Genomic DNA, 57,245 nt, shown 5'->3' on the forward strand with positions numbered 1-57,245 from the left:
TGGATCCTTATCGCTGCTGTCATGATTATCGCGTTAGCAGGCGCATATGGATCGTTCATCATCAATGAAATCGACCATCAGGCCAGCCGCAGTAACAGCCTGACTCAGCAGCTGGTTTTTCTTAATCGCGCCAGCTTGCAGGTGCAGGCTAACGCAACGGCTACGCATGCAGACATCGCCGCCCAGGCACCGGCAGAGGCTGACTGGCAGCGGTATCGTACCGCACTCACCAGCGCGCCTCAGGATTATCCCGCAGCGGCTCAGGAACGGCTTACGGCACTTGAACAGCAGCTTTCCGCTGATCAGGCACCGCTGCGCAATGAGCATCAGAAGCTGGTCGATCTCTTTCTGGTGACGCTGGCCGCCGTCACCGCGCTGCTGCTCTTTTGCGACCGTTATCTGGTGGTGCACCTGGTGCGACCGGTCGCGAAACTGCGCGCTCACTTCCGCGTGATTGCCGAAGGTGATCTGACCCGTGAACCCGAAGATCTTGGCAGGAATTGTGTCGGGCAAATGGTTCCTTTATTAAAAGAAATGCAACAAAGTTTGTTAAATACCGTTCTGGCTATTCGCGATAACGCCTCTGTTTTGAACTTTGAAGCGGGAGATATTGCGAAAGGGAATGCTGACCTGTCGAACCGAACGGCCACCCAGGCAGCGGCGCTGGAGGAGACGGCTGCCAGCATGGAGCAACTGACGGCCACCGTTCGGCACAATGCTGAAAACAGTCGTGAAGCGCGTGAGCTGGCAGGTATAACAGCCCAGACAACGCAGAAAGGCGAGCAGCTGGTTAAAACGGTAGTGACCGCGATGACGGGACTTGCCGTGGGGGCTGAAAAAATCCGCCAGTTTACTGCCACTATTAATGGCATCGCGTTCCAGACCAACATTTTGGCCCTCAACGCCGCGGTTGAGGCCGCACGTGCCGGGGAACAGGGGCGTGGCTTTGCGGTTGTTGCCAGCGAAGTTCGGTCGCTGGCCCAGCGCAGTGCCGAAGCGGCGAAAGAGATAGAAGGGCTGATTGCGGACACGGTCGCGCGCATTGGTGAAGGGCGCGGAGCAGCCGACAGCGCCGGCAGCACGATGGAAGAGGTCCTGCAGAGCGTGAGCAGCGTTAACGAGCTGATTAGCCAGATAGCGCTGGCATCCGAAGAGCAAAGCAAGGGCCTTTCTCAGGTGACGATCGCCGTTGCCGAGATTGACCGTGTGACGCAGCAAAACAGCACGCTGGTTCATAAGATATCGGCTTCAGCAGAGAGCATGAATAATCAGACGGAAACGCTGACCAGCGTGATCACGCGGTTTACGCTACCCGCGACGTCCCCAGCTCAGTTTTCCCCAGTCACGCCAGCACCGGCGAAGCGTCACATCGTCTCTGCACCGACCAAAGATGATGATGCGTGGGTCGCGTTTGGCCGTTAATTCGTGCCTGTCTCATAAGATATTAAGGGACTGGGAACAACCTGATACCTTATAAACGCGCTAACCTGCCGCGATGCCTTTTAAAACCCCGTATTGGATGCGGGGTTTTTTGTTTGCATTAAATAGAGCATTCCGTGATAAATATTTACTTACATAATAACAACACAGAATAAAAACCAAAATTTTGAGCCAGTTAAATATAAAGGCGTTTCGCTTAATCAAAATAAGCCGGGCTGAACTGACCCTCCTTTTAGAGATAAATAATCCCTACAGACGAGCTGCCCCCTGTTTGACATTTCAACAGATAAGATTAAAAATCCTTATGAAATGTGTGCTGCAACGGTTGCAGACAGATGTGTCAGCGGACACCGAAGGGATCGGCTGACGACCTGTTACCCTACTTTATCCACAGGGAGCCTGGTTTGGGAAATTCAATCGTCCGACGGCCCGTTACCGTCCAGAATAACGTGCGTGAACTGCGGATTGCCGCTGGCCTGTCGCAGGAAGGGGCTGCCGAACGCTTCGACCTGAGTTTGCGGGCATGGCAAACCAAAGAGGCCACCGCCAAGGTCGCCCTGCTGAGTCAGGGGGAGTATGAGCTTCTGCTGCTGCTTGCAGGGCGCCATCCCCATTACGAACTGGTGCCGCAACAGAAAAAATGACGATTTTTACCCTTTGAAAGCGTAAACACGGTTTTAGCTATGAAGTTCGCTCCTGAACGGACGATAATTGCAACATCGGGCACTATGTAAGAGTAGATGTCGTTATCAGTACAGGTTTCTGATCTCAGACATTATGCTGTACAGGCGGACCTATGTTGCGGCTTCAGGTTGATGTGTAGTGCGTTACCTGGTTCTGTCTGATTGCAGGCGTCCTCTTTTTACTGTGAGATGCCCGGCCACAGTATATGACCTCAGGAGGACAAACTCTGAAGCACTCAACTGAAAGCGGCTGTGAAGTCGCACGCTTGCGTGCGCTTGCCCAGTACCATCTGATGGATACGCCGCCCAATGAAGCCTTTGATCGACTGACTATCCTGGCGGCCAGACTGTTCAGCGTGCCGGTCGCATTTGTGTCGCTGATTGATGAAAAACGGCAGTTTTTTAAGTCGCGTTATGGTTTGCAAATCACAGAAACCTCGCGAAGCGTCGCGTTCTGCCACCACACGCTCGAAAGTGACGATATCCTTTGCGTTCCCAATGCGCTCGACGATCCCCGTTTCGCAAACAGCCCGCTGGTGCAGGGTTATCCTTTTATCCGGTTCTATGCGGGTGTGCCGCTGATTACGCCGGACGGGCATCGCATTGGTACGCTCTGTCTGACCGATAATCATCCACGCCCCGCGATGAGTACGACCGACCGTCAGAATCTGACCGATCTTGCCGCACTGGTCATGGATCGCATGGAAGTTCATCGTATGGAGGTGCTGCGTCATGCCAGTCAGCAGCGCCTCGAAGCCATCTCGATAACCTCGCCCGATGCCATTATCTGTACGGATTTGAATCGGGGGATTACCTTCTGGAACCCTGCGGCGACCAACATGTTTGGCTATGATGCTGAAGAGATGGCGGGTAAATACGTTGCCGGACTCATTCCAGAGCGCTGCCAGACGGATTACCGCAATGAGCTTGAGCGCCTTGAACATGAAGAGGCGGCTATCTCAGCGCCGCGTACCTTGCAGATCTGGGGCAAGCGGTGCAATGGGGAAGAGTTTCCGGCGGAAGTCTCTTTTTCCGGCTGGCGGGAGGGCATTGAGCGTTACATCGGTATGATCATTCGGGATGTGACGCTTCGTTACGAGAGCGAAGCCCGTCTGTGCGAGTTGGCCTCACTGGACATGCTGACACGGCTTGCCAGCCGAAGCGCCTTCATGACGCAGCTCAGCAAGCTAACTGAATCAGGCGTACCTTATACGCTGCTGATGACAGATTTAGACAGTTTCAAAGACGTTAACGATACCCGCGGTCATGCGGCTGGTGATGCATTGCTTTGCCATGTGGCTGAGCAAATCCGCGCTGTCTGCACTCAGGCTATCGCCGCCGCTCGTCTGGGGGGCGATGAGTTTATCGTTTTACTGCCCTGCGGTAGCGATGAGGCGATGAAGATTGCCCAGCAACTCACCGCCGCGATTCAGACGCCTTTTCATTACATGGATTCGACTATAGCGGTCGGTGCCAGCACCGGGGTGGCCAGTTTTCCCCATCACGCGACGGATACCTCATCGGTGATGTCAGCAGCCGATCTGGCGTTGTACCGGGCTAAGGCAAGCGGCAAAGGCCAGTCAGTGCTGTTTAAGTCTGAGTTTCGTGAGGCGGAACTGGGGCGGCGTCGGTTTGAACGTGAGCTGGAAGCCGCCGTTCGCCAGCAGCAGTTTGTTCTGCATTATCAACCGCGGTTTGATGCCCAGAATGGCGAGTTAATCGGCTGTGAAGCCCTGGTACGCTGGATGCATCCGGCGCGGGGCCTGCTGTTTCCCGCTGATTTCATCGATATGCTGATTAAAAGCCCTTTGTCCATTACTCTGGGGACGTGGATTGTTCAGTCTGCCGTCAGTCAGGTTAAGCAGTGGCGTGCGCAAAATCTGTCCCTGCGGGTCAGTATTAACCTGTTTCCGCGCCAGCTAATGGAGGCTGGCCTTGAAGAGGTGATCCGTCAGTGTGCCGGCGATGACGCAGGTTTTATCGACCTGGAAGTGGACGAACCCTTGCTGACCAATACTGTGGACATCAAATCGCAGGTTTTAGAAGCCATTCAGGCGACGGGAGCATTATTGATCGTTGATCACTTTGGCCGAAGCCTTGCCTCAATGAGCCTGTTACAACATCGCTGCGTCGCGGGGCTTAAGATTGATAAATCACTGACTCTGCAACTGGAGAAGAGCAACAAAACCCGGCTGTTAATCAACGCTATCGCGTCACTGGCTAAAAATATGGGGATTACGGTGGCCGCCGAGGGCATTGAGAACGACGCACAGCACGCGTTGATTTGCGCGGCTGAATGCGACGTTTTGCAGGGGAATCAGACGGGCTCTCCGGTCAGCGCACCCCGGTTTGAACAACTCTATCTCCGTTGAATTAAGCCTTCGCCGTGTTCCCGCCAGGGATAGCGTTTCACTGTGCCTGGCAAACCCCGTCAGGCACTTATTGACCCTACGCATGACAAAAAAACGGCACCGCAAGGGTGCCGAAGTAAGCAACATGTGGTCAGGACAATCATTGTGATAATCAACTCACATTACCCTTATCGGCTCGCCAGGCAGAACATGGAACCGGCCCGATAAGACTTTGCAAAAATGTGATATGAAGCTTAATTCTTACTGTCAGACGGCACTTATCAGCAAAAAATTAGAGACGTATTTCAGGTACAGAAAAAATTTGTCCAATTTCGACTGGCGACAATTCAGATGGTGAACTAATTTAAAAACGCTGTTTGGAAGTCATTTAGGATTTCCCTGAGAACTCCGGCCCGACCCTTTAACGAGGTGCGGGCATTTTTTTTGTCGGCGTCAGGGGGTTTGCATTTTGTCGTAAAGCGTAAGGGGGGAGCTCGCCCTCCGTAGCGCATCTGAAAACCGCTACTCGCACTGTGCTTTACAGCAGAGCGCAGCGAGGGAGAGACGGATTCCGACGTGATGTTACGTAGAGGGCGGTGTTGGGTTTGACGTGCTCATTGATGGAAGCACGGTTTAGCAGGTGTTATTGACTGAATAGCATGGCCAGTAGTTCACGATAATGCAAAGCGTCTTCCTCACAGGTGGCTTTTTCAAGATAACCGATGAGCTTAAGACAGATGATCCGTCGACTGACGGGCTTATTCTCGCGAAGTATTTCAACCGCTATCCTGCCCAGCGTTTCGAGCTGGTGGGGATGATCAATCTGGCTGAAATAGTGGGCCAGACTGCTGGTTTTCCCCGAAGGTGGTAAACCGTTCTGGCGCATAGTGTTCCCTTGAGTAAAGTAGGAAGAGTTGTGCGCAAGTTAACCGATCCTGGGGGCTGCTGTACAGCAGTATTACCGATCGTGCCCTAACAAAAATCTGTGCCGTTTGGCTTACTTTCTCTGGGCCCGGTGTGACAATGTCTGCACGCCGCTGAGAAACACGAATACCGGCATACCCGCGCATATTTGTTTTCCAAACTCACCGCGAAACCTGCCTGATTTTTTGAACGTTGCAGGAGGGGGAAATTGGGCTGGTCACCTCGTCGGGAAATGTTATCCGCAATAAATCCTGTCTTCTGCATCAGTAAAAAAACAACACTGCATTGAGTGTGGTTTTATAAGCTGTGATAAGCGGGCGCTTAAAAAGTGACAAGTGAAATTATCAGATGAAAATCATAAAATAAGGCAGGTTATAGGGTTAAATGTTGCGCAGATTGCCTCTTTAAAGATGTCGAGACGTTAATGACCACCGACCCGCAAGCCTTGCAGCGTCAGGCCTGGTTCGACCATTTTCAGCCAGGCTGCGCTTTAAGAATAGTCTTTTACAGGATTTTAGTATGTAAATTAACCCACAAAATGATTGTTTTTCATCAGGTTAAAAAAAGCATTTAAAATATAAGATATTCGCACTTGTAAAATATTGTTCTGATGGCCAGGAAATATTTTTGTCATCTGGCCTCGGGTCACTAAAATAGCTTATGTAGTAACGATGTAATTTATAAAGCAGGAGGATACAGTGTTATTTCATGACGATGAGAAAGAGCACGTCATTCTTGGTGAAGCCGTGGTCAGCCTGGCTCTTGGTGAGAAAGAAATAAGTTTTGATACGCTCATCACAGAGCTCAACCAGATGGCCGAAGAGGAAACCTGTGACAACAGACTGGCAGAGATTTTTGCTGCCCGTAGCTGGCTGAAACAGTTCAGGCAGTCGCATGCCCGCCCCAATGCGAGTCTGAGGTGGCTTATGTCGGCGAACCAGAATGAAAACGCGAAGCGCAATGATGATGTCATCCGATTCCGTTCGGATGAGGACGATGACAGATAGCTTCGCTGCCAGAGACTTGTACAAGGTTCACCTTGCGACATGAAACAGAAATGTCTAAGACAGTCTTTGCCTGTTAAAGAGTGGGTAACGTTCTAAAGGTTAAGAATCTGATACTCACGCAAGTAATTGTTATACAGGGCATAGCACTTTATGCACAATTCTCAGCGCAGGGAATAAACGGAATTCCTGTACAATTTTCCAGATGTTGTATAAGTTTAGTGGACAAGGCTTGGTTATAGTTCACTCAATTTCACATCTGGGGGTTTAGCATGCATCAGAACGAAACCACTACAAATACCGTCCGTGACATTGCGCGCTACTTCGGCAATGACACGCAGCCTTCTGAAAAAGAGACGCTGGGTCAGGTCATTCTTGAGATCCTGCATGCAGGTAAAAGCCTTAACCGTAAGGCCATTTGCAGCGCGCTGATCCGTCGCCTTAGCCAGTCGACCGGGCCTCAAGAAGAGCAGCATTACCAGAAACTTATCGGCATGCTTTTTGACCGCTGAGATTCGTGCCGCGTTGCGTTAAAGGGTAATAACGTCTCGCAGCATCAATCTGATCGGCCAAATTAGCAGGTCATTAGAAGCCTGAGCGTTTGAGGCTGGTTTGCCCGGTTGTATGGGCACAATGTCATCAGAGGTGCGGGTATGCTGAAAGACAAACTTGAGAAATTGACTGAGCACATCATGGGCGAGGCGGTGATTGCGCTACTGGACAGCAATGACAGAATCAGCGGTGCAACCCTGGCTAACAGGCTAAAGTCTATGCTCAGAGATGAAACGGATGCCGGGCGGCAAGAGGCCATTGAAAAGGTGCTTGCTGAAGTGCAGAGCGAGTTTGCCTCCGCGCGTGATCCCGTTGATTCTGCGGCGCTTGCATTCGGTCAAAGCGTACCGGACAACAGTCGCAAGCATTAAGGCTCGTCTCACGCCTTTTCAAAAAACTTTTTTACTATGCGTAGTGCAATCATCACTACCCAGGACAGACACGTCTGTATTTCTGCCCGCTTCGCGGCATTACCACGTGTCCACTAAATTGACATTGATTAAGAAGAGCATCATGCAGAACACCATCGACACTCAGCAAAGCACGACCGAAGCGGAAATTATGCGCCTCTTTCGCGGTGCGGGCGATAAACTTGAGGCTGAAAGTGCAGTGCTGGATGCAGTGATCCGTAATATTGTCATTCAGGGACAAAAAGTGACCAGCAAGGCCATTATTATCAATCTGATTGCCGAGCTGGAGAGTACAGAAGATGTTGTACAGCTGGATGTATTGCGGAGTTGCCTTGAGATTGTGGTCGGCCGCACGTGCTCTCAGGAAGAACAGGCATAAGGGCAAAAAATCGCGTTTTGTTCTGAGGCGTTAGCGGGCCTGGCGATTTAAGGTAACACCCGGCAGAGAGCTGAGTGACTGTCTCTCAGTGGAGCTGTCTGGAGAGCAAACGGATGGCTTCCTCGCAGGCTCGCTTTTCACCTTTATCGGAACTTTGCTGGCTGAAGTGGTGCAACGAACTGAGTATGTCCTGCAGGTGTATTTCCCCATCTGGCCTGAGCAGATGGGTAACTATCCTGCCAATCAGGGTATAGATATCTTCATTGGCGGTCTCGTCGCTCATGGGGCGGTTATCCGCCAGAGCAGTGGCTTCTGGATTATTACTGTCATTGTTTCGATATTATAAATTGTCGTTCAGACGGTAGACCACTCACAACGCGTAAACGGAATGTCCAGCCGTGTTGCTCAATACTTAGTGAAGCTGATGAAGATTTGCCGGATGAGGTTCAACCCCGTTGTTCTCGGCCGGATGTAACAGCATTTCGGCGCGTATCTCATCCATCGCCCGCAAAGCCGCTCTGAGCCGGGTTTCATCCCGCTCGATGTCCAGAAACTGTTGCAGCCTCTCAAGGAGAATGCTCCACGAGATAGCCGCATCCTCATTCAGTAGCTGCGTCACCATCTCACCGATGATGATGTCCGTCATTTTTTCGTCAAAAACGTTGTTCATATTCTCCCCGAATGGCGATTCTGAGACCGGAAGGTTAGCACAGCTTAGCCCAACGGGTAGGTGCTCTATATCAAAATGAGAATGCACCGATGGACCGTAACAACCCCAGCCTTCGGACATTAGCAGAGTGCCGTTGACCGCTTACTGTTTTTTTACGGCGAACAGAATAAGTTTCTTTCGGTAATCATTCAATTAATCATCCGTGTGATTTCGCTGTTTTTCTGGTCGAAAGTTGCCTGGCTAACGCCGGGCATGAGGGATTATAACGGCCACTGCGCCAGCCAAAGGCTGACGGCAGTGGCAAAAGGAGAAATTAAGCGGTCCGGAACACAGAGACCATGTCGCGCAGATCGCTCGCACGTTTTGCCAGCTCGTCAGCAGAAGACGCCGACTGTTCAACCAGCACGGCGTTTTGCTGCGTGACCTGGTCCATCTGATTAACCGCAATATTTATTTGGCTTACGCCGCTGCTTTGCTCTTCAGAGGATGAGGAGATATCGCGAATCAACTGAGATGTCTGTTCAATTGCTTCGACGCTCTGTTTTACTTTGCTGCCGGCATCCTGCGCCAGCATTAAGCCCTCATTCGAATGCCCAACGGACTGCTCAATCAGGCCCTTAATTTCTTTCGCTGCGCTGGCCGAACGCTGGGCCAGCGCCCGGACTTCAGCGGCAACCACGGCAAAACCTTTGCCCGTCTCGCCCGCACGCGCTGCTTCCACGGCCGCATTCAGCGCCAGAATATTCGTCTGGAAGGCGATGCTGTCAATAACGGAGGTGATTTCTTCGATTTGCCCCGAACTGCTGCGAATTTTTTGCATAGTAGTCATTACAGAAGTCATCGCTTCGCCGCTCTTCAGCGCTGCGTTAGTGGCTGAAACCGCCATATCTGATGCGTAGCGCGTGTTGTCAGCATTCTGCTTGATGATTGAAGAGAGCTGCTCCATGCTGGCCGCGGTTTCCGCCAGTGAGGCCGCTTGTTCTTCAGTTCGGGAAGAGAGGTCGTTATTCCCCATCGCAATCTCTTCAGAGGAGTTTGCGATGGTTGACGCATTGTTTTTAATATTCGATACCAGAAGCGCAAGACGTTGCTGCATTTGCGAGAGCGCATTGAGCAACTCAGCAATTTCATTTTTACCTGACACGGTAATCGTCGTCATTAAATCACCGGCGGCCACTTTACTGGCAAGTAAAACCGCTTCTTTTACCGGACGGGTAACGGACCGGCTGATCATCACCGCCACACATACGGCCAGCAAGGCCACGGCGATCAGTGAAGCCAGCAATATATATTGTGAACGACGACGTTGGTCGATTTGGTCGTTCAGTGTTTTTCCCAGCTGCAGGCTGAGTTTCATGCCAAGATCGTTATAAGTGTTAATAGCCTGGGTGAAGTCTTTTACATATTCAACAGGGGTAATTTGAACACGTTTTGTAATAAAGACATCTTCAGCCAGTTTAAGGACGCTGGCGGAACGTTGGAAGGCATCATTCGCCAGCGCGGTAAATTCAGATTTGAGATCTGGCTCTACGGCAAATGCTTTATTTAACACATTACTGAATTTTTCCAGCGCCGCATTACCCCCTTCAATCTGGTACTCCATCGTGCCGCGTGAAGAATCGGATGCGTTGTCACCCGCAGCAATCACAGAGGTACCGCTGGCTCTGATGCGTCCAAGCGTCTCGGTCAGTTCAGGTAACCGACCATAGATACTCATGATAAGTTGATACGTATTGAGGTCCGCGTCCAAAGAAAGACCATATAAATCAAGAATGTCCTGGTTGGTGTCCAGTAAGTTCTGAATCAGCAGCGCGTGATGCGAAAGGCTGGTAGCCAGCGTCAGTTTACCCGATGCAACATCTTGCTGAAGCTGAGACCAGGCGGCTTTGACGCCGTTGAAGCGCTGGGTCGGCTGCGCACTGGCATCATACTGGCGTAATTCTGCGGCAATAGTATCTGTCAGGGTATCTATCTGAGAGGCAAGTGCCAGGCGCGGCGCATTATCAGGTTTATTCAATGAAATGGCGATTGCACTTTCAGCCCGGTGACGCTGAATCAGGTTAAGCAACGTCAGGATATCTTTTTCGACCGGTACGCCCTGCAGCTCTTGTTTCTTCGCATCAATAGCCTGATTACCCGTCTGGATAAATAAATAGGTGGGAAAGACAAATAATACCAACGCGAAAATCCCCAGGATCAGGAATTTAGTCGGCAGACTAATGTTATTGAGAATGTTTTTCATTTATTGAATTCCAGGTGAAATGGTGTTTTTTGATGAATGTCATCAAATATTATTCGTGTAATTTATTTATAATAATCTTTGTTAAATTTCTATTTATCAAGGCCTTGCGCGTGACTCTTGGTCACTATGTGTCTGTTGAAATGCGCAGGGGAAAATCTACTTTCCATAGTAGAGGAGATTATAGAATGTGGTGTGTTATTTTCCACGTTAGAAATGCACAATATTTTCTTTTGGATCCGGTTAAGCCAAATTAATATTTTTTCGATAACCTCAGGCTAATCATAAATAGGTATGTCCGGGGTTGTGATAAATGAAAACCTTTTCATTTATTAAAAAATATAAAAATAGTAAAGTTTTTAAAAAATGTGCCGATAATATCCCCTTTTAATTATTCTGTGTGTTTTAAAAAAGCGCCCTTGTCGGGATGCTGGCATGCGCATGCATAAAAATTAAAGTGATAACGCTCAACGCTACTCCGTTTCTCTCGCGCAGCGCTAATTATGAATGGCGGCAGTCTGGCTCCTGTTATCTCACCCGCAAACCCAAACCTCAATCCAAACCCAAACCTCAATCCGAATCCAAACCTCAATCCGAATCCAAACCTCAATCCGAATCCAAACCTCGATCCGAATCCAAACCTCAATCCAAACCCAAACCCAAACCCAAACCGTCATCGCTACCGGTTTCGTTGCCATGATCGCAGCGGTGATCGTCAGGCACAGCCAGTGACTTATCCTTTCGTTATCCTGTCCGTTGCACAAACCCACTCCCTGGACAGTCTGCGGGTCTTCCTGACCGGACAATCGCGGCTGACAGCAAAAATCCATAGCGTTAAGCCCATCAATCAGCAGAGTATGCCGCAGCAACGACGTTTTATATTATTTTTCTTAATCGAAAAGGAAGCATGGAATATTTTTTAATAAAGAGTTGGTTGGTGATATTTATTTTTTCATGGCGCGATAGAATATAAATTCGCATTCGTCAAATTATTACAGGAAATTATTATAATAACATAATTATCAATGACTTACATTATTATAATTATTATTTATGATTTTTTTACTGTGGTTTTTATTATTTCAACCGATACCTGTTTCCTAACATAAACAGGAGTCCCCATGAAAATCTCTACGCGTCTCACTATCAGCTTTGGCCTGTTGATTACGTTATTCATTATCTGCACCTCGGTGGCCTATAACGGCCTGAATAATGCCCGTAATGGCATGGACAACGCCGTCAATGTCAAAATGAAGAAATACCGTCTGGGGATGGAAATGTACGGCGGGTTACGTGATATGGCCGTCATCGTTCGTAACCTTGCCCTGCTGACCGAAGCCGACCAGATGCAGAAGGAATGGCAGCGTATTGTCACGCAAAAAGCCCGTTATATTGAAAACCGCGAACGGCTTGCTGCCATGGTCGCCGAAGATTCAACCCCGCAGGCCCGGGAAGCCTTCGACAAGATCGTCAGCAGCGAAGGCCCCGTTCTGGCCGTGCTGGATCACGCAGGGCAGTTAGGCCTGCAAAATAAACAGCAAGAAGCGATAAGCTACCTGATAAAAACGGTCAGGCCGCTGCAGGGCCAGTTGCTGGAAGCCCTCAAGGAAATGACGAATATTCAAATGGAAGACAGTGAGCGGTCGGTTGAAAACACCAGTCAAAACGTTCACAGAGCAACCACAATCTTAATGATTCTGGCCTCGCTTTCCGTGGCGATTTCAATTGCGGCGGGCTTCATCATTACCCGAGTATTGATGCGCCAACTGGGCGGGGAACCGGCCCAGGCCCAGGCACTGTCTGCGGCCATCGCCAGCGGTGACCTCACAGCGCCGGTCATACTCCGCCACAACGATTCCAGCAGCCTGCTTGCCTCGCTGGCTAACATGCAGTCCAGCCTGCGAAGTCTGGTTACGCAAATCAAAGAATCGGCAGGTTCGGTCGCCTCCGCCTCAGACGAGATCGCCCAGGGCAATACTGAGCTGTCATCACGCACTGAACAGCAGGCCGCAGCTCTGCAGGAAACGGCGGCCAGTATGGAACAGTTGACCGCGACGGTGAAAAGTAATACTGCCAGTGCTCAGCATACCGCCACCGTTGCCAGAGAGGCTGCAACCCTGGCACGCACTGGTGAGTCAGAGGTGCAGTTGATGTCTCACACCATGAATGAAATCGCATCCAGTGCTACCAAGGTTCGTGACATCACCGGCGTGATTGAAAGTATCGCGTTCCAGACAAACATCCTGGCGTTGAACGCCGCTGTCGAAGCGGCGCGGGCGGGTGAAGACGGACGCGGATTTGCCGTTGTTGCCGGCGAGGTCAGAACGCTGGCGCAGCGAAGCGCCACCGCAGCTAAAGAGATTAAAGAACTTATCGAACGTGCCGTAGAGCAGGTGGACAGCGGCGTGCACGTCGCGGCCGGTACGGGTGAAAGCATCTTAAAAGTCGTGGGCATGGTGAACGAACTGGCGGGCGCAATGGATGAGATTTCGATGGCGTCCTCGGAGCAGATGCAGGGCATTTCTCAGGTCAGCATTGCGGTCAGCCAGATGGACGGGGTCACCCAGAATAACGCGGCACTCGTCGAAGAGTCTTCGTCTGCTTCGCAGTCCCTGTCTGAACAGGCACATTCATTACGCGGTATGGTTGAGGCATTCAGAGTGTAACGACGCGCCGAAGCGATGCGTCACGCCTGGCTGACCGTTCATTTATGCGGTCAGTCAGGCTATATGCGCCTGAGGCACGCAATGTTATAAAATCAATAAACAGCAGTTTTACAAGCGCTTATTGAGGATTTCTCCCGCCGCTGGCCGGAAGGGCCTGGGCTGTAAGGCAAATTCAGGCTTCCAGTGCGGGTGATTTTTTGTGTAAAGTAGTCAGCTGAACAGGGCGTTGCCTGAGATGACCCGGCAATGTTACTGCAGTGCCTTGCTGCAGCCAGCCCATGCTGATAAGGAGTTTTTAACCGTCATGCGTATCACGCCACCCTGAGTTTTATCCCTTCCCTGTCGTCCCGATCCCATTCGGACGCACCTCATTGACATCCCGTCTGTGGATGTGACGCTTTCTGTCTGAAATCTGCCCTTTTGGGCGAACTGCATTCAAAATTTGAGAAAATACTATGTTGCTGTCCTCGACGAGTAAGGACTGGCTGGGTAACGTCCGTGGTGACGTGCTGGCTGGTATTGTTGTCGCGCTCGCGCTGATTCCTGAAGCGATCGCTTTTTCTGCCATCGCGGGTGTCGATCCTCAAGTGGGTCTTTACTCCGCCTTCTGTATTCCGGTTGTCATGGCTTTTTTTGGTGGGCGTCCGGCGATGATTTCCTCATCCACCGGCGCGATGGCGTTGCTGATGGTGACGCTGGTCAAAACGCACGGGCTGCAGTATCTGCTTGCCGCATCGTTGCTCACCGGCGTACTTCAGGTCATTGCGGGTTACTGTAAACTCGGCAACCTGATGCGCTATGTGTCGCGTTCGGTGGTCACGGGATTCGTTAATGCGCTGGCCATTCTGATTTTCCTGGCACAGTTGCCTGAACTCACTCATGTCACCTGGCATGTTTATGCGCTCACCGCCGCCGGCCTGGCGATTATTTATCTTTATCCACTGTTCGACAAAACACTGCCGTCACCGCTGATCTGCATTGTGATTCTGACGGCAGTTTCATTGTTTCTGCACCTGGATGTGCGAACCGTGGGCGATATGGGCAAACTGCCTGACAGCCTGCCCATTTTTCTGCTTCCCGACGTGCCTTTGAACATGGACACCTTGTTGATCATTTTGCCTTACTCCGCAGGTCTGGCCGTGGTTGGCTTGCTGGAGTCGATGATGACGGCGACCATTATTGATGACATGACGGACACCGCGAGCGACAAAAACCGCGAATGTAAGGGGCAGGGCATTGCCAACATCTGTACCTCCTTCATCGGCGGAATGGCAGGCTGCGCGATGATTGGTCAGTCGGTGATCAATGTAAAATCAGGCGGTCGTGGACGGCTTTCCACACTCACGGCGGGTATCACGTTGCTGGTGATGGTGGTGTTTCTGCGCCAGTGGGTATCTCAGATTCCCATGGCGGCACTGGTCGCGGTCATGATAATGGTTTCGATAGGTACCTTCTCCTGGCGTTCGGTGGCGACGTTACGCACCCATCCTCTCTCAAGCAGCGTCGTCATGATAGCTACCGTCCTGGTCGTGGTTTTTACCCATAATCTTGCCTTTGGCGTCATCGTGGGCGTGCTGATTGCTGCATTAAATTTTGCCACCAAAGTGGCACGCTTCATGACGGTCAGTTCCACGCGATCAGGCGATTGTCGCCATTACGCCGTTACCGGGCAGGTATTTTTCGCCTCCGCCGATCGCTTTGTCCGCAGCTTTGACGTTCAGGAGGATCTGGAAAAGGTGGTGATTGACGTAACCCATGCCCATTTCTGGGACATCACGTCTGTTAACGCGCTTGATCGGGTGGTGGTTAAATTCCGTCGGACAGGGGCGGATGTCGAGATTCGTGGCATGAACGAGGCGACAAAAACCGTTGTCGATCGTTTTGGCGTACATGACAAACCCGAAGAAGTTGAAAAAGTCTTTGGCGGACATTAACCGCAGCGGGCCTGATGTTCAGGCCCGCTCTTTCTGTCACGCCGCGACACACTGGAGTTTGCACGAATGGAACCGGGTTAGCAGCATTGCAGGTGCACTGTTCACTATTATGGTCATATCGACGCCATGGTTTGGTATTTCTCTACCGGAACAAGGCAGATATAACGGTAATGACCGAGCATCTGGATCACCTAGCGAAGCCGGGAGTCAACGTGCTGACCCAAAGACAAAAGGCATTAATTCATCTTTTAGCTTCTCAGGGCGAATGGCGCTCGGCAACAGATATTGCCCGGACGCTGAAGGTTTCAGCCAGTACACTGCGCCGCGATGTGGATTCCGTTAATCACTATTTCGCCGACAAGGAGAGCCGAATCCTTAGCAAACCCGGGTTGGGATTGTTGCTGGAAAATGGCGTCGCCTTACCTGTGGAACTGCATGGGGAAGAGGTAAAAGGTTTGTTGAAAAATAAAAGGCTGGTCGCCATCACAACAGACTTGCTTACCTGTTCTCCATCACCGCTCACGCTGAGCGCATTGGCGGAAAAATATTTTATCAGCCGCTCTTCCATCGTGGCAGATTTACGAAAAATTGAGGTCTGGTTAACGCCTTTTTCACTGCGCATTGCGCGTAGCCATAGCGGAACCTGTATCACCGGCAGCGACCGGGATATTCGTCTGGCGCTGAAAGAGATTATTACCTTCAGCGTGATGAGTGGTTACCCTGTCGCCGACAGCCGCATCGATCGTTTTTCGCGCGTTCAGCTGGTGGCGGAGTTTGGCAGCGACAATGTGGCCTGCTGCATTAATCTGATCACCTACATTGAAGAGGCGCTGCACTGCGCCATTAGCGAGCCCTATTATACCAACCTGTTTTCCCATCTGCTGGTGACGATTAAAAGAGCGCTTAACGGCACGCCACCCGCGCCAGCGGAGTCGGACATGGCAGGTTACAACAATCACGAATGGTCAGTCGCCCGGCAAGCGGTCAGATGGCTGGAGGAAAATTACGCGGTCTCCTTCGCGCCCGTTGAGGTTCACTATATTTATCAATACCTCATCTCGTCGGGTCGGCATCCGTTTAGCGCCGGTTTTCCCTCTCCATCGCACTACGACGAAGACGCCGTGAACTACGCCACGACCTTAATCACCCGGCTTTCTTCGTTATTAAGACAGAATATTGGCAGCGACAGCGTGCTGCTTAACGCGTTGGTGTCACATGTGAAGCCCATGCTTAATCGGCTGGCCTACCGCATTGTTATTCACAACCCGTTGCTGGACGAGATACGTAAAGAATTTGCCGCGGTATTTAACGTCGTCAAACAGGCCGTGTTGCACCTTAATCAGCAGTGGGGGCTTCCGACAGCGTCGGATGATGAGATTGCCTATCTGACTATTTACATTCAGAACGCGTTAGAAAAGTGTCATGCAACTAAACGCGTCATGCTGGTGTGCTCCAGCGGCATTGGTACATCTCAGCTGCTTTCCAGCCGAATCAGCCGGGCCTTTCCCGAATGGGAGATCGTGGATATTGTGCCGGGTGCCCGCCTGAACGAAGCCATTAAGAAAGTCAGGTGCGATTTAATTATCTCCACGATCAGACTGGAGGAGACTGAACATCCTGTGGCCTATGTTTCTGCCCTGTTTTCAAACAGAGATGTTTTGCGGGTGATGGAGTGCCTTAATAAAGAAAATAATGCTAACGGAGTAACGGATGCATAATAAAATTGTTGTGGCCGATCTGTTAAGTCAGACCTGTGTTTTTATGAATCTAAATGCAAAAAATAAAGATGAGGTTATTGAGAAATTAACGCAAAGCTTGTGTGAATTAAATATTATCAGCAACAAAGAAGGTTTTATTCATGACGTCATGCTGCGCGAAGCATTAGGTTCTACCGGCTTCGAAAATCAGATAGCGATCCCGCATGGAAAATCGCAGTGGGTGAACGAAACCCGGATCGCGGTAGCCAAACTGGCGTCCCCCGTGGAATGGGAAACCATGGACGATTCGCCGGTCAGCCTCGTGATTCTGTTTGCTGTTAAAGAAGCCGACAGCGGCGCGGGACATATAAAACTACTGGCAAAAATTTCAATTGCCCTTGGCGATGATGAAGTCGTTGAGGCATTACTAAACGCAGAGACAAAAGAGGCCTTATTTAATTTATTAGTCAATAACACCCAGGAGTAAGCCTTTCACCGGGAGGAAAAATGAATATTATTGCGATTACCGCCTGTCCCACAGGCGTAGCACACACTTATCTGGCGGAAGCCAATTTAAAAAAGAGCGCAGAGAAAAAAGGCATAACGATCCTTGTTGAAACACAGGGTGCCGTTGAAAGTGACTATATTTTCACTGAAGAGGATATTAAACGTGCTGATATCGTGCTTATTGCCGCGGATAAAAAGATTGATTGCTCCCGCTTTATCGGCAAAAGCATGATTACCGTGTCCGTTACCCGAGCCGCGAGAGATGCCGCTGGATTACTGGACGACATTTTGTCCGGGGCCTTAACCGGCGAAATCTGTTCCGCCTCACCAGAAGACGTAACCTTGCAGGGCAGAGACAAAGACAAAAAAGCGGCGCTGTCGAGCATCTATGTGCATCTGATCACCGGCGTCAACCTGATGATCCCCTTTGTCGTGGCGGGCGGGATATTAATTGCCCTCAGTTTTTCTTTTGGGATCACTGCCGCCACGCCAGGCGATCCCCTCTATAACCCCATTGCAAAGATGCTGTCCGATATTGGTGGCGGTGCCGCTTTTGCGTTAATGCTGCCGATTCTTTCACTGGGCATCAGCAAGTCGATTAGTGGCAATATGGGGATTGTGTCGGGCGCGGTGGGCGGCATGTTAGCCATTCATACCGGATCGGGTTTTCTTGGCGCCTTACTGGCGGGCTTTATGGCGGGCTACATCACGCTGCTCGTGGTGAAGTACATCAACTTACCCAAGGCCATTGCCGGACTTAAACCCATTCTGATTGTGCCACTGTTAAGCGTGTTCCTGACCGGTGCGCTGATGATTCTGGTCGTCGGCCAGCCCATTAAGCTGCTGTTACAGAGCCTGACTACCTTCCTGACGGATATGGGAAATGCCAACGCTGCTATCTTCGGATTGCTTATCGGAATGATGGTGGCTTTCGATATGGGCGGGCCGCTTAACAAAACCGTCTGTATGTTCGCGATTGGATTGATGTCGACCGGAATCTACGAACCCATCGCAGCATGCATGGCTGCGGGAATGGTTCCTCCCTTGGGCATTGCCCTTGCCACCACCCTTTTTAAAAAGAAATTCAGCGTTCAGGAGCGCGAAACCGGCAAGGTCACCTACGTACTCGGCCTCTCTTTTATCACCGAGGGGGCCATTCCGTATGCCGTGGCGGACCCGCTTCGCGTCATTCCCGCCATTGTGGCGGGCTCGGGACTGGCTGGCGCACTGTCAATGATGCTCGGCTGTGCTTCCCGCGCACCGCATGGCGGGATCTTCGTTATGTTCATACCGAACGTCATTACCCATGTCTCAGCCTACCTGTTTGCCATTCTCGCCGGTGCGCTGTTTACCGCACTGATCCTCAGAGTGATTAAAAAAGATCATCCGCAACATTTACCGCAGGAGTGAATTATGTTGATAAATATGAAGGCGTTACTGAAGGTGGCGCAGGAGAATCAGTTCGGCGTCGGTGCCTTCAACATCGCCTCCGCTGAGTTTGCCCGGCTGGTCATTGAGGTGGCGGAATCCCTGCAATCTCCCGTCATCCTGGAAGTGCATCCCGATGAGCACGCTTTCGTCGGCGACAGTTTCATCGCCTATCTCAGGGAGCTGGCGGTTAACGCTTCCGTGCCGGTGGTGATTCATCAGGATCACGGCCAGACGCTGGCGCATATTTTAACCGCCATCCGCACCGGCTATACCTCGGTCATGATCGATGCCTCAGGCTTGCCATTTGAAGAGAATATTGCGCTGACGCGTGAAATCACCGCCATTGCCCACAAGGTTAACGTCTCGGTAGAAGCCGAACTGGGAACGATTGGCGTGGCAGAGGGGAGCGCGGAAGGGGGGCACAGTGAAATTCTCTATACCGATCCCGACCAGGCGGAACGGTTTGCCAGAGAAACCGGGGTGGATACGCTTGCCGTGGCCATCGGCACGTCGCATGGTTTGTATCCTGCCGGTAAACAGCCTGTACTGGATATTGACCGTCTCAAAGCCATCAGACAGCGGCTGACGATTCCGTTGGTTCTGCACGGCGGCTCTGGCAACAAAGACAGCGAGGTCGCGGAGTCGATTAAGTATGGCGTAGGGAAAATCAATATCTCCAGCGATATGAAGAAGGCGTTTTATGTCGCGCTGCAGGAAGAATTGCAGTCAAACGGACATGAACCCAGCGCACTCTACGTGCGCCCGATGGCGGCTGCGAAAGCCGTTGTCGAGCACAAAATGCGGCTTTTCTCTTCAGCGGGGAAGGCCGGACTGTATTAAGCGTTAACGCTGGCGGTAACGGGCGAGCCGTGGTTAAACCTGTATTGACCGGGGAGCCAACCTCAGCGATCAGCAAGCCGCTTTGGTGGGAACCCCTTGCCGCTAAGAGCGGAGCGGGCGGCCTGAGGCAGGCGGCCCGCGTTGTACCGCATTCTGTGAGTAACGCTGAGGCCGTGATAAGGCGTTGCCGTGCGCACGACGCCGGTTTATTGAATCGTCAGAACCACGCGGCCAATCAGCCTGATATCATCAATCCCGCAATCAAACGCTACGCCGATGCCGCTGACGTGCACTTTCCTGACCGGAATGCGCGTTAGCGTCCTGACGCTGGCGGTTCCTTCAATTTCGACCAACCAGACGCCGTCATGCATATCTTCAAAATCGGTATCGATGATGTACTGGGTGGTTTCCGCCAACAGTAAGAAAGCACTGCGCGGTTCCTGTTTCAATGGCGCGTATAACGCTTTATCCAGCATCACATAACCCGCTTCCTCGATTTTGCCGCTGATTAGCTTTTTTCTAATCAGCGTGGGCGTGTCGGGTTTGCTTTCAGAGAATTTTGAGCCTTTGCCTGTGATCAACCATTGCAGGTCTGCGCCCGTTTCCATCACGCACTGTAAAACGATATCTGAAGGAAAAACATCACGTTTATAGCGTGCAGACAGGCTACTTGCTGCAATTCCAAGGTGATCTGCAAGCTGCATTTTCATGGTAAAGCCGTAGGCATCGACAACGCGATCCAGAGCTTCTGCGCTCGAGTTCGGAAATTTGAAATTAGTATAAACGCTCATTTTTATTGACACTTAGATTTAGTCTAAGTATCCTCCAGTTTAAGTTAGCCTTTGAATGATGCAACAGGGTGCGGCTTTATCTGATAACTCAGGATTTTGCCTGATGAGGCTCATTTTTACAATCATCAAGCCAGAACCTTATTGTCGCAATGAGATGCAGGGCTAATGCAGTCAGCGCACGTGGAGAGGCGCGTAAAAGCGCGCTTTCAGGGTCGAAAGTGCTCTCAGGCCGCGGCTGGCAAAGCAACGCGCCCTGTCCGGGGCAATCTGGGGGGAAACCGTCTGCGCACCTGCCGTTTCGCTTAATGCTTAACGAGCGTCATGGATGAGACAGGCGCGAATCCGCCGCCAGTAAAACGTCACTGTAACAACGATGAGGGTATTGATTCGTCAAAACCCGCTGCAACGTTTTTCGGAGGAGCCTATGAACCGCACCGTCCAGGTCATCAGTCAGTCATCTGCCGGGCCACGTTTCACCGCAGAGCAAGACTGCCACAGCGAAAAAATGACGTTTGATGCGTTTCGACAGCACTGGCGCTTGCTGCGCGATCACAACCGAAACCCATCGCTTCGCTATTTTAATCGTCAAAATGATGACTTTAAATTTTGCGTATTAACCCTGGCTAACCGCGACTGCCCGGGCATGTTCAGGCTGGAAGACATTGGCAGGCCTTTCCAGTTTTTTGACCAGGCGCGCCGTGAGCACATCATTTTAGCAATGAATAAGCTGGCCCGCTGGGGAAACATGTTGCCGCGTCAGTTCTCAACGGCTGACTGCTTTCTGCCTGAATAAATAAATCACCCCTGACGTTATGACGTAAACCCGTCGGGCATGCCTTTGCCCAAAATCTGGAGAGAAATGATGAATACCGAGACACATCCAATGAACGACGCCATGGCCTTTACTCTCAATAAACTGCTCGATAATGAGCGTAAAGCCTGCGCGCTGGCCGTGGCGAAGCGGCTGAGTGCGATGGCAGCGCACATTACGCGGCAGACGCTAAACGGCATCGAAGCAGCAGAGCTGTTGCGATCTGAAGCTGAGCGTTATGAAAACGAATCAGGTGAGATGCGCTAATGGCAGATGCAATCGATATTGCGCAGCAGCGCAGCGAGGAAATCCTGGCGCAAAATATCGCGCAGGTTACGCAACGTCCTGTGGCGATCGGCGCCTCGTTCTGTGAAGAGTGCGACGCACCAATTCCTGAAGCGCGCCGTCGTGCGCTGCAGGGCGTGACCCGCTGCCTCTCCTGTCAGGAGTTGAGCGAGCTGAGAGCACGTCTTCACTACGGGAATACGCGATGATGTCGTTCGCTTACCCGTGGAACGCCCCGCGGCTGGCGATAGCCAGCCCGTATCTGACCCATGACCAGCAGCAGCACCGTCATCGACAGATTGCGGCGTGGTTGCACGGACAGAAAATTCTTCATGCCCAGCCCAGCATTGTCCAGATGGACGTGAAACGTCGTCTTGCCAGTCTGGAACAGCAGCAGGGAACAGCCCGGGCCAATGCCTACTTAGCAAAAACCTTTGTTGAGCGCACATTGCCACGTGTTGACGCTGTTAATCGACGTTATCAACTGCATGATATGCGCACGGGCGTTGTCGCACAGCTGACCCGCAGCATGTCCTGCCCGCAGGGGGCAGCCAGAGCCGCCGGCACGCTGTGGGAACTGATGAAACGCTTTAACCGCCTTCCAGATATGTCCCGTGCCGACACTGATATGCTGGCAGGGGATATCGCGCATTTCATTCACGCGGAGCTGGTGCAACTGCACACTCACGCCCAAACCGATACGGACTACCGTTATACCCACAGACTGTATATGACCGCGGCGGTGATCACCCGTGAGCTGGGTCAGACGCCGCCTTTATGGGAAACCATCAGCGCCCGCGTATTCTGCCCTGAAGCGGTGACCTCAGCCATTCTGCGTATGCAGGCGGAAAAATGGTGGAAAGGTCAGCTGCGTCGTGTCAGTGCCTTCTGGCGTGAACATCTGCATATCGCCCTGGCGAACGTTAATAAAACGCATTCCCCTTATGCCAGCCTTATGGCCGTAGCGGAATGGCGTGAGCAACGCCGACGTACCCGTGATTTCCTTCAGGGAATGGATCTGGAGGATGAAGAGGGCAACCGCATCAGCCTGATTGAAAAATACGACGGCAGCGTAGCCAATCCGGCTATTCGCCGTGCTGAACTAATGACGCGTATCCGTGGCTTCGAAACCATCTGTCAGGATATGGGCTTCCGGGCCTGCTTCTACACGTTAACCGCGCCGTCACGCTATCACGCGACCTTGCAGAGTGGTCACCGTAACGCTAAATGGACGGGGGCCAGCCCGGCCGAAACACAGCGCTATCTCTGCTCACTCTGGCAAAAAGTGCGGGCCAAACTGCACCGTGAAAAGATCAGCATTTTTGGTTTACGGGTTGCGGAGCCGCATCATGATGGCACGCCCCACTGGCATCTGCTGATGTTTATGCGCCCTGAAGACGTTAACCGCGTAGACGAGATCCTGCGCCATTACGCCTGCCAGCAGGACAGTGAGGAACTAGACAGCCCAAAGGCGCGCAAAGCCCGTTTTCACGTCGAAGCGATCGATCCGGCGAAAGGCAGCGCGACCGGCTATGTTGCCAAATATGTTTCTAAAAACATTGACGGCTATGCGCTAGAGGGCGAGCGGGATAACGAGAGCGGTAAACCGCTAAGAGAGACAGCGATGGCGGTGTCGGCATGGGCAGCACGCTGGCACATCCGCCAGTTTCAGTTTATTGGAGGTGCGCCCGTAACAGTTTATCGCGAACTTCGCCGCATGGCGGACACCGAAACCGCGCATGGCCTGAGCGTGGAATTCGCCGCGGTGCACGATGCGGCCGATGCCGGTCAATGGGCCGACTACATCAATGCCCAGGGCGGCCCGTTCGTTAAACGCGACGCGCTTGCGGTGCGCACCTGGTACCAGCCCGCCGAAAGCTGTAATGCGTTTGGTGAGGAAATCCAGTCAATTAAGGGCGTTTATGCCACTGCTGTTGGTGCTGATACGCCAGTCCTGACGCGGTTAAAGCTATGGAAGCTGGTGCCCAAACGTGCTGAAGATGCGGGCGACGAAAAAAGCCAGTCCGCTTCGTTGTCTTGGAGTTCTGTTAATAACTGTACGGACCCCGTAAGCCGTTTTTATGCCGGAAGTGAGGTCTCTGACGATCTGCGCACAGATCCGTGGCGCAGAGGTCACCAAGGCGAAAGGGCTTCCAGGTTTATCTGCCGGGCTTCGCCTTTACGCATTCCTGGCCCTGTTTCAGGCCACGACAGAGGCGATGCTTCTCCTGCAGCCCAGCCAACGGTGAGGATTTCTTTTTCGCCCTGACGTGACGAAAAGGCGGAGTGAAAACCTGCTGTTTTGGATGGGTAAATGAAGAAAATCTATTGATTTTTCTTACGCTTCTGGCGTGAGTGTGCCTTCACCTGTCTGGCAGGCAGTACAACAAAAGTTGATGCCTATCAACATGATATAATTTTTTACGAACTATCTTAAAACGCTTCCACAGTTAATGAATGCTATGCTACTGTATGTATGTACAGTATTTATTTGGGGGAGGGAATTGTGGGAAATGAATTACATGAGCGAGTCATGCTTGAACGCGTCGAACTTATCGCCAGGCTTACCAGTGAAGGAGCCTGCCGGGAGCGTGACAGGGAAATCGCGTTAAATTTGATCGCTGAAATCGCTGCGAACTACACCCTTTCCGATAACCACTTTTCTGTTGTCTTTGCGGCGACGCCTTTAAAAAAATCATGATGGCGACGCGTTCACTGTGACATCAGGACGGTTGTCCGTTGCCTGAGCCATCTTAACGGATGAGAGGGTTCAGGCGCGGGCAACAGCAAAACCGCGCCAGTGCGTTTTATCGCTGACATTGCGTCATGACCGGCCGAAAACGCCGGGCATCTGCTGCCTGCAGGCGTTTGCAGCAACCCCTGTTCGCCAGGCGTAGGTCTTCCCCCACCTTTACTGAATAACGTTATCCCGGCCGCTTTCCTGTCAGCGTTCGCGGCAATCTTTTGGTTACTGCCTCTTTCCTGTTGCTGGCTTACGACCCTCCCGGTCGTCGCTGTGAAAGCAAATACGCTCACGTCATCCCAGCGCTTTCGCGACCCTTCCATCGGCGCCCGCATCCAGGGTGTAACCCTCTGCCCGCCCAGCCTTGAGCGGACGGCCTTGCGTTGAGCAAGCGCCTGCTGAGGCACACACTACTTCTGACAAGCGGCAGGCACAGCAATCTCTGGATCGCTCTGCGCGAAGGCCAATGCACATCGCGTATCCGGGTTATCCGGATTCGGCTTCAGGGCGGTTTGGTGGCCCGACGGTGCAATTCTCTGAACAGGTTTCTGTTGGCCAACGGGGCCTTTATTGCCTGTCACCACGACAGCGGATGTTCTCAACTTATCGCCTACTCGACCATGGCTTTTACGCTCATAAGGGGCCAATCAATGCTGATTTACGCACAACAGGAAGAAACCGTTGATGAGATCTGCTGGCGTTACTACGGACGCACGCAGCAGGCGGTTGAACAGGTTTATGCCGCCAATCCTGGCCTGGCAGAACAAGGCCCAACATTACCGCACGGATGCAGAGTGGTGTTACCGGAGCTGCCTCAGGCGGCCACGGGTGAAACCCTCAATCTGTGGGATTAGCGCCAATGGAAAAAATCAGTTCTCTGATTAATTACCTCATCGGGATCGTCCTGATGTGGTTTGGACGTCACACACCGCAGGATATCGCCTTTATGGTTGGCTCTGGCGTCGCCGTTTTGACCATGTGCACCAACGTTGCGACGTTTTTTATCAACTGGCACTACCGTCGCAAAACTTACGAGCTACAGCAGCGCAACTTACAGGGGCTTAACTTTGAGCCAGACCGCTAAACGTTGCGCCGTGGCGGCCGTACTGGCCCTGGCCGCGTTGCTACCGCAAATCAACATGCTGAAAACCTCTGAAGCCGGCCTGAAGCTGATTGCCGATGCAGAAGGCTGCCGCACCTCGCCCTATCAGTGCAGCGCCGGCGTCTGGACCAACGGCATTGGTCACACGCAAGGTGTTACCCCGACCAGCGTGGTGAACGAGCGCCAGGCCGCAGTTAACCTGGTTTACGACGTGATGCGCGTTGAACGCGGGATCGACCAGTGCATGCCACGTGAAATGCCATTCCAGGTTTATGACGCGGTGGTGTCATTCGGTTTTAACGTTGGCGTGCACGCCGCCTGTCACTCAACGCTGGCGGGATTGATCAACAGCGGCCGCTGGCACGATGCTTGCCTGCAGCTTAAGCGCTGGGTATATGTCAAAGGCACCTACAACCCGGGCCTGGATAACCGTCGTCAGCGCGAAATGGCGTGGTGTTTAAAAGGAGCGGCATGATGCGACTGGTTGCACTGGCGATCGCCATTTTGCTTATTGCCCTGGGCTTAACCGGCTGGCGCCTTAGCGTGATGATTCATCAACGGGATGAGGCACTGCGCAGGGTGAGTACGCTGACGGCTGACGTCAGCAGCCGGGACAAGGCGCTGGCCCAACTCGATGCGGATATCCAGGCTAGCCGAAAACGTGAGGCGGCGCTGCGGCTGCTTCAGAACCAGTCCAGCGCGCAGGCGCTCCATCGTGAAACCATTATCAGAAGAGAAACCGATGCCAATCCCGCTTTACGTGCCTGGAGCGCTGCTGCTTTGCCTGCTGACGTTATCCGGCTGCACAGCCGTCCGGCCTTCAGCAATGCCCGAGATTATCTGGACTGGTTGTCCACGCGTGACAAGTTGCCCCATTCCGGAAAACAACCTGCAGACGCAGGGTGATTTGGCGGCGGATAACCGCCAGTTAGAGGCTGCGCTCGCATCGTGCGGGTTGCAGATTGAGATGATTAAAGCGTGCCAGGAGCAGCATGATGTTGAAAGCGACCCAACTACGCCAGGTGCTGATAAACAGCGTTCCGCTGCTTCAGCAAAATCCTGACAACCTGACGATAGCGATTCAGTCCGGAAACCTGGTTTCCACGCTGGCCAGCTCGCTGTCGTTTGAATACCACTTCCAGCTGGCCGTCACGATTACTGACTACGCAGAGGATATCGATCTGATCATGGTTCCCCTGCTGACATGGCTTCGGGAAAACCAGCCCGACATCATGGTTTCGGATGAGAAACGTCGCACCGGCTTTACCTTCACCCTTGAGGCAACCGGCGATGGGCGCAGTAAGGTGAATATCACTCTGCAACTGACCGAACGCGTCTGGGTTGAGCAGCAGAACGGCGCATTACACATCACGCATCTGCCAGAACCGGCTATGCCGGAAAATGTTGAGCGCCCCTGGCAGTTGTACATCAAAGGCAAGCTGGTCAGCGAATGGAAAACATAGCGATAACCCTTATCCGCTGACGCGCTGTTTAGCCATCCCTGGGTAAACGGCATTCGATTGCCGCTTTTCTCCTGCAACGAGAAACTAATGCCATGAACGAGCAAATATTAGAAATCAAGCGCTTGCTGCGCAACATGGTCCGCATTGGCACCGTTGCCGCCATCAATCTGGAGGCGGGAACCTGCCGGGTAAAAACCGGCGATAACACCACTGACTGGCTGCACTGGCTAAGTGCCCGGGCGGGAAGAACCCGTTCATGGAATGCGCCGTCGCCAGGCGAGCAGGTGCTGATCATAAGCCTGGGCGGTGAGCTGAACAGCGGCTTCGTGTTACCCGGCGTGTTCTCTGACGCCAGCCCGGCGCCCTCGGCCTCTGCCGATGCGCTGCACTACTCTTTTCCCGATGGTGCGGTCATTGAATACGAGCCTGCAACCGGCGCGCTGAAAGCCGAAGGGATTCAGACGGCGACGATCAAGGCGGCTGTCAAAATCCTGCTGGATACGCCAGAGGTGGAGTGCACCACGTTACTGAAAACCGCCACGCTGGAAGTGACCCAGGGCGGCACCATGAAGGGCGATGTGTCGCACAGCGGCGGCAGCTTCGCCTCCAACGGCAAAGTGCTGCATACGCACCAGCATCCGGGCGACAGCGGTGGCACCACAGGAGCACCATTATGACAACAGCACGCTACACCGGCATGAGCCGCGAAACAGGCGTAACCCTCGTTGAGCTGGAGCATATCCGCCAGTCCGTCCGTGACATTCTGACGACGCCGCTGGGATCGCGGGTGATGCGCCGTAACTACGGTTCACTGTTGTCGGCGCTAATTGACCAGCCGCAGAACGACAGGTTGCGCCTGCAAATCATGTCGGCCTGTTATATGGCGATCCTGCAGTGGGAGCCGCGCATCAGCCTGACTGCCATTAATTTTGAATCTGCGTTTGACGGCGGGATGGTGGTGGAAATCACCGGCAACCGTGCGGACACCGCGCAGGATTTTTCGTTAACCGTCCCTGTGAGTTGAATCATGCCTACTATCGACCTGAGCCAGCTGCCTGCGCCAAACGTGGTGGAAACGCTGGACTATGAAACGCTGCTTGCCGAACGTAAAGCCACCTTGATTTCGCTCTATCCTGCAGACGAGCAGGCATCGGTTGCCCGTGTTCTGGCGCTGGAGTCCGACCCGCTGGTGAAACTCCTGCAGGAGAACGCCTACCGGGAAGTCATTTTGCGTCAGCGCATCAACGAGGCGGCCAAGGCGGTGATGGTGGCCTGGGCCAACGGCAGCGATCTGGATCAACTGGGCGCCAACAACGGCGTGACGCGGCTGGTGCTGACGCCGGCGGATACCAGCGCTACGCCGCCCGTTGAGGCGGTAGTGGAGCGGGATGAAGACTTCCGCGCCCGCATTGCCGCCGCGTTTGAAGGGCTGAGTGTTGCGGGGCCGTCCGGTGCTTACGAATTTCATGCACGCAGCGCCGATGGCCGCGTAGCCGATGCTTCGGCTATCAGTCCCTCTCCCGCCAGCGTCACGATTACCGTGCTGTCCCGCGAAGGCAACGGTGCGGCGGGCAGCGACCTGCTGGCGATCGTGAATGTCGCGCTAAATGATGAAGATGTTCGTCCGGTTGCCGATCGGGTCACCGTCCAGTCGGCACAGATTGTGGATTACCGCGTTGACGCCACGCTGTATTTGTATCCCGGTCCCGAGGCGGAGCCCATCCGTGCCGCAGCCGAGGAGAAGCTCAAGGCATTTGTAAACACCCAGGCACGTTTAGGGCGCGATATTCGCAAGTCTGCGCTGTATGCCGCGCTACATGTAGAAGGTGTACAGCGCGTCGAACTGGCCCAGCCGGTGGCCGATGTGGTGCTGGATAAAACCCAGGCAGCGTTCTGCACCGGCTACCAGATCACGGTAGGAGGTTCCGATGAGTAAACGCCTGCTGCCAACGGGTTCATCAGCCCTGGAAGTTGCCGCGGCTGAAGCTTGCGCAACGCTGGAATCCATTCCTGTTCCTTTGCGCCAGTTATGGAATTCGCAGACCTGTCCGGTGGAGCTACTGCCTTACCTGGCCTGGGCTTGGTCGGTGGATCGTTGGGATTCGGGCTGGAGCGAAAGCACGAAACGCAGCGTGGTTGCTGCATCGGAATATATCCATAAACACAAAGGGACGATTGGGTCGCTGCGTCGTGTGGTGGAGCCGATTGGCTACCTGATCCGTTTCACCGAATGGTGGCAAAACGATGGGGTTCCGGGCACCTTTCGCATCGATGTTGGCGTGCAGGAAGCCGGGATTGATGAGGCAATGTACAACGAGCTTGAGCGGTTAATTGCTGATGCAAAACCGGTTAGCCGACATTTGATTGGATTGTCTATCAATCTTGATTCAACGGGTTCTTTACCTGTGACTGTCGCCAGCTATAGCGGTGACGAATTAACCGTTTATCCCTTTATACCTTAATCAACACCGCAGGCGGTTCAGGTTACACCGTGCAGCGGTCCATCTTAATGATCTGACGGAAGTGAGAGCATGACAACGAAATATTTTGCCCTACTGACCAATCAGGGCGCGGCAAAGCTAGCCAATGCCGCATCCCAGGGTACTCAACTGAAGATTACCGAAATGGCTTTGGGCGATGGTGGAGGCAGCCTGCCAACACCGGACCCCGCGCAGACCAAATTGATTAGCGAAAAGCGCCGTGCCGCACTGAATACGCTGAAAACAGATACCGCTAACAGCAACCATATTATTGCTGAACAGATTATTCCAGAGGACGAGGGTGGCTTCTGGATCCGCGAGATTGCCCTGTATGACGACGACGGCACGATGGTTGCCGTCGCGAACTGCGCGGAAACTTACAAGCCAAAGCTGCAGGAAGGCAGCGGTCGTACTCAGACCGTGCGCATGATTCTGATCGTAAATAGTCCCAGTTCCGTTACGCTAAAGATTGATCCTTCGGTTGTGTTAGCAACGCGTCAGTATGTCGATGACAAAGTTATCGAGGTGAAGGCCTATACGGATGACGTGATGAAAAAGCACGTCGATGCAGCCAATCCTCATGATCAGTACTTACTTAAAGAGCAGAATCTGGCTGATTTGCCAGATAAAGCATTAGCGAGGCAAAATCTTAAGTTAGGCACGGCAGCATTAAGCGATGTGCAAACATCCAAAGACGATGTTACTGCAGGACATGTGCTGGTTAATGGTGGTGCAATTGCAGTTCGCTCAATAGCAGCTAGCGCAGTAGATGGGTTTACCTATAAAGATGCGAATGACTTACCGGCGAATGCGGTCAGTTTTGTTTATGCCTCTGCTAAAAACTCCCCTGGCTTTGATGGATCTTTGCTGAGCTATGCCGGGCTTGGAGAGGATTACCATGTACAGATGTCCGCGAAATATCAGACAGGAAACCGTATTGCTTTCCGCGGGCGAAATGGCGACAACAAGGAGTGGAACGCCTGGTATGAATTTTATCATACAGGTAATAAGCCCACAGCCCGCGATATCAATGCTGTTCAAGCCGGTGGCGGTGATGCGATGGCCGCAGAGGGAATGAACAAAGTCATTTTGGGATGGGATAGCCAAAAACTTCTCGGCCAGATTGATGATTTTCCTTTAGGTGCGATGTTCTATGAAAAAAATCCGCCGACTCCAGCACAGGTGGGGGCCGTTCCGGCAGCTGGCGGGTCTGTAGCGTATCTTGATGGTGCGGAACATTACGCTACACAGAATGCCAACTGGCCTGCATCCGGTGCTTATGCTGACCAATATAAAGATCCGAGAGCGCCATTCGTTAAGCCATTTGGATATGCCGCGCCCAGAGGCAACAGCTACTACTCCCCCATCGTTAAAGGCCTCATACAAACTGAAGGGTTAGGGTATGGGACGTCAGTCAGTTTTGGTGCACTGACGTTGGGTGACGGCCATTTTGCTAATGGTTGTATCCACGTCATAGGTGATGATGGTACATCACAGGCGTGGTCGTTTGAGCCGCATACCGGCAATCTAAGATCTCCCGGTCAGGTCTACGCTGGCGCCGCATTTTTAAATACAGACGGCAATGTTTATGGTGCTGCGTGGGGCGGTTGGCTAAGTGATCAGCTAAACGCTGTCCGTAATACAGCTAATGATGCATGGAATAAAGCTAACGATGGCCAGGCTAACAGGGTTACCGATATACGCTTAACAGCAGAGCACCAGGTCGGTGCTAACGGCATCACGGATTATCGCAATGCGAATACCGTATTAACCGGTTTTACCAATGGTGATGCTGATTATTCCGCAGAAGGGCTTTTCTGGAGCTATATCCAGTATTACAGAAGTGGTCAATGGATAACGGTGGGACGCTCATAATGATGAATCTTAAAAACTTTAAACGTGGTGAACCCAGAACCGAGCAGCAGAAAGCGCTGGCACAGGGCGGTGCATGGTTTTTGTTCGATGAAGACGGTAATGAATGGTATGAAAGTCAGAAATTGTTTTCGCCAGACACTATCAAAATTGCGTATCGTGAAAAAGGGATTGTCGCGGCTATTGCGAACAATTTTACCGATGTATCCTCTTTATTTCCTGATGGGCTTAGCGTAACGGAGATTGAAAATACGGAGCAAAACCGTCTTGCCGATAATACCGGTGGTTGGGTGTTTGACGGTAAGGGCATTGTAGAGCGGATTTATACGGAGCAAGAGCTGACGGCTTTTGCAGAAGCTGAAAAAGCTAAGCGACTTGTCGCAGCATCTAAAGTCGTTGCGCCGCTTCAGGATGCCGCAGACTTAGAGATGGCCACTGATGAAGAAAAAGCCCGTTTACTTTCCTGGAAAAAATATCGGGTAATGCTTAACCGCGTGGATACAGCCAAACCCGACTGGCCTCAAGCACCAGAGTAGCATGCTGGAAATTTGAGAGCTGGTTGAGCAGGATGACATTCTTCGCTCTGCATCTACTACGCTGCGGCGATATCCTTCATCAGTCATTAACGGATGAATTTATCGCGCGGCGTATCACTTCATTACAATTAACGGTTTCACTCATCACTTCCCAGACCTTAAGTTTTGGCTCCAGCTGAACCATTTACAGTAAAGTCAAATCCTGTTCTTTATTTCCCCTGTGCCCCTGTTCATACGCTTGGATATATCATGAAAAGCGAACCTCATAAAAACTTCAGTTAAAAAGAATCGATGAGTCATTAAGTTTAATATTTACAATGGGTTATTTTTTTTCGTGCGCTGTCTGGCGCTGAGAATCCTTCACAATAATTGCGATTAGTTCAAGTGCTGTTTAGTCATATGCCAGCAAACCGCAATCGCATGCATCCTTTTCACTGACCTGACACTCTGAGCACACCCACAACACGGAGTGCTACAGATGTCTGATTTTCATCACGGTGTCCGCGTCGTCGAAGTCAATGACGGTACACGCACCATTTCAACAGTTTCAACCGCCATTGTTGGCATGATCTGCACCGCAGAAGATGCTGATGCAACGGCATTTCCTCTTAACACACCTGTTCTGCTGACCAACGTGCAGGCAGCTATCGGTAAAGCCGGCACCAAAGGCACGTTAGCAGCCGCGCTGCAGGCGATTGCTGACCAGGCGAAGCCGGTAACCGTCGTGGTTCGCGTAGCAGAAGGCGCGAGCCAGGCTGAAACCACCTCTAACCTGATTGGCTCGACGGATGCGAACGGTAAATACACCGGCATGAAGGCGCTGCTCAGCGCGCAAACGCAGCTGGGTGTTAAACCGCGCATTCTTGGCGTGCCGGGTCTGGATTCGCTGGAAGTGGCGACAGCGCTGGCCAGCATTGCCCAGCAGCTGCGTGGCTTTGCCTACGTGTCCGCCTGGAACAGCAAAACCATCTCTGACGCCATGAAGTACCGCGAAAACTTCAGCCAGCGCGAGCTGATGGTGATCTGGCCAGATTTTATTGCCTGGAACACGGCAACCAATAAATCTGAAATGGCTTATGCCACCGCACGTGCGCTGGGCCTGCGCGCCAAAATTGACAACGACACCGGCTGGCATAAAACCCTGTCTAACGTGGGCGTCAATGGCGTGACGGGTATCTCTGCAGATGTTTTCTGGGATCTGCAACAGACCGGCACCGATGCCGATCTGCTGAACGAAAAGTGTGTGACCACGCTGATTCGTAAGGACGGTTTCCGTTTCTGGGGCAACCGCACCTGCAGCGATGATCCACTTTTTGCCTTTGAAAACTACACCCGTTCAGCGCAGGTGCTGGCCGATACCATGGCGGAAGCGCACATGTGGGCCAACGACAAACCGCTGACGCCAGTACTGGTACGCGAAATCATCGCCGGTATCAATGCCAAGTTCCGTGAGCTGGTCAGTGCCGGTTATCTGCTGGGCGCCAACTGCTGGTACGACGAAAGCGCCAACGATAAAGAGAGCCTGAAGGCGGGCAAACTGTTTATCGATTACGACTACACGCCGGTGCCGCCGCTGGAAGATCTGACCCTGCGTCAGCGCATCACCGATACCTATCTGGCGAACTTCGCCGCATCCGTAAACAGCTAAGGAGCCGGATAAATGGCACTGCCACGTAAACTCAAGGGGTTGAACCTCTTCAACGATTCAAACAGCTATCAGGGCATCGTCACCGCAGTTACGCTGCCGAAGCTGTCACGCAAGCTGGATACCTACCGCGCTGGCGGTATGAACGGTGCGGCATTCATTGATAACGGCCTGGACGATGCGGCACTCGATATGGAGTGGACGCTGGGCGGGATGGATGAGCTGGTATTAAGCCAGTGGGGCGCGATGGCGAACGTACCGTTGCGTTTCACCGGTTCTTATCAGCGTGATGACACCGGCGAAGAAATCGCCGTGGAAATCGAAGTACGCGGTAAGCACCAGTCCTTTGACTTCGGTGAAGCCAAACAGGGCGAAAACACCGAAACCAAAATCACCAGTAAAAACACCTATTTCAAACTGACCTGGAATGGCAAAGAGCTGATCGAAATCGACACCGTCAACATGGTGGAGAAGGTCAACGGCGTCGATCGTCTGGAACAGCGCCGTAAAAACCTCGGCCTGGTGTAATAACAACGGCCGGCGCGTCCTGCGCTGGCCCCTCTTGATTGGGATGGAGAAAAAATGGAACAGCTTGATAAGCCAGAACTGAAAGAAAACCTGGTGGTGCTGGAAAGCCCGATTTCACGTGGCGATGTGGTGATCGCTCAGGTTGAGCTGGTGAAACCGACCGCCGGCGCGCTGCGCGGTGTGCGGCTGGCTGATCTGGCCTCGTCCGATGTGGATGCCCTGTTGATGGTGCTGCCCCGCATCACCATGCCTTCGCTGACCAAAGCAGAGTGCAACGCACTGGACCCAGTTGACCTGATTGCCCTGGGCGGCAAGGTGATTGGTTTTTTGTCAGCGAAATCGGCCGCGTAAGCTGGCCCCGCGATCTGACGGTCAATGACCTGATGGCCGATATTGCCAGCGTTTTTCACTGGCCACCCTCAGAAATGTATCCCATGTCGCTGGAAGAGTTACTCGACTGGCGGCATAGAGTGATGATCCGCAGTGGAGTAACCTCAGATGAGTAACACGCTCAAGCTGCAAGTGCTGCTGGAAGCGGTTGATCGGGCTACGCGCCCGTTCAATGCCGTACGTAAAGAAACCGAAAAGCTGTCTGCGGATATCCAGGAAACGCAGGATCGCCTGGACGAGCTCAATGCCAAATCCGCGCAGATTGAAGGGTTCCGTGAAACCCGCAAAGAACTGACGCTGACCCAACAAAATCTTAAAAATACCCGGGCAGAAGCAGCGGCACTTGCCATTCAACTTAAAAACACTCAAAACCCTACCGCGGAACAAACCCAGGCGCTGGATAAGCTGCGTCAGTCGGCTAACGCGCTGCAGCAAAAAAACCTTCAACTGCGTCAGTCAGTGCAGGATCAGCGCCAGTCCCTGAACGAGGCGGGAATTTCCACGCGCCGGTTGAGCAGCGAGCGCCAGAAGCTAAATCAACAAACAGAGCGCACGACATCCACCCTCAATGCGCAGGGTGAGTCCATGAATCTGCTAAATCAGCGTCAGGACAAACTCAACCGCACCCGTGAACGTTACCGTGCGGGCATGGCGCTGGCAGATAACGTACAAAGCGCCAGTTCGAAAGCCAAAGACTTTGTCGAGAAGGGCCGCAAAGTTATCGATTATCTGTCACCTGCAAATGAGGTTGTGCAAGCCCGCGCGGCGATTACGCAATCGGGTGGCTCATCGGGTGAGGCAAAAGCTGCAGCACCGGCAGTAGCTAACCTTGCAAACGCGACGCAACGTAGCATGCAAGAAAGCGCGTCTTTGGTGCTCAATATTAAAAACGCGTTCGGCATTGCAGATGACCAGGTTGGTCAGTTAGGCGACGTGCTCTCATCGACCTTTGCCAATAAAACAACCGATTTTGCCGCACTTAAGACGGCGATGGTCGCCGTAGGGCCAGCCGCGAAGGACGCCGGTGTAAGCGTTGGCCAGACTGCGGCCATGATGGGCGTGCTGGCGGAAAACGGTATAACGGGCAGCCAGGCAGGCGCCGGCGCCAGTGCGATGTTAACGCACGTTCAGGCGCCTGATGCCAGCGCAGAAAGCGCGCTTAAAGCGTTGAATGTGCAAACCGCTGACGACCAGGGCAACAGTCAGCCCATTTTCGCGGTGCTCAGCCAGGTGCAGGCGGCGTTTGAGAAAAACAAGCTCGACGCTGCCCAGCAGGCCACTTATCTGCAGGCAATATTTGGTGAACAGGGCGCCGCACCTGCCGCAGCATTGATGAAGGGCGCGGCCAGTGGCCGGCTGGATCAGCTCTCTCAGGCGCCCGCTGCCCAGCCGCCTGCAGCAGATGCCTCTGTGGATACTAACCTGCAAGCTATCAGTCAGGACGGCTTATCCGTTCAGTCCGTTCTGACCGGCGTCATGAATATCAATCCTCAACTTTCTGACAGCCTGCTGACGCTGGCGGCCGGTGGGCTGACCTTGGTGGATTCCCTGGCCAGCGTCGGGAACATTGCCTGGCCGGTCATTAGCGGGCTGAGCACCATCATGGCGGGCGTAGAGCTGCTGGGCGGTGCATTTGCCATCATCGGCGGCGCGATTACGGCCACGCTGGGAGCGATCACGCTGCCGGTGGTGGTGCTTGGTGCCGCTATCGCGGCGGGGGCCATGCTGGTTTATCAGTACTGGGAACCGATTAGCGCCTTTATCAGCGGCATCGCTCAGGGCTTCAGTGCGGCGATGGGGCCGATAAGCGACGCGTTCGCGCCGCTGAAGCCGGTATTTGAGTGGTTCAGCAATAAAGTGTCCGAGCTGGGGGCCTGGTTCTCAAAGCTGCTGGAACCCGTGAAGTTTTCTCAGCAGGAACTGGCCTCGGCAGGTGAGATGGGACAGCGCTTCGGCAATATGCTGGCGACGGCACTCAAATTACCCGGTGAAGCCCTGAATCAGCTGCGAGGCGGCATTGACTGGGTGCTGGGCAAGCTTGGCATCATCGATGAGAAATCTGACAAGGTGAAAGACAAGCTGCCTCCGCCCAAAATGCGCGAGCAGGATGAAGAGGATGAGGATAACGCGGATGCCCGTCCGGCTGCATCGCGCGCCAGCCTGAACAGCACGCTCAATCAGCCTTTGCCCTCGGTTAACAATTCAAACGTGGATAACCGTCAGCACACGGTCACCAACAATATCTATGCGACAGGTGAGCCTCAGGCGATTGGACAGGCCGTTGCGCAGTATTCCACTGCATCGCCGTGGTCCACGTCTGACCATAGCTATAACTCCATGTTTAGTCTGGATTAATTAACCATGATGATGATATTAGGCATGATGCCGTTTGTACGGCAAACCCTTCCCTTCGACAATTTACAGCATGACATTACCTATCGCTGGGCGAAAAACAGCCGCGTGGGGCGTCGTGAGTCGACCCAGTTTTTGGGCGGCGGCGACGATAAAATCAAGCTGTCTGGCGAACTCCGGCCTGAAATCACCGGCGGCAATGTCACACTGCTGGCGCTGAAGACTATGGCCGATGAAGGGCTGGCGTGGCCGCTGATTGGCGGCAATGGCATTATTTACGGCATGTTTGTTGTGACGGATTTCTCGGCCACGCATACGGAGTTCTACAGCGACGGCAGCGCGCGCAAGATAGGCTTTACCCTCAACCTGATGCGGGTAGACGATTCACTAACCAGTATGTTCGGGGACTTAAAAAGGCAGGCGGAAGAACTGCAAAACCGGGTCAGCGACGCAGCGCAACGGGTCGGCTCTGTCATCAATAGCGCCACTTCTGCGCTGAATGGAGGGCGCTGAGATGAGCGATATCGTCCCGATTCCAGTGCCCCTGCGCGTCGCGCCTACGCCGGACTTTACTATCAAAATTGAGACGAAAGATAAAACGGAAGATATTCGCCCACGGCTGATTTCTCTGAAGTTAACGGACAACCGCGGCCTGGAGGTCGATCAGCTGGACCTGGTGCTCGACGACAGTGACGGCCAGTTGGTCATGCCGCCCTTTGGCGCGAAAATAGTCTTAGAGATAGGCTGGAAGGGGCAGCCGCTTGCAGATAAAGGCTCCTACATCATTGATCAGGTCACCTACCAGGGCGCGCCGGACACGATAACGGTTGTCGCCCGAAGCGCCGATTTTAGCGGTTCGCTCGATGTTAAAATCACTGATTCATATCCAGACATGACGGTTGGCGAGGTTGTGGACAAAATCGCGAAACGTAACGGACTTACCTCCGACGTGCGGCCGGAGATAGCCAAAAAAAAGATTAAGCATATCGATCAGACGCAGGAAACGGACGGCACGTTCATTACCCGGCTGGCTATGCTGGTTGGCGCGGTGGCGGCAATAAAAGATAAGACGCTACTGTTCTTTCCCCCCGGGCAGGGCGTGACCGTGAGCGGAAAGCCGATTCCACTCCTGAATCTGAACCGACAGGATGGCGATAAGTATGAGTACAAATTGTTTAAGCGCGACGATTACAGTGGCGTTGAAGCAAAATGGTACGATCAGAAAAAGGCGCAGCAGAAAGGGATAACCGTCAACACGATACCGCCAGCAACACCGGCGGTGAACCCTGTCCATCCGGCGGCCAAAAATATCCCCACAATCGGGCAACAAGACCCGGGAAAAACCTATGTTTTTGGCAGCAATAAGAAGCTGTTCTTACTGAATACGCACTTCAGTAGCCAGGAGGAAGCAGAGGAGGCGGCTAAAGCGAAGTGGCAGGATCTGCAACGTAACCGGGCTACGTTGAAGATCCTACTGGCACTGGGCGCTGCAAAGCTGATTCCTGAAACGCCGGTCAAAGCCCAGGGTTTTAAATCGGTCATCGATAATCAAAAATGGCTGATTACCAATATCGTGCATACCATCGATAAAAGTGGATTTACCACCTTGTTGAACCTGGAGCTGATGGTTGAAAACGTGGATTACGTCTTAGTGGAAAAACAGGCTGGTTAGATTAAGTCTAATTTAAGTTGCTTTTTGTTTAGTCTTTGGCTAATGTTGTTGTATGCCAGAGAGGAGAACCACCATGATGCATTGCCCAAAATGTCAGACCGCCGCCCATACGAAAAGCAGTCGCTACGTTTCGAAAGAGACGAAAGAACGTTATCACCAGTGCCAGAACATTAACTGCAGTTGTACCTTTAAAACCCTGGAGAGCGTGTCCGGGATTATCGTCGAACCGGCGCAGATCAATACGGTGCCGATGATGGCAAAAGGCAGCAATAACCCCTCACCGCAGCTGCTGTAAGCCCAACCCGCGAAAGCGGGTTTTTTTATGGCTGCGGCCTGGATAGGATCGCTGAGAGATGAGGCTGAAGGCCCGCGCGCCGTTGATGTTTAAGGGCGCGACAGCGGCCTCTGGGAGTTCTGTTAATAACTGTACGGCGGGTAGGGCGCGGGCCCTTGGAGTTCTGTTAATAACTGTACGGCGGGTAGGGCGCGGGCCCTTGGGGACAATGGCAATAACTGTACGGGAATGAAAAGATTTCAGGAGTGTCAGCACGACAAAATATATGTCCAGTGAATGGAGATGAATTGTGGCGGTATTTTCGGCAGAAGAAAACTCAGGGTTATAAAGCATTTTGGCACTGAGAGTGAGTCAACAGTGATATTTTAAATTTTGCATGAGAATTCCCTTCTTCCCTGCGGAAGAAGGGAAGGGGCCAAAATCAGTGAACGATATGTGTAAATTTGCTCTCTATCATCACCAGCCCCGACTCTGTTCGCAAAAAGCGCGGCGCGGTTAAGTCATCAGCCATGATGTTAACCATCTGGAATAACAAGCCCGTGATATGTTTTTGCAAGTCTGCCGGGGCCTGCTGATTCAGCAATACTAACGTTAACGCGCTGCAATATTGCCGCATCTCTTCTGAATCAATCGAACCGCCGCTTCGACAGGCTTTATGCTCAACTTTATCCACTGTGAGGCGCTCAATCAGGTGTTCTGGCAGTGGCTGGTCCAACAGAACCCTCAGGACTTCCAGTGCAGCAAGCAGGCGACCGCATAGCGCCATGCGAGCTGCGAGCTCGTTACATTCCACCAGGGCATCGACATAGCGCACGCACGTATCCAGCACCTGAAAGAGATCGTGCGTGGTGCCGAGCGGCGTTTTCAAGAGGTTTGAGATCGCAGATTCGATAACTGGCTGAATGTCCACGATTTGATGATGGGCGGTTGTGTTACTATCGGTATTAGCCATAGCGTTGTTCCTTAACACTGAACGTTGTGGTTAAACGCTCCGGTATGTGTTGCATCACTGCCGGGGCGTTGCTCTCATAAAAGGCCTCGTGTTAGTGTGGTCTTTTAAAGGATTAAAATGAGGGAATAGGTCAATACATGTCAATCATAATGCGTGAAAAAAAACCAAAAGGTCGAGGCAAGTCCCCACAATTTCAAATGCGCATTGATCCTGCCTTGAAAAAACAGCTCAATGAGGTTGCAACTGAAGAAGGAATTAGTTTAGCAAACTGGTTGAAGAATCTGGCGAGGGAGGCATTAAAGGCAAGGGGAATTGAGCCGAAGGGATAAATTTGTGGGTGAAATGTTGAGTTAATTATATGTGTAGTAAATGGAAAAAGCTAAATTTCGCTATTGTGAATTTTTTAATGTGGCCATTACAACTTTGATAAAATAGCTGAGGCTTTTATGGAGTTTGAGTAAATGAAGCTTTTATTGTATGGTTAATGCAATCTTTTTTCTATCTTATACCGATTATAGCCAGTGCTGTTGGCGCTTATTTTATTGTGCGATTTGTTCCATTTTATCCTATGGGGTTTTTCTTTGCCTGGGTCAGTATCGTTGCTTATCTTTATGTAAGATATAGTAAGTGGGTTTAATTCTAAATACAGGGTTTATATCTATCATTTTAAATTCCTCACAGTAATATCGTATTTTGCTGCAACCTGTTTATCGATGTAAGCGAAAAAAATTGAATGTTACCCCAGCAAGTCATTTTGAAATTTTGGCTAACCTTACAAGCTTCATTTTCGTTAGACTTAAGTCAGTGAGCAAGTGATTATGAGGTCCCAATTTGAAGTGAGTGAAATCAGTAACTTACTGATCTTTATCTTTTCTTTAGACCGAATAGCAACAGAAAGCGTTGAATAGCGTTGCGCTCTGCTGCCACTTTGCTGCCATTTTGAGAGTTAGCAGAAGCCGTGGTTTCCCTGTTTTCTGGATCGAATTGCCAAGCGTTTGGAGTCTCGTATAACGTGCCATCATCATCCATCACCTTCGCGTTCAGCTCCTGAGAAATTTGGAGCATTTTCCGATAGAGAGGAGTTGGTGGCCATTTGGTATAAATGTTACCTTTAGACCAATCAAGCCAGTCTTCTCCGTCCGAACCATCCCCATTCCATATGGCGTTAAACTCTCCATTTCTTGGGGAAAGACTAAGTTCGGGATCGTTATTTATGATATTTAACCATTCATCAGAACTGATTTGATTATCATCGTTTTCAGCCCAAAACTCTGCTCTTGTTATATGAAATTCAACGCCCATCAATTTATTTCCTGTTTACGTACCTTAGGAGAATTGCGATAGTTTCCAGATAATAAGTCAACCCAATCTTTATTGGTAAGGATTCGATAAAACGGTTTTAATCTGTCCTTTATGTAGTTAATTATTTCTGGCTCGCTCATTTTAGACGCTTTGGCAGGATAATCTGGTCCCCAGTCTTCAAACAATTCTTCGTATAAATGATAGTATTGCCAAGTGATTTTGCTAGATAAAAGAAAATTAGAACTCAGTGGGAACACAGGAATTTGGTGTAATCTGAGTCCGATTTCGGCGACAGATTCAACATGAAGTAAAAACCAAGTTTTAATTCTTAACCATACAACAGAGCTTTCGCTAAGATTCGGCATGAAAATACCTTCTTGGCGCATATAAGCTGAAAGGTAATATTTTACCTCATACTGATCAGGTTTTTTATCTAAGTTTAGAGAGGCGAGAATTAAAACGGTTTCTGAATCATTTCCTGCTATGATTTCCCTCTCAGCCCATTCAGTAATCTCTTTGTCGTAGTCATCAACACGATAAGCTTCAAATGCTTCACCATATGTCATTAGGCAAAGAATTTCGTACAAGTTGTATTGATATTTTTTGTTGTCCATTAACATCTTCTTTAGTCCATTATACTCAAGGGATTAAGCCTCAAGGCCTCAGACAAATGATCCGGTGCCAAGTGCGCATATCGCATCGTCACCTTAATATCTGTATGCCCCAATATCCGCTGAAGTACGAGACGTTCATCATGAAATGAGACGCGAAGGTGTGTCGTAAAACATGCGTCAGCTGCCCAGCAGGTGTCTCGATGCCGGCGCGTTGCATAGCCTTTCTAAAGGCTGAATAGCATGGTTTAAAGAGCAACTGCGCTTTCCTGCTCGATGGCAGTTCAGCCTGTAATTTTTCAGTTATCGGCACCGCTCGGTTTTTCTTGCCTTTAGTTTTAACGTAGATGATCTGACCGGCGCGGATTTGGTTCCCCTTCAAGCCTTCAGCTTCACTCCATCGTGCGCCAGTTGCCAGGCAGATTTTCACAATGGTCGTCAGATCTTTAGATCGGCTGTTCTCACATTCGGCGAGGAGGGTTCTAATTTCCTCAATAGTGAGATACGCCATCTCTGATTCACTAATCTTAAACACTCGTACGTTCTCAAGCGGATTTGGCGTGGTCCATTCATCTAACCGGCGCAACTCGTTAAAAATTGCTCTGAAATACGCCAGTTCTCAATTTACTGTGCGCGGCGTAACCGTCTTCACTCGGTTGGAGCAGGTAATTTTGCCGCGTAATCGCTGCTCACGATAAGAAGCAAAAATTTTTGCGTTAAAATCGGTTGCGAGTGGGTTTCCCATTGCCTCGCAGGCAAAAGCCATTATGGTTTGCTGCTTATCTGCCTTCTCTCCCAGCCAGGACTTGTCCTAAGCCTGCTATTTTGCGAACTTTTCAAAGGACTATGCTTAGCCCTTCATCGCAAACTGGCGGCGAATCATTTTGCCGTCTCGGCCGTTTGAGAAGATCTATATCTGGTATTTTACGACCAATGACGAATTCTGAAAACAAAAAAGCCACCCTTGCGAGGTGGCTTAACTGCATGATTTTCATCACTAAATCTGGTGGCCCCTGCTGGGTTTGAACCAGCGACCAAGCGATTATGAGTCATATGAATAGCTTGTTTCATCATTTTCCAACTTTAACCATTTTTGTCTTTTAATTAATACAAAACATTAGGTTATGGTTATATCTTCGTTTCATGTTGTTCCGGGTTTTTCCTTTCAGTATCATCCTTACGTCACCTGCTACATCACCCAGAAAACGGCGATAAAATTCTCGTAAGGACTCTCTTTTGGCAGACAATCTAACGGACTCAATGATGCGCGGCCTGAAAGCTCGCGACTCGGCTTATCAGGTATGGGACAAAAGTGGTGAACGCGGAGCCGGGCGTCTGGGCGTTAAAGTTGAGCCATCCGGGCAGCGGGTTTTCTACTATCGATACTACTGGGATGCTAAGCGCCACTTCATTCAGCTGGGTCGTTATCCTGAGATGTCTTTAGCCCAAGCTCGTCAGCTTGCTAAAGGTTATGCCGGTACGCTGAAGGAGGGGAAGAACCCTAAGGTCGAAAAGGCTGAACAGGAAATTGCACTGGAAAAGCAAAAACGTGCCGAACGGTTAAAGGGCAGTATCGAGCAGCTTATTCAGGGCTACACCAACAAAATGCGGGAAGATGGTAAGCGGACATGGCAGCAGGTGCTGTACCGCCTTGAGAAGGAAACCTATTCCTTTATTGCAAAAGATACGAAAGCTAACGAAGTCACACCGCTACATATCAAACAGATTCTGTCTGCCATAATTCAGCGCGGCGCGAGCGTTGAGGCTAACCGTGTCCGTTCTTATCTGATGGCAGCGTTCAACTATGGTCTTAAAGCGGATAATGATCCGGCCAACCACCAGCAGAACGTGATGTTTGGGCTTGAGATGAACCCGGTGAGCGTCATCCCTAAGCAGTCGGCTGCAGAGAAAGCGGGAACCAACTGGCTGAAGTTGAATGAGCTGCAACAGCTGATGGGTGACTTTCCCAAAACGCCAAGCGTTGGCAGCACGGTGAGCTTGCTGCTTAATTTATGTGTTTACGCTGGTGGTCAGCGCCCGCATGAACTGGCTTCCAGTCGGTGGGATGCCGTGAACTGGGAAGAGAAAACACTGTTGATAGTTGCTGACGTCTCAAAGAACAAGCGCGACCATTTGGTGCCATTAACGGATTCATCTATAGAAATTCTGGAAAGGCTGAAGAGCGAGAACGTTAATGATAGCCCGTATATTTTCCCGCAGCGATTGGATGTAGGTAAGCATCTACGAACTGACAGCTTTGCGCAGGCAATCATCTATTATCGTGAACATTTTCCTGACAATCCGGTGTTTGTTGCGAGGGATTTGCGGCGGACCTGCAAAACGCTGATGGGCGAAATCGGTGTCTCGAAAGAGTTACGCGACCGTATTCAAAACCATGCATTACAGGATGTCAGCTCGAAGCATTATGACCGTTATGATTATCTTGTAGAGAAAAGAAGGGCATTAGAACAGTGGGAAAACAGGGTCAATCATATTGAGCAGGCCACCAGCAACGTAGTGAATTTATTCCGGAGAGGATGAGAATTAGCTAAATATAGTCTCAATTCTTTGAAGAGCATTTACCAGCCTGGTTCGTCGGATAGCGTATTGTTGAATAGACTGGGCATTACCGATGAAGCAGAATTTGATGTGTTATCAGTTCACGCAGATACTGGTTTACAGTCTTTTTGACGGGCATAAAGCGTTTTAAAGGCTATTCAGGCCGAAATCACTGACAACTATATGCCGATGATACAGCTTGTTGACGATTTTTTGCCAAATTAGCGAGCTAAACCGATAGCTTTTGCTTTAGCTTGATACTGCTTAAGATTTTGCTCAATTTTCTGCACAGCTTCACCCGTTTCAATAGCCGTTGAGCTGGCAACGGAGCGGTAAATTTGTTGTTTGGTGATTTTGGCGCTGGTGGCTCGACTTTGCATTGTGAGGTCCTCATTGTGCTTATCGGGTTTGTAGTGGGTGGGAGATGAGCTTACAAGATGGTTTATCAGAGGGTGTTTGCCGGGAGGTAGCCCACCATTGAGGTGGGCTAATCTGCTTAATCCTGGTACCTGGCTCTTGCTCTCACTTCTTGCATGTTCATTCCGTGATGAAAACGCTGATGTCCACACATCCAGCATGAACAGAGGCATGGCGTATGATAAGCTTTACCGATATTGACGATAGTCGCGCCTTCAGGCCAGCTGTAAGCCGTATTATTATAGCGACCGCGTTTAGTTTTGAGCCTTTTCATATGATGGCGACGAAACGCTCGATTTCTTGTATGCATGGGTAATCCCCGAATATACCGTCGGGGCAGCCACACCTTCGTGTGACCGCCGGAACGGGTATTCGGAGTGGAGGATTTTACGCATTGTTATAATCCTTATTAAAATTCATTCGCCTGAATGCCGGAAAATTCTACTCGTTAGTATTCCAGTTTCTGAAGTGATTTTTCAATCTTTCAACAGTGTGTCGCCACTTTGGCGTTGTCGGTTTACAAACGGTATTTTGATTACCGAAGAATCCAAGTTCATTTACTGCATCCTGTTCACTACGGGTTTCAAGCCACTTCACTGAAACAAAATACTCAGATTTGTCGGGATCACCTGAGTTATCGCGATAAAGATTCCCGTGCTTAAGCACGTCCATCGCGAGTTTTTCGCCGGCCTCAGTATTGATTGTAAAGCTGCTGGCTGGCTCAACAGCACTTTGCACAATACCGACGCCTACATAACCTGTTTTTGGGAGGTTAACCCAGACGCGTTGACCGGGCTGAAGCTGTTTTAAGGTCTGGCTGTACCAGCTTCCGCCACCGGCACTGATAAACCCGTAACGGCGCGCCTCTTCCCAGTTACGACTATTTGAGTCACCGAACGAGACATAGAACTCTCCGTTCCAGGGTTCTTTTGATTGAGCACTCGTACCTGCCGTGGCCTGAGCAGCGTTAGTTTGTGTCTCGCTGGGATCGAGAAGCCAAGCGCGACTTAAAAACTGTTCATCCCCGTGCTGAAAGACTTTGAAGAACAGCACGTTAATAGAGATACCATTTTTGCTTAGATAGTCGACAATGCGTTCGGTGGACGGATCCAGTTCCGCCGCTACGATAATGATTTGATGCGACTGGTTAATAGACTCTTCTTCTAACTCAGTGTTGAAACGTTGCTTAAAGGCGTCACCCAGATTACCGCCGCCAGAGAATTTTTCATAAATTTGTGACAGGCGGTCTGCGGTTAAATCATCTACCCATGAAGCGTAATCCAGCGCCTGAGCGACTACCTCGCGCGGTGTGCGGTCGCGTTTCAGCTCTATCAGGATTAGCGAGGCATCAGGCGCTATTGCCAGCAGATCAATACGTCCCTTATCGAGCGTATTTTCCTGATGCCCGATAATCATCCACTGGTCTGAAAGAATGGTTGGATCGTTTAAAATCATTCTTTCCAGCAAACTCTCACTGGCCAGCTTGCTGATGGTCAGCGGCTGAGGTTTATCCCCCACCCGCCAGATAGCGTGATGAACCGGCATCGTCTGTTCCTTAGCTTAATGCTGCGTCAGTGAGTGCATCCGCCAGGTGGAGCTGGGTTTGCTGGGTGGATTGCAGGCAAGATTTGAGGTGATCGCAGATTGAAAAAAGATGTTCGACTTTTGAAACGATTCTGTGTTGCTCATTCTTAGGTGGCATAGGGAAAATAAAATTTGATATTTCCGAGAGGTATAAACAAGGTTGTGCTCCACCTCTTTTGTTTTCGTGAATTGCTTTTTGCAATAAAAATGAATCCATTGAGAATTTAAGATAGCTAGAGTCAAAGAGTAGGGGCTTTATAATTGCTACGCTTCTAACTAATGCAAAGTCAGCGTTGTTTTTTATCAAAGCACTGCGCCCGATTGTCCCTCCAACGGATACAATTAAAAGATCGCCAATTTCAGGGAGACATCTCTCTCTTGATTTTAGGTAATCCACTTCGGCAATATGGTCGCAATTATCATAATCAATATATCCATCACGAACATTTTTAGCTGATAATAGTTTATAGCCTTCATTGATTCGTGGTGGAGTTTTATGATCACCATCCGTTATTTTAGATGTAATTCTTTGTAACTTACACCACTCCCACCCCTCCGGCAACTCAAAAGGCTTTTCCTCGTCACTCACTGGTGGCAAAGGTTTTTGTTTTTTTATTTTACCTTCTTTCACCAGCTGCGCTTTTTCCTGCTCAATACGTTTAAGCAGTTCGGATGCGGGCTCATCACTCGGATCCTGCGGCACCAGTTTGCCCATAACCGCCAGTTGCAGAATGGTTTGCTTAAGAGCATCAATGCTGGCTTCGGTGGTAAACAGCGTGTCGAAATGCTGACTGATTCGCGCCCAGTTTTCAGCTAACTCTTCTGCGTTCTGGCTATTGGTGAGTGTCGCCAGTAACGCTTCAACCAGCTGGGAATGTGCGTCCAGACTGGTCAGAGATTGCTGTTCCAGTTGGTCGCAGAGGGACATGAGATCTTTAAGTTTGTCTACGATGCGAATTTGTTCAGCTATGGATGGGAAAGGAATTAGTAAGTTTGGAATGTCGCTTAGATTTAGTTTGTTTGTATGACTCCCACCAACTTTAATATTCTCTAATTGTGAAAGCATGCACGGGCTGTAAAATAACCTATGTAAATAAGTTGTGTTTACTAAAGTTGATACAGGTTTTATCAGGCCGACACTTACAAAAAGACTAAAAGGCCTGTTTGTATTTACAAGGGTTACTCTTCCTAATGTGCCAATTCTGCATATTAATAAATCCCTTTCCTCAGGGTTACATCTTGCATTTATTTCATCGTGTTGTTCTTGAGAGATATATTTACAATTATCGAAGGATATACTATCCCCATTGATATCTTTGACTGAAATAAATGCAACGCCATTATCAATATATTTTGGCGTATGATGAACTCCATCTGTGATTTTACTAGATAAGTCGCCTAATCTTACCCACTCCCAACCCACCGGTAATCCAAACGGCTTATCATCCTCATCGATTTCCGGCAAAGGCTTCTGTTTCTTAATCTTCCCCTGCTTCACCAGCTCGGCTTTTTCATCGGCAATCCGTTTCAGCAACTCAGATGCCGGTTCATCATTCGGATCCTGCGGCACCAGTTTGCCGCGCACCGCCAGCTCCAGAATCAACTCACGCAGCTTTTTAATGCCATAAAGGTCAATCTTGCCGTTGCTGCCGCGTCCCGCCGTTGAACGTGTCTGCAAGGCAGAAGTCCAGGTATCGATATGTTGGGTGATCAGTTGTTCAAAAGACATCAGTTGACCTCCTTGCCCGCAAGCGCGGCACCGAGGATATCGCGTAGCTGGTGGCGCAGCTGGTTGATTTCGGTTTGCTGCTGCCGATACTGCGCCAGCAGCTTATCGGGATCATGGCTGACTGCTTCTGCCTGATGTGGATTCTTAATATCAAGGTTGAATTTACGTGCAATAACATCTTCAATGCTGACTTTCCAGGCGTGTTCGTTTTCAACACGGCTGGCAAAGCCGTCCGCTTCATCGCCCCACCAGTCAATTTCTGCCTGAAATTCTTCAAACTTCATCGGACGAGTTTTGCTGTAGTTTTTCACGCCTTCAGGATAGGGATGTTCATAGAACCAGATATCCTGTGTCGGCTGGCCTTTGGTGAAAAATAGCAGGTTAGTTTTGATGCCGGTATAGGGATTAAACACGCCATTCGGCAGACGTACGATGGTGTGCAGGTTGCACTCTTCTGTCAGCAGCTTTTTGATTTTGGTTTTAACACCTTCACCAAATAGCGTGCCATCCGGAAGAACGACAGCGGCGCGTCCTTTATCCGCCAGCACTTCCACAATCAACTGCAGGAAGAGGTCTGCAGTTTCGCGCGTTTGCATTTCAGAGGGGAAGTTTTTCTCGATGCCATCTTCTTCGGTGCCGCCAAATGGCGGGTTGGTAACAATCACATCGAACTGCTCATCCCATGAAGATAGTGGTTTGCTTAACGTATTGTCATGGCGAATCTGTACCGGAACTTCAATACCGTGTAGCAGCATATTGGTAGTACAAAGCAGGTGCGGGAGCTGCTTTTTCTCTACACCATGAATCTGCTTCTGTAGCGTTTGATGATCATCGGTGCTGTGAACGTAGTTGGCTTTAATATGGTCAACCGTGCAAGCCAGAAATCCGCCAGTGCCGCAGGCAGGGTCAATCACGCGCTCGCCCAGTCTGGGGTCGATACGGTTAACCATAAAGCGGGTAACGGCGCGTGGTGTATAAAACTCACCAGCGTTACCGGCGCTTTGCAGATCGCGCAGAATCTGTTCGTAGATATCGCCAAACAGATGGCGTTCGTTGCTGTCGCCGAAATTGATCTCATTCAGTTTGTTGATCACCTGACGCAGCAGCGTGCCGTTTTTCATATAGTTATAGGCATCGCTGAAAGCTTCCCGCACCACAAATCCACGAGGATTTTTATCACGAGGTGCAGGCAGGTTTTTCAGGGCAGGGAAGAGATCGTCATTGACGAACTCAAGCAGCGCGTCGCCCGTTATGCCTTCTGCATCAGCCGCCCAGTTGCGCCACAGATAACGTGCGGGAACCGGCAGACGATATTCTTCTGCATCCATTATGGCTTCCAGCTCTTCTTCCTGAGTGTCGAAAATTCTCAAAAACAACAGCCATGAAAGCTGACCCAGACGTTGCGCATCGCCGTCCACACCGGCGTCTTTACGCATAATGTCCTGTAAGGATTTGATAACTGAACTGATAGACATGTTTGTTGCAATTTCCGTAATAAAAAAGTCTGCCACCGAGCGGTCGCTACGGTGACAGACATTGGAAGGGAATCAGGCCGAGCGAGGAGGGAGTTCGTAGATTTCGTTTTCCAGTTCACTCACGGCACTCATGTAGCTTTCCTTGTCACCAAAGTTCTTTTTGATGATCTCCAAAGGGCGGCCCATGGTATCAAAAGGTCGCAGCTTCAGTACCTGAATATCTTCGATTTCCTTTACGCCCGCATCGGCGTATTTATCGAGCAGGTTGCTCAAGACGGTCTGAGCCGACTCAGAGTATTTGGTGAAGTAGTTACGCTTACGCACGTTATCGGCGCGTTCACGGCGGGTGAGCGGCGGCTGGCCGTACACGACATGGCAAAGCATATCGAAGGGATCCAGCTCTTTGCCCACCTCTTCCGTCAGCACATCCCAGATAATGCCCTGCTGTTCCAGCTCTTCGATAATGGCCTGTTTACGTTCAGCACTTTGCCAGCGCTGAACAAAATCGTTTAAGGATGCATACTCTTTCATCAGCGTACGACGGGTGTAATCCTGAAATGATTCGGTAACCAGCTTACCGTCAGCGTCATAATACTGAACGCGTTTAGATAACACGTTAACAGCAACGCCTTTAACGTAAAACTTCCTGCGTCGTTCTTCGTCTGTTTCAGGTAGTGCGCCATCAGGTTCGGGTTCTGTTGGAGCACCCGAGGGATAATCCGGCGATGGTTCTTCTGCATGGCCTGTTTGGCCATCTTCACCCGATGCATTATCTTCCAGTTGCTCATCAAAATCTGACTCTGGATCGGCGACCTCATCTTTTGTGGTGTTTATGACTTTCACCGGCAAGCCATCAAAGCGTTCATCTGCAAACAGTTCGGTGGCTTTTCGGAAATCCAGAATGGTGAACCACAACTTGTTGTAGCGTTCATCAATACGCGTGCCACGTCCGATGATCTGCTTAAATTTGGTCATCGACTGGATGTTTTGTTCAAGCACAACCAGCTTACAGGTTTTGGCATCTACACCCGTAGTCATCAGTTCTGATGTGACGGTGATAACCGGGTAGGGCTTCTTCGGATTGATAAAGTTATCCAGCTGGTTTTTCCCCTCGGTCTCATCACCTGTAATACGCATAATGTATTTATCATTTTCTTTCATTTGCGCTGCGTTGAGATTCACCAAGGCACGCCGCATCCGCTCTGCGTGAGGGATGTCATTACAGAAGACGATGGTTTTATCCATGGGGTTGGTTCGCTTGAGGTAATCCGTAATGGTTTCTGCCACCAGCTGAGTACGTTCATCAATGACTAAGTTGCGATCAAAATCTTTTTGGTTGTAGATGCGATCTTCGATCAGCTCACCATTTTTATCGACTTCCCCTTTCGCTGGACGCCATCCTTGCAGGTCAACATTGATATCAACGCGTACCACTTTATAAGGTGCCAGGAATCCATCCTCAATGCCCTGTTTAAGAGAATAGGTATAGACCGGCTCACCGAAATAGTCCGTATTTGAGACCTCATGAGTCTCTTTCGGCGTCGCTGTTAAACCGACCTGAGTCGCACTACTAAAATATTCCAAGATCTCGCGCCAGGCGCTGTCTTCAGCGGCGCTGCCGCGATGGCATTCGTCAATGATGATCAGGTCGAAGAAGTCACGCGCAACCTGCTTATACGCCTTTTCATGCTCTTCGGTTCCTGTCATCGCCTGATACAGCGCCAGATGGATTTCGTAAGCGGGATCGACAGTGCGGCCAGTGATTTTGGTCATTGCCTGACCAAAAGGCTGGAAATCATTGGTGCGGGTTTGATCAACAAGAATGTTGCGATCGGCAAGGAACAGAATGCGTTCCTTATGCCTGCCTTTCCACAACCGCCAGATAATCTGGAAAGCGGTATAGGTTTTGCCGGTGCCGGTTGCCATCACTAATAAGATACGGTTCTGGCCTGATGAGATAGCCTCAAGCGTTTTATTGATTGCCTGAAGCTGATAATAACGCGGCGATTTACCGGAGCCGTCTTCATAGTAGTCCTGCGTAATCACAGGCAGTTGTGCGGCGGTATAGCCTTTCCAGAGACAGAGCTTCTCCCATAACTCAGCAGGCGTTGGGAACTCTTCAAGTGTAATTTCTCGTTCCAGCTGATCAGGGTTCGTTTTGTCGTGAAATACGAAGCCATCACCATTGGAGGCAAAGACGAAAGGAACCTCTAACAAGGCGGCATAACCCAATCCCTGCTGCATCCCTTTTCCAATTTCATGCTTGTTTGCTTTCGCTTCAATGACGGCCAGCGGTAAGCCAGGCTTATGGTAGAGCACTATATCTGCTGATTTCACTTTCTGACGGGATGCCAGTTTACCCCGCACAACTACCTTGCCATCACGTAACTTCACCTCCTGGCGAATTTGCGTCATGTCATCCCATCCGGCCTTCTTGACCGCAGGCAGAATAAATTTAGTTACGATGTCGGTTTCAGTCAGTTGAGCTTTGTTCACGCCAGCCATAGCATTTCCGGTCAGATAACAGTGAAGGAAGATGGACCGATTTTTGCACAAATAAAGAGCTTCGTTAATGTCTTTAGACAACAAAATCAGCGCGGTGAGATCTTTAACCTTGCTAAGTCAAATATGCAGCTTGGTGCTTTTTGTTAAACCCGTAGCGATTCAGATGTCATACATGGAATCACCTTGCTTATACCTGTCCCAGATAATCGCTTTCTGTTCTGGCGTGTAGTTAATCGGCTGATGCACTATAACGGCCACCGGATAGGGCATATCGCAGTTTTTCATCACCTTCAGGCCCAGCGCGGGTAAGATGCGGGCCAGTGGCCGCGCGTGGCGGCGGCCGCAGACGCTGAACCGCTATGGCTCTGTCAGCAGGCTTTCAAACCGGCAGAACATTCCCGTTTGAGATTCAGCAATCACAACTTCCCGGCTCTCACGCCGGGTTTTTAATTCCCTCTGGCTGGCCTTAATTTGCGTGAGTGCATGCCTATGCTGCATGAAAACGCACGAATAAATGCACCCTGATTTTATGTGTTCAGGCCAGAAGCGACACGGTCTAGGGTCATTCATGCACCTGCATGAAAACCACCCGATAAAGCGGGCAGGCGTGGCGGGGGGACGAGCGCGCACGAAAGGGGTTAATAGAAATTGATTTAACAGCCGAGAATAGAACTCTTGAAAAGTATTGAACTCATTAAACGAAAAGATTTCATTTTTTTAGGTGCTTACCCACAGCAAGATCAGGAACTTTTTATTTACTTTATGAAAAAGTGATTGCAATATCAATGTAAGGTTGTATATAAAAAAGTTAGTTATAGAGAATCATTCTCAACCAGTAATTGGATTATCGATAGTTTTTCTTCAAAATTTCATTGGAGTTGTAATGTTCTATCTTGATGATAAAAGACATTTGTATGAGGCTCTCTTAAGGCATAATTATTTTCCTAATCAGAAGGGTTCAACTGGAGAAATACCACCATGTTTCTCATCAAGAACATTTACACCAGAAATTGCAGAGTTGATTGTTTCAAATAAGCCACCTAGGAGAAAACTGCAAGGGTATGATTGCGTTGAGTATTATTCAACGAGATATAATAACTTCCCGCGCACATTATCTTTAATTCATCCAAGAGCTTATTCTAACTTAGCAAAGCATATTCATGATAACTGGGATGATATTAAATTCATTAAAGAAAATGAATTTAGCATGATTAAACCAGACATTCATGCTGATGGTCGATTGATCATAATGAATTATGAAGATGCTGAAACTAAGACAGTAAGGGAGCTGAATGACGGCTTTGGTAGGAGGTTTAAGGTTAATGCAGATATATCTGGCTGTTTCACTAACATTTATTCTCATTCGATTCCGTGGGCAGTATTGGGGACTAATGCAGCTAAATTGGCCCTGAATAATACTCCTAAAAATTCTGAGAAGCATTGGAGTGATCAGCTCGATTATTTCCAACGGCAGGCTAAAAGGAATGAGACCCATGGTATTCCAATCGGACCCGCAACCTCAAGTATCGTTTGCGAAATAATACTCAGTGCCGTAGATAAGTCTTTAGGTGAAAAAGGCTTCATTTTTAGGCGGTATATTGATGACTACACCTGCTACTGTAAAACTCATGATGAGGCAAAAGAGTTTCTACACAGGCTTGGAGTCGAGCTTTCAAAATACAAGCTTTCATTAAATTTGCACAAAACAAAAATCACATCATTGCCTGGGACATTAAATGATGATTGGGTTTCTTCGGTAAATGTTAACTCCCCAACAAAAAAAAGATTTAAAGATAAGGAGCTTAATTTTCTTAGTTCATCTGAAATAATTAATTTCTTGGATTATGCAGTGCAGTTAAATCGTCAGAGTGGTGGTGGGAGTATACTAAAGTATGCTATATCATTAATAATCTATCATGTAGACGAATTCAATGTATCCAAGCTGTATGATTATCTGATCAATTTGAGCTGGCATTATCCTATTTTAATCCCTTATCTCGGAGTGATAAGTGAGCATGTTTATCTTGATGATGGCGATGAATATAAGATAAAATTCAATGAGATAATTAAAATGTGCGCCGAGAATAAATACTCTGATGGTATGGCGTGGATGTTGTTTTTTTGTATCACGTATGATGTTGGCGTAAATGATGATGTCATAGAAGAAATCTTTAAAGTAGGTGATTGCCTAAGTATTTGTATCTTAGACTCTACTGGTTCTTATGAGCATAAAGTCAGTGAATTCGTTCAATCTATATTGGATCTAGACTATGAATATGATATTGACCGATATTGGTTATTGTTCTATCAAAGATTTTTGAAAAATAGGGGTGAAAATCCGTACGATGACCCATGCTTCGATATTATGAAACAATATGGTGTGGATTTTATGCCAGGGGATAATTATAAGACTAAGTCAGAAGCATATTGCTCAGTAGTAAACAATCCATTTAGAGATGATGGAGATAGTATAATCAGCTTTAAAGATTATATCGCAAGATAAATATTAGCCCTCATTTTAGAGGGCTAAATAATCTGCATGCCGTTGTGACTTCTCACGTCTTTTTTCAAGATAATTGGCTTGGTGACCTGCCTCCAGTATTAGATACAACCCTCAGTTAGTAATGTCGGTTGATTTTTCTTCATGTTTCCCGTTTCGCCAGTATGCTGCAAATTCAAGCGGCGTCTGGTAATTCAGCGATGAATGAGGTCTGGATTCGTTATAGTCCTGCCGCCAGTCATTAATGATTCTCCGGGCATGAAGAATATCGCTGAACCAGTGCTCATTCAGGCATTCATCCCGAATGCGTCCGTTAAAACTCTCAATAAATCCGTTCTGTGTTGGCTTACCCGGCTGGAAAAGTCGCAGTTCTACGCCATGCTCAAAAGCCCACTGATCGAGCGCACGGCAGGTAAATTCCGGGCTCTGATCGGTTCTTATCGTTGCCGAATAGCCACGAAACAGCGCGATGTCGTCCAGAATACGCGTGACCTGCACGCCTGAAATCCCGAAGGCAACAGTGACCGTCAGGCATTCCTTTGTGAAGTCATCGACGCAGGTAAGGCACTTGATCCTGCGACCAGTAGCCAGCGCATCCATGACGAAATCCATCGACCAGGTCATGTTGGGCGCCGCCGGGCGGAGCAGTGGCAGACGCTCTGTTGCCAGCCCTTTACGACGACGTCTGCGTTTAACGCCCAGCCCGTTCAGATGATAAAGGCGGTACACGCGCTTGTGATTAACCAGAAGCCCTTCACGGCGCAGCAACTGCCATATGCGGCGGTAGCCAAAACGCCTGCGCTCCAGTGCCAGTTCAGTAATGCGCCCTGATAAATGGGCATCAGCCGCCGGACGCTGAGCGTCATAGCGGCAGGTCGACAGGGACAAACCTGTGAGTCTGCAGGCACGACGTTGCGACAGACCGGTCGCATCACACATCAACACCACGACTTCGTGCTTCTGGTCTGTCGTCAGTACTTTCGCCCAAGAGCCACCTGAAGCGCCTCCTTATCCAGCATGGCCTCGGCGAGCAGCTTCTTGAGTCTGGCGTTCTCTTCCTCAAGTGACTTCAGGCGCTTAACCTCAGGCACCTCCATCCCGCCATACTTCTTACGTCAGGTATAAAACGTGGCGTCGGAAATGGCGTGCTTACGGCAGAGTTCCCGGGCAGAAACGCCGGCTTCAGCCTCGCGGAGAATACTGATGATCTGTTCGTCGAAAAAACGCTTCTTCATGGGGATGTCCTCATGTGGCTTATGAAGACATTACTAACATCGCGGTGTATTAATCAACGGGGAGCAGGTCATCATTTCTCTTGCCCGATTAAATGACTTTTTGCCTCGTTTTCATTAAAGGAATTTCTCATTCTGCCGATTCAACGATGAGTGCTGTGTATATGATCGGCGCGCCTGAACCAGTCAACAACTTTAGGCTCTGGGTGACGCGGAGGGCTGCGGTTAGAAGTTTTACCTGAGCGGTTACTGCCCGCGCTGCGTATTACAGCCGCGCCAAATGGATCAATTCAAAAGGATGCTGCATGTCTGTTGCCAGTGAGACCTCTACGCAGGTCTATAAAAAAATCTCGCAGGAAGTAGAACGAATTCTCGACAACCTGACCCTGCCTGTAAACGACCCTGCCTTACAGAAAGCCAACAGCAATGCCCGCCTTCAACTTGAGAGTTTCCAGACGCGCCTGAACGAGGCAATTGACAGCCTGCGTTCTAATGCTGAATGGGAGACGTTTACCATCGCCTTTTACGGGGAGACGAATGCGGGAAAATCAACGGTCATTGAGGCACTGCGCATCCTGCTCCAAGAGAATACAAAGCTCACCCGGCAGGCAGCGTTTCGCCAGTTTCAGCAGCAACACGATCTCTCACCAGAGGCGCTTGAAAACGCTGATCGGGCTTTAAAAGAAAACGAAGCATTAGCAGCCTCTCTAAGTCAGGCCCTGGCGGAGGTGCGAGGCCGCTACTCAGATCGCGAAGCTGAACTCGATAAAGAATTGTCGCGGCTGAGTACGTTGATTGAGGATCAGAAGACGCGCTGGTCAGCAATACGCCGGCTACTGGCTCTTTGGATCTTATCTCAAGAACAAAAGCAGTGGCGTCAGGTGAAACAGAAGCAGCAGGCATTAGAGGCAGAAATTCATCAGGAAACACAATCGTTTGCCGTGCAGAAAGCGGACTGTGATGCACAACGGCAGACGATGCTGAAGCAGCGCGCGCGGATGGATGAAAAGTTTGCCGAACTGAACGCACTGGCGGACGGTGAAATCATCGGCACGGGTATGTCCGATTTCACCTTGGACGCCACTCTCTATCCTTTTGAGTCGTGCGGTCAGCGCTTTGCCCTGCTGGACGTACCCGGTATTGAAGGTAAGGAGAGCAAGGTGCGCGAGCAGATACAGCGCGCGGTCGAGAAAGCGCACGCCGTTTTTTATGTCACCAGTAAAGCCACGGCGCCGCAGAAAGGTGATGAGGATAATCCCGGCACACTGGAGAAAATCAGGTCACATCTCAATGCGCAGACTGAAGTCTGGACGTTGTTCAATAAGCGTGTAACGAATGCTATGGCGCTTGGAAGACCCCTCGTTAATGAGGATGAAGCGCACAGTATTCAGGATCTGGACGACAAAATGCGCGAGCAGTTGGGTAAAAACTATCGTCAAACGCTGGTTGTCAGCGCCATGCCTGCTTTTCTCAGTCTGGCCGAACACCTGGTCCCCGGTGGGCCCAACGCGAAGAGTCGCGATAAGTTCCTGAAAGCCTTTACCCCGGAAGAATTGCTCGAAAAAACGGGCGTTTCAGCGCTTGCGCGCGTACTGACACAACAGCTTGTCGCCGACAGCAAGTCAAAAATTGCCCAATCGAACATACAGAAAACCCGCGTTGTGCTGGATGACATTGCCGCACAGGT

56 protein-coding genes, 1 tRNA gene and 3 pseudogenes (2 of these 60 cut by a window edge) are annotated in these 57,245 nt (G+C 50.6%); 43 read left to right on the plus strand and 17 right to left on the minus strand.

Annotated features, from left to right (window positions below; all coding sequences use genetic code 11):
• The 3 genes from QLG08_RS05605 to QLG08_RS05615 form a co-directional block, all read left to right on the plus strand.
• Window positions 1–1,422, plus strand: partial view of a methyl-accepting chemotaxis protein gene (locus QLG08_RS05605; protein WP_110015320.1) — the 3' portion only. Its footprint begins 42 nt before the window's first position; 1,422 of the gene's 1,464 nt are visible here — the last part of the coding sequence; its start codon lies off the left edge, out of view; it ends in the stop codon at window positions 1,420–1,422.
• Window positions 1,423–1,844: 422 nt separating this feature from the next.
• Window positions 1,845–2,084, plus strand: a complete 240-nt coding sequence (locus tag QLG08_RS05610) for a hypothetical protein (RefSeq protein ID WP_014604946.1) — start codon at window positions 1,845–1,847, stop codon at window positions 2,082–2,084.
• Between the two features lie 245 nt (window positions 2,085–2,329).
• Window positions 2,330–4,495, plus strand: coding sequence for an EAL domain-containing protein (locus QLG08_RS05615; RefSeq protein WP_072138329.1), 2,166 nt, complete (start codon window positions 2,330–2,332; stop codon window positions 4,493–4,495).
• Between the two features lie 622 nt (window positions 4,496–5,117).
• Here QLG08_RS05615 and QLG08_RS05620 read toward each other — a convergent pair.
• Window positions 5,118–5,360: a hypothetical protein gene (locus QLG08_RS05620; protein WP_014594670.1), complete on the minus strand. Its 243-nt coding sequence runs from the start codon at window positions 5,358–5,360 to the stop codon at window positions 5,118–5,120.
• A gap of 736 nt (window positions 5,361–6,096) precedes the next feature.
• On the opposite strand from QLG08_RS05620, the gene QLG08_RS05625 reads away from it, so the two are divergent.
• The 4 genes from QLG08_RS05625 to QLG08_RS05640 all read left to right on the plus strand — a co-directional run bounded on the left by QLG08_RS05625 (window position 6,097) and on the right by QLG08_RS05640 (window position 7,743).
• Window positions 6,097–6,405, plus strand: coding sequence for a hypothetical protein (locus tag QLG08_RS05625; protein ID WP_015699467.1), 309 nt, complete (start codon window positions 6,097–6,099; stop codon window positions 6,403–6,405).
• 269 nt (window positions 6,406–6,674) lie between these two features.
• Window positions 6,675–6,914, plus strand: coding sequence for a regulatory protein YcgZ (gene ycgZ / locus QLG08_RS05630; protein WP_014604948.1), 240 nt, complete (start codon window positions 6,675–6,677; stop codon window positions 6,912–6,914).
• 141 nt (window positions 6,915–7,055) lie between these two features.
• Window positions 7,056–7,325: a hypothetical protein gene (locus QLG08_RS05635; protein WP_014604949.1), complete on the plus strand. Its 270-nt coding sequence runs from the start codon at window positions 7,056–7,058 to the stop codon at window positions 7,323–7,325.
• Window positions 7,326–7,467: 142 nt separating this feature from the next.
• A complete protein-coding gene (locus QLG08_RS05640) occupies window positions 7,468–7,743 on the plus strand; it encodes a biofilm development regulator YmgB/AriR family protein (RefSeq protein WP_014604950.1) in 276 nt (91 codons plus the stop codon).
• An 85-nt stretch (window positions 7,744–7,828) separates the two neighbouring features.
• On the opposite strand, the gene QLG08_RS05645 is transcribed toward QLG08_RS05640, so the two are convergent.
• From QLG08_RS05645 to QLG08_RS05655, 3 genes are all read right to left on the minus strand, one after another.
• Window positions 7,829–8,026: a hypothetical protein gene (locus QLG08_RS05645; protein ID WP_071887032.1), complete on the minus strand. Its 198-nt coding sequence runs from the start codon at window positions 8,024–8,026 to the stop codon at window positions 7,829–7,831.
• A 129-nt stretch (window positions 8,027–8,155) separates the two neighbouring features.
• Window positions 8,156–8,413: a hypothetical protein gene (locus QLG08_RS05650; RefSeq protein WP_015699470.1), complete on the minus strand. Its 258-nt coding sequence runs from the start codon at window positions 8,411–8,413 to the stop codon at window positions 8,156–8,158.
• A 313-nt stretch (window positions 8,414–8,726) separates the two neighbouring features.
• Window positions 8,727–10,655 (minus strand): methyl-accepting chemotaxis protein, encoded by a 1,929-nt coding sequence (locus QLG08_RS05655; RefSeq protein ID WP_014604953.1) that lies wholly within the window; start codon window positions 10,653–10,655, stop codon window positions 8,727–8,729.
• Between the two features lie 500 nt (window positions 10,656–11,155).
• Here QLG08_RS05655 and QLG08_RS05660 point away from each other — a divergent pair, with 500 nt between their 5' ends.
• The 7 genes from QLG08_RS05660 (at window position 11,156) to QLG08_RS05690 (ending at window position 19,727) form a co-directional block, all read left to right on the plus strand.
• Complete coding sequence (locus QLG08_RS05660) at window positions 11,156–11,575, plus strand: IgG-binding virulence factor TspB family protein (RefSeq protein WP_238492836.1); 420 nt, start codon at window positions 11,156–11,158, stop codon at window positions 11,573–11,575.
• Window positions 11,576–11,773: 198 nt separating this feature from the next.
• The gene (locus QLG08_RS05665; RefSeq protein ID WP_013027297.1) at window positions 11,774–13,318 is read left to right on the plus strand and encodes a methyl-accepting chemotaxis protein; all 1,545 of its coding nucleotides are present in this window, start codon (window positions 11,774–11,776) and stop codon (window positions 13,316–13,318) included.
• A gap of 455 nt (window positions 13,319–13,773) precedes the next feature.
• Window positions 13,774–15,252 (plus strand): SulP family inorganic anion transporter, encoded by a 1,479-nt coding sequence (locus tag QLG08_RS05670; RefSeq protein ID WP_110015325.1) that lies wholly within the window; start codon window positions 13,774–13,776, stop codon window positions 15,250–15,252.
• 212 nt (window positions 15,253–15,464) lie between these two features.
• On the plus strand, window positions 15,465–16,970 hold the full coding sequence (locus QLG08_RS05675) for a PRD domain-containing protein (RefSeq protein ID WP_260603907.1): 1,506 nt from the start codon (window positions 15,465–15,467) through the stop codon (window positions 16,968–16,970).
• On the plus strand, window positions 16,963–17,436 hold the full coding sequence (locus tag QLG08_RS05680) for a PTS sugar transporter subunit IIA (RefSeq protein WP_014594664.1): 474 nt from the start codon (window positions 16,963–16,965) through the stop codon (window positions 17,434–17,436). The genes QLG08_RS05675 and QLG08_RS05680 overlap by 8 nt, the downstream gene beginning before the upstream one ends.
• A gap of 20 nt (window positions 17,437–17,456) precedes the next feature.
• On the plus strand, window positions 17,457–18,866 hold the full coding sequence (locus tag QLG08_RS05685) for a fructose-specific PTS transporter subunit EIIC (RefSeq protein WP_013027293.1): 1,410 nt from the start codon (window positions 17,457–17,459) through the stop codon (window positions 18,864–18,866).
• Between the two features lie 3 nt (window positions 18,867–18,869).
• Window positions 18,870–19,727, plus strand: coding sequence for a ketose-bisphosphate aldolase (locus QLG08_RS05690; protein WP_014594662.1), 858 nt, complete (start codon window positions 18,870–18,872; stop codon window positions 19,725–19,727).
• A gap of 206 nt (window positions 19,728–19,933) precedes the next feature.
• Here QLG08_RS05690 and QLG08_RS05695 read toward each other — a convergent pair whose 3' ends face one another.
• Window positions 19,934–20,518: a phage repressor protein gene (locus tag QLG08_RS05695; protein ID WP_014594661.1), complete on the minus strand. Its 585-nt coding sequence runs from the start codon at window positions 20,516–20,518 to the stop codon at window positions 19,934–19,936.
• A gap of 424 nt (window positions 20,519–20,942) precedes the next feature.
• Here QLG08_RS05695 and QLG08_RS05700 point away from each other — a divergent pair, with 424 nt between their 5' ends.
• The 25 genes and pseudogenes from QLG08_RS05700 (at window position 20,943) to QLG08_RS05820 (ending at window position 38,692) form a co-directional block, all read left to right on the plus strand.
• Window positions 20,943–21,311 (plus strand): hypothetical protein, encoded by a 369-nt coding sequence (locus QLG08_RS05700; RefSeq protein WP_014604958.1) that lies wholly within the window; start codon window positions 20,943–20,945, stop codon window positions 21,309–21,311.
• A gap of 66 nt (window positions 21,312–21,377) precedes the next feature.
• Window positions 21,378–21,596 carry a DUF2732 family protein gene (locus tag QLG08_RS05705; RefSeq protein WP_014604959.1) on the plus strand — a complete coding sequence of 73 codons (219 nt, stop codon included), beginning with the start codon at window positions 21,378–21,380 and terminating at the stop codon, window positions 21,594–21,596.
• Entirely contained in the window at window positions 21,596–21,823 is a 228-nt protein-coding gene (locus tag QLG08_RS05710; protein WP_013027288.1) for a TraR/DksA C4-type zinc finger protein, read from the plus strand. Before QLG08_RS05705 ends, QLG08_RS05710 begins: the two co-directional genes overlap by 1 nt.
• Window positions 21,820–23,883: a replication endonuclease gene (locus QLG08_RS05715; protein ID WP_282472832.1), complete on the plus strand. Its 2,064-nt coding sequence runs from the start codon at window positions 21,820–21,822 to the stop codon at window positions 23,881–23,883. Before QLG08_RS05710 ends, QLG08_RS05715 begins: the two co-directional genes overlap by 4 nt.
• Before the next feature lie 264 nt (window positions 23,884–24,147).
• On the plus strand, window positions 24,148–24,315 hold the full coding sequence (locus QLG08_RS05720) for a hypothetical protein (RefSeq protein WP_227008678.1): 168 nt from the start codon (window positions 24,148–24,150) through the stop codon (window positions 24,313–24,315).
• Window positions 24,316–25,007: 692 nt separating this feature from the next.
• Window positions 25,008–25,211: a tail protein X gene (locus QLG08_RS05725; RefSeq protein ID WP_014604961.1), complete on the plus strand. Its 204-nt coding sequence runs from the start codon at window positions 25,008–25,010 to the stop codon at window positions 25,209–25,211.
• Between the two features lie 5 nt (window positions 25,212–25,216).
• Window positions 25,217–25,441, plus strand: coding sequence for an HP1 family phage holin (locus tag QLG08_RS05730; protein ID WP_014604962.1), 225 nt, complete (start codon window positions 25,217–25,219; stop codon window positions 25,439–25,441).
• On the plus strand, window positions 25,425–25,934 hold the full coding sequence (locus QLG08_RS05735; RefSeq protein WP_014604963.1) for a lysozyme: 510 nt from the start codon (window positions 25,425–25,427) through the stop codon (window positions 25,932–25,934). Before QLG08_RS05730 ends, QLG08_RS05735 begins: the two co-directional genes overlap by 17 nt.
• Window positions 25,931–26,365 carry an Rz-like lysis system protein LysB gene (gene lysB / locus QLG08_RS05740; RefSeq protein WP_282472833.1) on the plus strand — a complete coding sequence of 145 codons (435 nt, stop codon included), beginning with the start codon at window positions 25,931–25,933 and terminating at the stop codon, window positions 26,363–26,365. Before QLG08_RS05735 ends, lysB begins: the two co-directional genes overlap by 4 nt.
• The gene (gene lysC, locus QLG08_RS05745; RefSeq protein WP_227008744.1) at window positions 26,247–26,522 is read left to right on the plus strand and encodes an Rz1-like lysis system protein LysC; all 276 of its coding nucleotides are present in this window, start codon (window positions 26,247–26,249) and stop codon (window positions 26,520–26,522) included. Before lysB ends, lysC begins: the two co-directional genes overlap by 119 nt.
• A complete protein-coding gene (locus QLG08_RS05750; RefSeq protein ID WP_014594656.1) occupies window positions 26,452–26,922 on the plus strand; it encodes a phage tail protein in 471 nt (156 codons plus the stop codon). The genes lysC and QLG08_RS05750 overlap by 71 nt, the downstream gene beginning before the upstream one ends.
• Before the next feature lie 92 nt (window positions 26,923–27,014).
• Window positions 27,015–27,599, plus strand: coding sequence for a phage baseplate assembly protein V (locus QLG08_RS05755; RefSeq protein WP_013027279.1), 585 nt, complete (start codon window positions 27,015–27,017; stop codon window positions 27,597–27,599).
• The gene (locus QLG08_RS05760) at window positions 27,596–27,946 is read left to right on the plus strand and encodes a GPW/gp25 family protein (protein WP_013027278.1); all 351 of its coding nucleotides are present in this window, start codon (window positions 27,596–27,598) and stop codon (window positions 27,944–27,946) included. The genes QLG08_RS05755 and QLG08_RS05760 overlap by 4 nt, the downstream gene beginning before the upstream one ends.
• Window positions 27,947–27,949: 3 nt before the next feature.
• Complete coding sequence (locus QLG08_RS05765; RefSeq protein WP_161610996.1) at window positions 27,950–28,858, plus strand: baseplate assembly protein; 909 nt, start codon at window positions 27,950–27,952, stop codon at window positions 28,856–28,858.
• Entirely contained in the window at window positions 28,851–29,384 is a 534-nt protein-coding gene (locus QLG08_RS05770) for a phage tail protein I (protein ID WP_161610995.1), read from the plus strand. Before QLG08_RS05765 ends, QLG08_RS05770 begins: the two co-directional genes overlap by 8 nt.
• Before the next feature lie 69 nt (window positions 29,385–29,453).
• A pseudogene (locus QLG08_RS05775) lies at window positions 29,454–29,993 on the plus strand (phage tail protein); the annotation flags it as partial.
• A 1,283-nt stretch (window positions 29,994–31,276) separates the two neighbouring features.
• Complete coding sequence (locus QLG08_RS05780) at window positions 31,277–31,810, plus strand: tail fiber assembly protein (protein ID WP_014604968.1); 534 nt, start codon at window positions 31,277–31,279, stop codon at window positions 31,808–31,810.
• Window positions 31,811–32,288: 478 nt separating this feature from the next.
• Window positions 32,289–33,458 carry a phage tail sheath protein gene (locus QLG08_RS05785; protein ID WP_014594650.1) on the plus strand — a complete coding sequence of 390 codons (1,170 nt, stop codon included), beginning with the start codon at window positions 32,289–32,291 and terminating at the stop codon, window positions 33,456–33,458.
• Window positions 33,459–33,470: 12 nt separating this feature from the next.
• Entirely contained in the window at window positions 33,471–33,983 is a 513-nt protein-coding gene (locus QLG08_RS05790) for a phage major tail tube protein (protein WP_013027271.1), read from the plus strand.
• A gap of 54 nt (window positions 33,984–34,037) precedes the next feature.
• The gene (locus QLG08_RS05795) at window positions 34,038–34,334 is read left to right on the plus strand and encodes a phage tail assembly protein (RefSeq protein WP_013027270.1); all 297 of its coding nucleotides are present in this window, start codon (window positions 34,038–34,040) and stop codon (window positions 34,332–34,334) included.
• 32 nt (window positions 34,335–34,366) lie between these two features.
• Complete coding sequence (locus tag QLG08_RS05800; protein WP_013027268.1) at window positions 34,367–34,489, plus strand: GpE family phage tail protein; 123 nt, start codon at window positions 34,367–34,369, stop codon at window positions 34,487–34,489.
• Window positions 34,482–36,728, plus strand: a complete 2,247-nt coding sequence (locus tag QLG08_RS05805) for a phage tail tape measure protein (protein ID WP_282472834.1) — start codon at window positions 34,482–34,484, stop codon at window positions 36,726–36,728. Before QLG08_RS05800 ends, QLG08_RS05805 begins: the two co-directional genes overlap by 8 nt.
• Window positions 36,729–36,734: 6 nt before the next feature.
• Window positions 36,735–37,238 (plus strand): phage tail protein, encoded by a 504-nt coding sequence (locus QLG08_RS05810; RefSeq protein WP_013027266.1) that lies wholly within the window; start codon window positions 36,735–36,737, stop codon window positions 37,236–37,238.
• A 1-nt stretch (window position 37,239) separates the two neighbouring features.
• Window positions 37,240–38,397 (plus strand): contractile injection system protein, VgrG/Pvc8 family, encoded by a 1,158-nt coding sequence (locus tag QLG08_RS05815; RefSeq protein WP_029570678.1) that lies wholly within the window; start codon window positions 37,240–37,242, stop codon window positions 38,395–38,397.
• A gap of 73 nt (window positions 38,398–38,470) precedes the next feature.
• A complete protein-coding gene (locus tag QLG08_RS05820; protein ID WP_014604972.1) occupies window positions 38,471–38,692 on the plus strand; it encodes an ogr/Delta-like zinc finger family protein in 222 nt (73 codons plus the stop codon).
• A 421-nt stretch (window positions 38,693–39,113) separates the two neighbouring features.
• Here the strand turns inward: QLG08_RS05820 and QLG08_RS05825 are convergent, their stop codons facing one another.
• Window positions 39,114–39,644, minus strand: coding sequence for a hypothetical protein (locus QLG08_RS05825; RefSeq protein WP_014594647.1), 531 nt, complete (start codon window positions 39,642–39,644; stop codon window positions 39,114–39,116).
• A gap of 137 nt (window positions 39,645–39,781) precedes the next feature.
• On the opposite strand from QLG08_RS05825, the gene QLG08_RS05830 reads away from it, so the two are divergent.
• Complete coding sequence (locus QLG08_RS05830; RefSeq protein WP_024471092.1) at window positions 39,782–39,973, plus strand: toxin-antitoxin system HicB family antitoxin; 192 nt, start codon at window positions 39,782–39,784, stop codon at window positions 39,971–39,973.
• A 535-nt stretch (window positions 39,974–40,508) separates the two neighbouring features.
• On the opposite strand, the gene QLG08_RS05835 is transcribed toward QLG08_RS05830, so the two are convergent.
• From QLG08_RS05835 to QLG08_RS05850, 4 genes and pseudogenes are all read right to left on the minus strand, one after another.
• The gene (locus tag QLG08_RS05835) at window positions 40,509–40,946 is read right to left on the minus strand and encodes a hypothetical protein (RefSeq protein WP_070099681.1); all 438 of its coding nucleotides are present in this window, start codon (window positions 40,944–40,946) and stop codon (window positions 40,509–40,511) included.
• Complete coding sequence (locus QLG08_RS05840; protein ID WP_282472835.1) at window positions 40,946–41,560, minus strand: hypothetical protein; 615 nt, start codon at window positions 41,558–41,560, stop codon at window positions 40,946–40,948. The genes QLG08_RS05835 and QLG08_RS05840 overlap by 1 nt, the downstream gene beginning before the upstream one ends.
• 11 nt (window positions 41,561–41,571) lie before the next feature.
• A pseudogene (locus tag QLG08_RS05845) lies at window positions 41,572–42,467 on the minus strand (tyrosine-type recombinase/integrase).
• A gap of 94 nt (window positions 42,468–42,561) precedes the next feature.
• A tRNA-Met gene (locus QLG08_RS05850) sits at window positions 42,562–42,646 on the minus strand.
• Window positions 42,647–42,793: 147 nt separating this feature from the next.
• On the opposite strand from QLG08_RS05850, the gene QLG08_RS05855 reads away from it, so the two are divergent.
• Entirely contained in the window at window positions 42,794–44,098 is a 1,305-nt protein-coding gene (locus tag QLG08_RS05855; protein ID WP_028723607.1) for a site-specific integrase, read from the plus strand.
• A 239-nt stretch (window positions 44,099–44,337) separates the two neighbouring features.
• On the opposite strand, the gene QLG08_RS05860 is transcribed toward QLG08_RS05855, so the two are convergent.
• From QLG08_RS05860 to QLG08_RS05885, 6 genes are all read right to left on the minus strand, one after another.
• Window positions 44,338–44,496 (minus strand): hypothetical protein, encoded by a 159-nt coding sequence (locus QLG08_RS05860; protein WP_155301447.1) that lies wholly within the window; start codon window positions 44,494–44,496, stop codon window positions 44,338–44,340.
• Window positions 44,497–44,974: 478 nt separating this feature from the next.
• Window positions 44,975–46,078, minus strand: coding sequence for a nuclease (locus QLG08_RS05865; protein ID WP_028723605.1), 1,104 nt, complete (start codon window positions 46,076–46,078; stop codon window positions 44,975–44,977).
• A 10-nt stretch (window positions 46,079–46,088) separates the two neighbouring features.
• Window positions 46,089–47,846: a restriction endonuclease subunit S gene (locus QLG08_RS05870; protein ID WP_028723604.1), complete on the minus strand. Its 1,758-nt coding sequence runs from the start codon at window positions 47,844–47,846 to the stop codon at window positions 46,089–46,091.
• Complete coding sequence (locus tag QLG08_RS05875; RefSeq protein WP_033778044.1) at window positions 47,846–49,321, minus strand: type I restriction-modification system subunit M; 1,476 nt, start codon at window positions 49,319–49,321, stop codon at window positions 47,846–47,848. Before QLG08_RS05875 ends, QLG08_RS05870 begins: the two co-directional genes overlap by 1 nt.
• A 72-nt stretch (window positions 49,322–49,393) precedes the next feature.
• On the minus strand, window positions 49,394–51,826 hold the full coding sequence (locus tag QLG08_RS05880; RefSeq protein ID WP_282472836.1) for a DEAD/DEAH box helicase family protein: 2,433 nt from the start codon (window positions 51,824–51,826) through the stop codon (window positions 49,394–49,396).
• A gap of 159 nt (window positions 51,827–51,985) precedes the next feature.
• Complete coding sequence (locus QLG08_RS05885) at window positions 51,986–52,111, minus strand: hypothetical protein (protein WP_264272088.1); 126 nt, start codon at window positions 52,109–52,111, stop codon at window positions 51,986–51,988.
• A gap of 598 nt (window positions 52,112–52,709) precedes the next feature.
• On the opposite strand from QLG08_RS05885, the gene drt4 reads away from it, so the two are divergent.
• Complete coding sequence (drt4, locus tag QLG08_RS05890) at window positions 52,710–54,329, plus strand: antiviral reverse transcriptase Drt4 (protein ID WP_282472837.1); 1,620 nt, start codon at window positions 52,710–52,712, stop codon at window positions 54,327–54,329.
• Between the two features lie 111 nt (window positions 54,330–54,440).
• Here drt4 and QLG08_RS05895 read toward each other — a convergent pair.
• Window positions 54,441–55,561 (minus strand): annotated as a pseudogene (locus tag QLG08_RS05895) (IS3 family transposase).
• A 302-nt stretch (window positions 55,562–55,863) separates the two neighbouring features.
• Between QLG08_RS05895 and QLG08_RS05900 the strand changes: the two are divergent.
• Window positions 55,864–57,245, plus strand: the 5' portion of a protein-coding gene (locus QLG08_RS05900) for a dynamin family protein (RefSeq protein ID WP_028723598.1). The gene runs 817 nt beyond the window's last position; only the first 1,382 of its 2,199 coding nucleotides appear in the window; its start codon is at window positions 55,864–55,866; its stop codon lies off the right edge, out of view.

This window comes from Pantoea sp. V106_11, assembly GCF_029967885.1.
Lineage (GTDB): Bacteria > Pseudomonadota > Gammaproteobacteria > Enterobacterales > Enterobacteriaceae > Pantoea > Pantoea ananatis.

Excerpts from the sequence above, each read along its gene's own strand:
- QLG08_RS05835 (WP_070099681.1), bottom strand. The coding sequence starts at position 40,946 with ATGGGCGTTGAATTTCATATAACAAGAGCAGAGTTTTGGGCTGAAAAC.
- QLG08_RS05830 (WP_024471092.1), top strand. The coding sequence starts at position 39,782 with ATGTCAATCATAATGCGTGAAAAAAAACCAAAAGGTCGAGGCAAGTCC.
- QLG08_RS05715 (WP_282472832.1), top strand. The coding sequence starts at position 21,820 with ATGATGTCGTTCGCTTACCCGTGGAACGCCCCGCGGCTGGCGATAGCC.
- QLG08_RS05750 (WP_014594656.1), top strand. The coding sequence starts at position 26,452 with ATGATGTTGAAAGCGACCCAACTACGCCAGGTGCTGATAAACAGCGTT.
- QLG08_RS05710 (WP_013027288.1), top strand. The coding sequence starts at position 21,596 with ATGGCAGATGCAATCGATATTGCGCAGCAGCGCAGCGAGGAAATCCTG.
- QLG08_RS05690 (WP_014594662.1), top strand. The coding sequence starts at position 18,870 with ATGTTGATAAATATGAAGGCGTTACTGAAGGTGGCGCAGGAGAATCAG.
- QLG08_RS05685 (WP_013027293.1), top strand. The coding sequence starts at position 17,457 with ATGAATATTATTGCGATTACCGCCTGTCCCACAGGCGTAGCACACACT.
- QLG08_RS05695 (WP_014594661.1), bottom strand. The coding sequence starts at position 20,518 with ATGAGCGTTTATACTAATTTCAAATTTCCGAACTCGAGCGCAGAAGCT.
- QLG08_RS05770 (WP_161610995.1), top strand. The coding sequence starts at position 28,851 with ATGAGTAAACGCCTGCTGCCAACGGGTTCATCAGCCCTGGAAGTTGCC.
- QLG08_RS05885 (WP_264272088.1), bottom strand. The coding sequence starts at position 52,111 with ATGAAAAACTGCGATATGCCCTATCCGGTGGCCGTTATAGTGCATCAG.
- QLG08_RS05650 (WP_015699470.1), bottom strand. The coding sequence starts at position 8,413 with ATGAACAACGTTTTTGACGAAAAAATGACGGACATCATCATCGGTGAG.
- QLG08_RS05810 (WP_013027266.1), top strand. The coding sequence starts at position 36,735 with ATGATGATGATATTAGGCATGATGCCGTTTGTACGGCAAACCCTTCCC.
- QLG08_RS05670 (WP_110015325.1), top strand. The coding sequence starts at position 13,774 with ATGTTGCTGTCCTCGACGAGTAAGGACTGGCTGGGTAACGTCCGTGGT.
- QLG08_RS05660 (WP_238492836.1), top strand. The coding sequence starts at position 11,156 with ATGAATGGCGGCAGTCTGGCTCCTGTTATCTCACCCGCAAACCCAAAC.
- QLG08_RS05720 (WP_227008678.1), top strand. The coding sequence starts at position 24,148 with ATGCTTGAACGCGTCGAACTTATCGCCAGGCTTACCAGTGAAGGAGCC.
- QLG08_RS05635 (WP_014604949.1), top strand. The coding sequence starts at position 7,056 with ATGCTGAAAGACAAACTTGAGAAATTGACTGAGCACATCATGGGCGAG.
- QLG08_RS05815 (WP_029570678.1), top strand. The coding sequence starts at position 37,240 with ATGAGCGATATCGTCCCGATTCCAGTGCCCCTGCGCGTCGCGCCTACG.
- QLG08_RS05655 (WP_014604953.1), bottom strand. The coding sequence starts at position 10,655 with ATGAAAAACATTCTCAATAACATTAGTCTGCCGACTAAATTCCTGATC.
- QLG08_RS05875 (WP_033778044.1), bottom strand. The coding sequence starts at position 49,321 with ATGTCTATCAGTTCAGTTATCAAATCCTTACAGGACATTATGCGTAAA.
- QLG08_RS05780 (WP_014604968.1), top strand. The coding sequence starts at position 31,277 with ATGATGAATCTTAAAAACTTTAAACGTGGTGAACCCAGAACCGAGCAG.
- QLG08_RS05820 (WP_014604972.1), top strand. The coding sequence starts at position 38,471 with ATGATGCATTGCCCAAAATGTCAGACCGCCGCCCATACGAAAAGCAGT.
- QLG08_RS05870 (WP_028723604.1), bottom strand. The coding sequence starts at position 47,846 with ATGTCTTTTGAACAACTGATCACCCAACATATCGATACCTGGACTTCT.
- QLG08_RS05645 (WP_071887032.1), bottom strand. The coding sequence starts at position 8,026 with ATGAGCGACGAGACCGCCAATGAAGATATCTATACCCTGATTGGCAGG.
- QLG08_RS05880 (WP_282472836.1), bottom strand. The coding sequence starts at position 51,826 with ATGGCTGGCGTGAACAAAGCTCAACTGACTGAAACCGACATCGTAACT.
- QLG08_RS05620 (WP_014594670.1), bottom strand. The coding sequence starts at position 5,360 with ATGCGCCAGAACGGTTTACCACCTTCGGGGAAAACCAGCAGTCTGGCC.
- lysB (WP_282472833.1), top strand. The coding sequence starts at position 25,931 with ATGATGCGACTGGTTGCACTGGCGATCGCCATTTTGCTTATTGCCCTG.
- QLG08_RS05760 (WP_013027278.1), top strand. The coding sequence starts at position 27,596 with ATGACAACAGCACGCTACACCGGCATGAGCCGCGAAACAGGCGTAACC.
- QLG08_RS05785 (WP_014594650.1), top strand. The coding sequence starts at position 32,289 with ATGTCTGATTTTCATCACGGTGTCCGCGTCGTCGAAGTCAATGACGGT.
- QLG08_RS05805 (WP_282472834.1), top strand. The coding sequence starts at position 34,482 with ATGAGTAACACGCTCAAGCTGCAAGTGCTGCTGGAAGCGGTTGATCGG.
- QLG08_RS05765 (WP_161610996.1), top strand. The coding sequence starts at position 27,950 with ATGCCTACTATCGACCTGAGCCAGCTGCCTGCGCCAAACGTGGTGGAA.
- QLG08_RS05615 (WP_072138329.1), top strand. The coding sequence starts at position 2,330 with ATGACCTCAGGAGGACAAACTCTGAAGCACTCAACTGAAAGCGGCTGT.
- QLG08_RS05790 (WP_013027271.1), top strand. The coding sequence starts at position 33,471 with ATGGCACTGCCACGTAAACTCAAGGGGTTGAACCTCTTCAACGATTCA.
- QLG08_RS05680 (WP_014594664.1), top strand. The coding sequence starts at position 16,963 with ATGCATAATAAAATTGTTGTGGCCGATCTGTTAAGTCAGACCTGTGTT.
- QLG08_RS05860 (WP_155301447.1), bottom strand. The coding sequence starts at position 44,496 with ATGCAAAGTCGAGCCACCAGCGCCAAAATCACCAAACAACAAATTTAC.
- QLG08_RS05665 (WP_013027297.1), top strand. The coding sequence starts at position 11,774 with ATGAAAATCTCTACGCGTCTCACTATCAGCTTTGGCCTGTTGATTACG.
- QLG08_RS05705 (WP_014604959.1), top strand. The coding sequence starts at position 21,378 with ATGATGAATACCGAGACACATCCAATGAACGACGCCATGGCCTTTACT.
- QLG08_RS05800 (WP_013027268.1), top strand. The coding sequence starts at position 34,367 with ATGGCCGATATTGCCAGCGTTTTTCACTGGCCACCCTCAGAAATGTAT.
- QLG08_RS05640 (WP_014604950.1), top strand. The coding sequence starts at position 7,468 with ATGCAGAACACCATCGACACTCAGCAAAGCACGACCGAAGCGGAAATT.
- QLG08_RS05840 (WP_282472835.1), bottom strand. The coding sequence starts at position 41,560 with ATGGACAACAAAAAATATCAATACAACTTGTACGAAATTCTTTGCCTA.
- QLG08_RS05825 (WP_014594647.1), bottom strand. The coding sequence starts at position 39,644 with ATGGCTAATACCGATAGTAACACAACCGCCCATCATCAAATCGTGGAC.
- QLG08_RS05730 (WP_014604962.1), top strand. The coding sequence starts at position 25,217 with ATGGAAAAAATCAGTTCTCTGATTAATTACCTCATCGGGATCGTCCTG.
- QLG08_RS05725 (WP_014604961.1), top strand. The coding sequence starts at position 25,008 with ATGCTGATTTACGCACAACAGGAAGAAACCGTTGATGAGATCTGCTGG.
- QLG08_RS05700 (WP_014604958.1), top strand. The coding sequence starts at position 20,943 with ATGAACCGCACCGTCCAGGTCATCAGTCAGTCATCTGCCGGGCCACGT.
- QLG08_RS05795 (WP_013027270.1), top strand. The coding sequence starts at position 34,038 with ATGGAACAGCTTGATAAGCCAGAACTGAAAGAAAACCTGGTGGTGCTG.
- drt4 (WP_282472837.1), top strand. The coding sequence starts at position 52,710 with ATGTTCTATCTTGATGATAAAAGACATTTGTATGAGGCTCTCTTAAGG.
- QLG08_RS05755 (WP_013027279.1), top strand. The coding sequence starts at position 27,015 with ATGAACGAGCAAATATTAGAAATCAAGCGCTTGCTGCGCAACATGGTC.
- ycgZ (WP_014604948.1), top strand. The coding sequence starts at position 6,675 with ATGCATCAGAACGAAACCACTACAAATACCGTCCGTGACATTGCGCGC.
- QLG08_RS05865 (WP_028723605.1), bottom strand. The coding sequence starts at position 46,078 with ATGCCGGTTCATCACGCTATCTGGCGGGTGGGGGATAAACCTCAGCCG.